The organism is Pseudomonas sp. B14-6 (genome assembly GCF_013260315.1).
Lineage (GTDB): Bacteria > Pseudomonadota > Gammaproteobacteria > Pseudomonadales > Pseudomonadaceae > Aquipseudomonas > Aquipseudomonas mandelii.
Window position 1 is genome coordinate 4,721,256 of the sequence record NZ_CP053929.1, and the last position, 57,671, is coordinate 4,778,926.

Annotated in this window: 48 protein-coding genes, 1 tRNA gene and 3 pseudogenes (2 of these 52 cut by a window edge); 41 read left to right on the forward strand and 11 right to left on the reverse strand. The window is 60.8% G+C overall.

Going from position 1 to position 57,671, the window contains the following annotated elements:
• The 4 genes from HP062_RS21610 to HP062_RS21625 form a co-directional block, all read left to right on the forward strand.
• On the forward strand, positions 1-888 hold the 3' portion of the coding sequence (locus tag HP062_RS21610; RefSeq protein WP_077750398.1) for a LysR family transcriptional regulator. Its footprint begins 33 nt before the window's first position; 888 of the gene's 921 nt are visible here — the last part of the coding sequence; the start codon falls outside the window, past its left edge; the stop codon is at positions 886-888.
• Positions 889-1,108: 220 nt separating this feature from the next.
• Entirely contained in the window at positions 1,109-2,644 is a 1,536-nt protein-coding gene (locus HP062_RS21615) for an MFS transporter (RefSeq protein ID WP_172791995.1), read from the forward strand.
• Between the two features lie 26 nt (positions 2,645-2,670).
• A complete protein-coding gene (locus HP062_RS21620) occupies positions 2,671-3,738 on the forward strand; it encodes an HlyD family secretion protein (protein ID WP_154913445.1) in 1,068 nt (355 codons plus the stop codon).
• Positions 3,735-5,210, forward strand: coding sequence for an efflux transporter outer membrane subunit (locus tag HP062_RS21625; protein WP_172791996.1), 1,476 nt, complete (start codon positions 3,735-3,737; stop codon positions 5,208-5,210). Before HP062_RS21620 ends, HP062_RS21625 begins: the two co-directional genes overlap by 4 nt.
• On the opposite strand, the gene HP062_RS21630 is transcribed toward HP062_RS21625, so the two are convergent.
• Complete coding sequence (locus HP062_RS21630; protein ID WP_145309060.1) at positions 5,191-5,880, reverse strand: NYN domain-containing protein; 690 nt, start codon at positions 5,878-5,880, stop codon at positions 5,191-5,193. The two genes, HP062_RS21625 and HP062_RS21630, sit on opposite strands and share 20 nt — an antisense overlap.
• Before the next feature lie 497 nt (positions 5,881-6,377).
• Between HP062_RS21630 and HP062_RS21635 the strand changes: the two genes are divergently transcribed.
• From HP062_RS21635 to HP062_RS21650, 4 genes are read left to right on the forward strand one after another with little or no spacing between them, the layout of a single operon-like run.
• Complete coding sequence (locus HP062_RS21635; protein ID WP_010464919.1) at positions 6,378-7,160, forward strand: efflux RND transporter periplasmic adaptor subunit; 783 nt, start codon at positions 6,378-6,380, stop codon at positions 7,158-7,160.
• Positions 7,157-8,476 (forward strand): efflux RND transporter periplasmic adaptor subunit, encoded by a 1,320-nt coding sequence (locus HP062_RS21640; protein WP_102594837.1) that lies wholly within the window; start codon positions 7,157-7,159, stop codon positions 8,474-8,476. The genes HP062_RS21635 and HP062_RS21640 overlap by 4 nt, the downstream gene beginning before the upstream one ends.
• Positions 8,477-10,573 carry an HlyD family efflux transporter periplasmic adaptor subunit gene (locus HP062_RS21645; RefSeq protein ID WP_169857447.1) on the forward strand — a complete coding sequence of 699 codons (2,097 nt, stop codon included), beginning with the start codon at positions 8,477-8,479 and terminating at the stop codon, positions 10,571-10,573. It begins immediately after the preceding gene.
• Between the two features lie 12 nt (positions 10,574-10,585).
• The gene (locus HP062_RS21650) at positions 10,586-11,083 is read left to right on the forward strand and encodes a GNAT family N-acetyltransferase (protein ID WP_172791997.1); all 498 of its coding nucleotides are present in this window, start codon (positions 10,586-10,588) and stop codon (positions 11,081-11,083) included.
• A gap of 122 nt (positions 11,084-11,205) precedes the next feature.
• Here HP062_RS21650 and HP062_RS21655 read toward each other — a convergent pair whose 3' ends face one another.
• The gene (locus tag HP062_RS21655; protein WP_010464915.1) at positions 11,206-11,517 is read right to left on the reverse strand and encodes a hypothetical protein; all 312 of its coding nucleotides are present in this window, start codon (positions 11,515-11,517) and stop codon (positions 11,206-11,208) included.
• A gap of 50 nt (positions 11,518-11,567) precedes the next feature.
• Positions 11,568-12,155 carry a phage tail protein gene (locus HP062_RS21660; RefSeq protein ID WP_172791998.1) on the reverse strand — a complete coding sequence of 196 codons (588 nt, stop codon included), beginning with the start codon at positions 12,153-12,155 and terminating at the stop codon, positions 11,568-11,570.
• A 241-nt stretch (positions 12,156-12,396) separates the two neighbouring features.
• Here HP062_RS21660 and HP062_RS21665 point away from each other — a divergent pair.
• From HP062_RS21665 to HP062_RS21695, 7 genes and pseudogenes are all read left to right on the forward strand, one after another.
• Positions 12,397-13,963 (forward strand): annotated as a pseudogene (locus tag HP062_RS21665) (glycosyltransferase family 39 protein).
• A 126-nt stretch (positions 13,964-14,089) separates the two neighbouring features.
• Positions 14,090-14,926, forward strand: a complete 837-nt coding sequence (locus tag HP062_RS21670) for a sulfotransferase (RefSeq protein ID WP_010464912.1) — start codon at positions 14,090-14,092, stop codon at positions 14,924-14,926.
• A gap of 135 nt (positions 14,927-15,061) precedes the next feature.
• Positions 15,062-22,252 (forward strand): Ig-like domain-containing protein, encoded by a 7,191-nt coding sequence (locus HP062_RS21675; protein ID WP_372242825.1) that lies wholly within the window; start codon positions 15,062-15,064, stop codon positions 22,250-22,252.
• Positions 22,253-22,293: 41 nt separating this feature from the next.
• On the forward strand, positions 22,294-23,808 hold the full coding sequence (locus tag HP062_RS21680; RefSeq protein ID WP_042932453.1) for a TolC family protein: 1,515 nt from the start codon (positions 22,294-22,296) through the stop codon (positions 23,806-23,808).
• Positions 23,792-24,397: an adenylyl-sulfate kinase gene (gene cysC, locus HP062_RS21685; protein WP_172792000.1), complete on the forward strand. Its 606-nt coding sequence runs from the start codon at positions 23,792-23,794 to the stop codon at positions 24,395-24,397. Before HP062_RS21680 ends, cysC begins: the two co-directional genes overlap by 17 nt.
• Positions 24,394-25,179, forward strand: coding sequence for an aspartyl/asparaginyl beta-hydroxylase domain-containing protein (locus tag HP062_RS21690; RefSeq protein WP_172792001.1), 786 nt, complete (start codon positions 24,394-24,396; stop codon positions 25,177-25,179). Before cysC ends, HP062_RS21690 begins: the two co-directional genes overlap by 4 nt.
• Entirely contained in the window at positions 25,167-26,162 is a 996-nt protein-coding gene (locus HP062_RS21695; RefSeq protein ID WP_172792002.1) for a sulfotransferase family protein, read from the forward strand. The genes HP062_RS21690 and HP062_RS21695 overlap by 13 nt, the downstream gene beginning before the upstream one ends.
• Before the next feature lie 86 nt (positions 26,163-26,248).
• Here the strand turns inward: HP062_RS21695 and HP062_RS31190 are convergent.
• The 3 genes and pseudogenes from HP062_RS31190 to HP062_RS21710 form a co-directional block, all read right to left on the reverse strand.
• Positions 26,249-26,631: pseudogene (locus HP062_RS31190) on the reverse strand (DUF6124 family protein).
• 326 nt (positions 26,632-26,957) lie between these two features.
• Entirely contained in the window at positions 26,958-27,716 is a 759-nt protein-coding gene (locus tag HP062_RS21705) for a slipin family protein (RefSeq protein WP_010464903.1), read from the reverse strand.
• A gap of 2 nt (positions 27,717-27,718) precedes the next feature.
• Positions 27,719-28,252, reverse strand: coding sequence for an NfeD family protein (locus tag HP062_RS21710; protein WP_010464902.1), 534 nt, complete (start codon positions 28,250-28,252; stop codon positions 27,719-27,721).
• A gap of 199 nt (positions 28,253-28,451) precedes the next feature.
• Between HP062_RS21710 and HP062_RS21715 the strand changes: the two genes are divergently transcribed.
• The 10 genes from HP062_RS21715 to HP062_RS21755 all read left to right on the forward strand — a co-directional run bounded on the left by HP062_RS21715 (position 28,452) and on the right by HP062_RS21755 (position 37,262).
• Positions 28,452-28,913, forward strand: a complete 462-nt coding sequence (locus tag HP062_RS21715) for an aminoacyl-tRNA deacylase (RefSeq protein WP_010464901.1) — start codon at positions 28,452-28,454, stop codon at positions 28,911-28,913.
• Positions 28,914-29,051: 138 nt separating this feature from the next.
• Positions 29,052-29,297: a DUF2789 domain-containing protein gene (locus HP062_RS21720; protein WP_010464900.1), complete on the forward strand. Its 246-nt coding sequence runs from the start codon at positions 29,052-29,054 to the stop codon at positions 29,295-29,297.
• 161 nt (positions 29,298-29,458) lie between these two features.
• Positions 29,459-29,587 (forward strand): hypothetical protein, encoded by a 129-nt coding sequence (locus HP062_RS31195; RefSeq protein WP_256665866.1) that lies wholly within the window; start codon positions 29,459-29,461, stop codon positions 29,585-29,587.
• Between the two features lie 135 nt (positions 29,588-29,722).
• Positions 29,723-30,151 (forward strand): MarR family winged helix-turn-helix transcriptional regulator, encoded by a 429-nt coding sequence (locus tag HP062_RS21725; protein ID WP_154913457.1) that lies wholly within the window; start codon positions 29,723-29,725, stop codon positions 30,149-30,151.
• Complete coding sequence (locus HP062_RS21730) at positions 30,148-32,220, forward strand: FUSC family protein (protein ID WP_172792004.1); 2,073 nt, start codon at positions 30,148-30,150, stop codon at positions 32,218-32,220. Before HP062_RS21725 ends, HP062_RS21730 begins: the two co-directional genes overlap by 4 nt.
• Positions 32,217-32,426 (forward strand): DUF1656 domain-containing protein, encoded by a 210-nt coding sequence (locus tag HP062_RS21735; RefSeq protein ID WP_010464893.1) that lies wholly within the window; start codon positions 32,217-32,219, stop codon positions 32,424-32,426. The genes HP062_RS21730 and HP062_RS21735 overlap by 4 nt, the downstream gene beginning before the upstream one ends.
• Entirely contained in the window at positions 32,423-33,310 is an 888-nt protein-coding gene (locus tag HP062_RS21740) for an HlyD family secretion protein (protein ID WP_010464891.1), read from the forward strand. The genes HP062_RS21735 and HP062_RS21740 overlap by 4 nt, the downstream gene beginning before the upstream one ends.
• On the forward strand, positions 33,307-34,755 hold the full coding sequence (locus HP062_RS21745) for an efflux transporter outer membrane subunit (RefSeq protein ID WP_172792005.1): 1,449 nt from the start codon (positions 33,307-33,309) through the stop codon (positions 34,753-34,755). Before HP062_RS21740 ends, HP062_RS21745 begins: the two co-directional genes overlap by 4 nt.
• 81 nt (positions 34,756-34,836) lie before the next feature.
• Entirely contained in the window at positions 34,837-35,472 is a 636-nt protein-coding gene (locus HP062_RS21750; protein WP_083375310.1) for an NADH:ubiquinone oxidoreductase subunit N, read from the forward strand.
• A 284-nt stretch (positions 35,473-35,756) separates the two neighbouring features.
• A complete protein-coding gene (locus tag HP062_RS21755) occupies positions 35,757-37,262 on the forward strand; it encodes a YdgA family protein (protein WP_010464885.1) in 1,506 nt (501 codons plus the stop codon).
• A 74-nt stretch (positions 37,263-37,336) separates the two neighbouring features.
• Here HP062_RS21755 and HP062_RS21760 read toward each other — a convergent pair whose 3' ends face one another.
• Positions 37,337-38,866 carry an apoptosis inducing factor family protein gene (locus HP062_RS21760; RefSeq protein ID WP_172792006.1) on the reverse strand — a complete coding sequence of 510 codons (1,530 nt, stop codon included), beginning with the start codon at positions 38,864-38,866 and terminating at the stop codon, positions 37,337-37,339.
• Positions 38,867-39,005: 139 nt separating this feature from the next.
• On the opposite strand from HP062_RS21760, the gene HP062_RS21765 reads away from it, so the two are divergent.
• The 6 genes from HP062_RS21765 (at position 39,006) to HP062_RS21790 (ending at position 43,115) form a co-directional block, all read left to right on the forward strand.
• Entirely contained in the window at positions 39,006-39,566 is a 561-nt protein-coding gene (locus HP062_RS21765) for a YbhB/YbcL family Raf kinase inhibitor-like protein (protein ID WP_010464881.1), read from the forward strand.
• 89 nt (positions 39,567-39,655) lie between these two features.
• A complete protein-coding gene (locus HP062_RS21770) occupies positions 39,656-41,359 on the forward strand; it encodes a VWA domain-containing protein (protein WP_172792007.1) in 1,704 nt (567 codons plus the stop codon).
• A gap of 1 nt (position 41,360) precedes the next feature.
• Positions 41,361-41,927 (forward strand): RNA polymerase sigma factor, encoded by a 567-nt coding sequence (locus HP062_RS21775; protein WP_010464876.1) that lies wholly within the window; start codon positions 41,361-41,363, stop codon positions 41,925-41,927.
• Positions 41,924-42,562, forward strand: coding sequence for a hypothetical protein (locus tag HP062_RS21780; RefSeq protein WP_172792008.1), 639 nt, complete (start codon positions 41,924-41,926; stop codon positions 42,560-42,562). The genes HP062_RS21775 and HP062_RS21780 overlap by 4 nt, the downstream gene beginning before the upstream one ends.
• A gap of 20 nt (positions 42,563-42,582) precedes the next feature.
• Positions 42,583-42,849 (forward strand): hypothetical protein, encoded by a 267-nt coding sequence (locus HP062_RS21785; protein ID WP_256665867.1) that lies wholly within the window; start codon positions 42,583-42,585, stop codon positions 42,847-42,849.
• The gene (locus HP062_RS21790; protein ID WP_172792010.1) at positions 42,846-43,115 is read left to right on the forward strand and encodes a hypothetical protein; all 270 of its coding nucleotides are present in this window, start codon (positions 42,846-42,848) and stop codon (positions 43,113-43,115) included. The genes HP062_RS21785 and HP062_RS21790 overlap by 4 nt, the downstream gene beginning before the upstream one ends.
• Before the next feature lie 2 nt (positions 43,116-43,117).
• Here HP062_RS21790 and HP062_RS21795 read toward each other — a convergent pair.
• Positions 43,118-43,194 (reverse strand) — tRNA-Arg (locus tag HP062_RS21795).
• 349 nt (positions 43,195-43,543) lie between these two features.
• Between HP062_RS21795 and gabD the strand changes: the two genes are divergently transcribed.
• The 3 genes from gabD (at position 43,544) to HP062_RS21810 (ending at position 47,799) form a co-directional block, all read left to right on the forward strand.
• Entirely contained in the window at positions 43,544-44,986 is a 1,443-nt protein-coding gene (gene gabD / locus HP062_RS21800; protein WP_010464868.1) for an NADP-dependent succinate-semialdehyde dehydrogenase, read from the forward strand.
• Between the two features lie 185 nt (positions 44,987-45,171).
• Positions 45,172-46,449, forward strand: a complete 1,278-nt coding sequence (gene gabT / locus HP062_RS21805; protein ID WP_010464866.1) for a 4-aminobutyrate--2-oxoglutarate transaminase — start codon at positions 45,172-45,174, stop codon at positions 46,447-46,449.
• A 135-nt stretch (positions 46,450-46,584) separates the two neighbouring features.
• Positions 46,585-47,799 carry a response regulator gene (locus HP062_RS21810; RefSeq protein WP_172792011.1) on the forward strand — a complete coding sequence of 405 codons (1,215 nt, stop codon included), beginning with the start codon at positions 46,585-46,587 and terminating at the stop codon, positions 47,797-47,799.
• A gap of 71 nt (positions 47,800-47,870) precedes the next feature.
• Here the strand turns inward: HP062_RS21810 and HP062_RS21815 are convergent, their stop codons facing one another.
• Positions 47,871-48,860: a sensor domain-containing diguanylate cyclase gene (locus tag HP062_RS21815; protein WP_102595053.1), complete on the reverse strand. Its 990-nt coding sequence runs from the start codon at positions 48,858-48,860 to the stop codon at positions 47,871-47,873.
• 255 nt (positions 48,861-49,115) lie between these two features.
• Positions 49,116-50,300 carry a delta-9 fatty acid desaturase DesA gene (gene desA / locus HP062_RS21820; protein WP_145309089.1) on the reverse strand — a complete coding sequence of 395 codons (1,185 nt, stop codon included), beginning with the start codon at positions 50,298-50,300 and terminating at the stop codon, positions 49,116-49,118.
• A 146-nt stretch (positions 50,301-50,446) separates the two neighbouring features.
• Here desA and dibA point away from each other — a divergent pair, with 146 nt between their 5' ends.
• The 6 genes and pseudogenes from dibA (at position 50,447) to HP062_RS21850 (ending at position 56,603) form a co-directional block, all read left to right on the forward strand.
• Entirely contained in the window at positions 50,447-52,366 is a 1,920-nt protein-coding gene (dibA, locus tag HP062_RS21825) for a phosphodiesterase DibA (protein ID WP_083375303.1), read from the forward strand.
• 204 nt (positions 52,367-52,570) lie between these two features.
• Entirely contained in the window at positions 52,571-52,753 is a 183-nt protein-coding gene (gene oscA / locus HP062_RS21830; RefSeq protein WP_010464855.1) for a sulfur starvation response protein OscA, read from the forward strand.
• Between the two features lie 74 nt (positions 52,754-52,827).
• Complete coding sequence (locus HP062_RS21835; protein WP_172792012.1) at positions 52,828-53,841, forward strand: sulfate ABC transporter substrate-binding protein; 1,014 nt, start codon at positions 52,828-52,830, stop codon at positions 53,839-53,841.
• A 69-nt stretch (positions 53,842-53,910) separates the two neighbouring features.
• Positions 53,911-54,728: pseudogene (cysT, locus tag HP062_RS21840) on the forward strand (sulfate ABC transporter permease subunit CysT).
• Positions 54,729-54,740: 12 nt separating this feature from the next.
• Entirely contained in the window at positions 54,741-55,610 is an 870-nt protein-coding gene (cysW, locus tag HP062_RS21845) for a sulfate ABC transporter permease subunit CysW (RefSeq protein ID WP_010464848.1), read from the forward strand.
• A 3-nt stretch (positions 55,611-55,613) separates the two neighbouring features.
• Complete coding sequence (locus tag HP062_RS21850; protein ID WP_010464846.1) at positions 55,614-56,603, forward strand: sulfate/molybdate ABC transporter ATP-binding protein; 990 nt, start codon at positions 55,614-55,616, stop codon at positions 56,601-56,603.
• A gap of 92 nt (positions 56,604-56,695) precedes the next feature.
• On the opposite strand, the gene HP062_RS21855 is transcribed toward HP062_RS21850, so the two are convergent.
• On the reverse strand, positions 56,696-57,214 hold the full coding sequence (locus HP062_RS21855; protein ID WP_010464844.1) for a DUF962 domain-containing protein: 519 nt from the start codon (positions 57,212-57,214) through the stop codon (positions 56,696-56,698).
• 84 nt (positions 57,215-57,298) lie between these two features.
• Here HP062_RS21855 and HP062_RS21860 point away from each other — a divergent pair, with 84 nt between their 5' ends.
• Positions 57,299-57,671 carry the 5' portion of a Crp/Fnr family transcriptional regulator gene (locus HP062_RS21860; protein ID WP_077747479.1) on the forward strand. 314 nt of this gene lie beyond the right edge of the window, so only the first 373 of its 687 coding nucleotides appear in the window; the start codon lies at positions 57,299-57,301; its stop codon lies beyond the right edge, outside the window.

A 57,671-nucleotide genomic window follows, 5' to 3' on the forward strand; every position in this document is an offset into this window, starting at 1 on the left:
CTAGACGCCTTGCTCGATGAAGGCAGTGTGGTGGGTGCCGCGCGGCGGATGAACCTCAGCCCGGCGGCCATGAGCCGAACACTCACGCGAATCCGCGAGGCCATCGGCGATCCGATTCTGGTGCGCGCCGGTCGTGGTCTGGTGCCGACGCCCAAGGCGTTGGAGCTCCGCGAGCAAGTGCGCGACGTCGTCGAGCAGGCCGCGTTGCTCTTTCGCTCGGCTGATGCGGTGGACTTGGGTTCGTTGCGTCGTCGGTTCAACATCCGGGCCAATGACTTCTTCGTCGGTGTCTACGGCGGCAAGCTGTTTGACACCCTCGACCGCCAGGCGCCGCATTGCGAGCTGCGCTACGTCCCCGAGGGCGATGGCGATGATGAAGCGCTGCGCGAAGGGCGCATCGACCTGAGCATCAGCAACACCCGGCCGCTGACCCCGGAAGTGAAGGTGCAGAATCTGTTTTCCACTCATTTCGTCGGCCTGGTGCGCGAAGACCATCCGCTATTCGACGAAGAGATCACGGCCGAGCGCTTCGCCGGTTTCTCTCACATCAGCATGTCCCGTCGCGGCATTGCTCGCGGGCCGATCGATACAGCACTCAATGCCCTTGGGCTTGAACGGCGGGTGGCGGTGATTGCGCCGAGTTTCCATGCGGCGATGTTTGCGTTGCCGGATTCCAACCTGATTTTACCGGTGCCCAAGGAGGCACTGTTGAGTGTGCGGCGCCTGGGCTTGAAGCTGCGCTCGTTTACCCTGCCGGTTCCCTTGCCCACGCTGATGCTGACCCAGGCCTGGCACCCGCGTTTCGACAAGGATCCGGCGCATCGCTGGCTGCGTGAAACGCTCAAGGCGTGCTGTGACGAGACCTGGCTGGCCGCACAACCCACCTGAAATTGAACACTGTCCCCTGTGGGAGCGAGCCTGCTCGCGATAGGGCCATCACATTCAATATAGAGGTTGACTGAACCACCGCTATCGCGAGCAGGCTCGCTCCCACAGGGGTTTTGTATTGCTGCATAGAGCGCACTTATAACCTGCCCATAAGTCAATTTTCGTCAGGTTCCACACTTCCTAAAATGCTTCGGTATTCAACCCCCGGAGCTTGCACCAAATGACTTCCCTCACGGTCACGGCACCTCTCGCCGCGGCCAGTCCGGCCGCCGTTACGCCTCCGGTCTTCGGCCCGCGGATCATCATCGGTCTGGTCGGCGTATTGCTGGCGGTGTTGGTGTCGGGCCTCAACGAGATGGTGACCAAGGTCGCGCTGGCTGACATTCGCGGCGCATTGGCGATCGGCTACGACGAGGGCACCTGGCTGGTTGCCAGTTACACGGCGACCTCGGTAGCCGCCATGGCCTTCGCGCCCTGGTGCGCGGTGACGTTCTCGCTGCGGCGTTTCACCCTCTGCGCCATCAGCGCCTTCACCCTGCTGGGCGTGTTGTGCCCGTTCGCTCCGACCTACGAAAACCTGCTGGTTATGCGCACCTTGCAAGGCCTGGCCGGCGGCGCACTTCCGCCGATGCTGATGACCGTCGCGCTGCGCTTTTTACCGGCCAACGTGAAGCTATACGGTCTGGCGGGGTATGCGCTGACGGCCACCTTCGGCCCAGGGCTCGGGACCCCTCTGGCCGGTTTGTGGACCGAGTACGTCGGCTGGCAATGGACCTTCTGGCAAATCATCGCACCGTGCCTGATTGCCATGGCGGCCGTGGCCTACGGCTTGCCGCAGGATCCGCTGCGTCTGGAGCGCTTCAAGCAGTTCAACTGGCGCGGCTTGCTGCTGGGTTTTCCGGCGATCTGCATGTTGGTGATCGGCATTCTGCAGGGCAATCGGCTGGACTGGTTCGAGTCGAGCCTGATCTGCGGATTGCTCGGCGGTGGGTTGCTGCTGTTGGTACTGTTTTTGATCAATGAATGGTCGCAGCCGATCCCGTTTTTCAAGATGCAGATGCTCGGCATCCGCAACCTGTCGTTCGCCTTGTTGACCCTGGCGGGCGTGTTGGTCGTGCTGCTGGCAGTGATCATCATCCCGTCCAGCTATCTGGCGCAGGTCCAGGGTTATCGCCCGGTTCAGACCGCGCCTATCATGCTGCTGGCGGCCCTGCCACAGTTGATCGCGCTGCCGTTGGTGGCGGCGCTGTGCAACCTGCGTTGGGTCGATTGCCGCTGGGTGCTGGGGCTCGGCTTGAGCATGTTGGCGCTGTCATGCATCGGCGGTTCGCAGCTCACCTCGGTGTGGATTCGCGACGATTTCTACGCGTTGCAATGGCTGCAAATCTTCGGTCAACCCATGGCGGTGCTGCCGTTGCTGATGCTCTCGACCGGCAGCATCACGTCGATGGAAGGCCCGTATGCCTCGGCCTGGTTCAACACCGTGAAAGGCTTGGCGGCGGTGATCGCCACCGGGGTGATCGAGGCGTTGACCACGTCGCGGCTGCATTTCCATTCGACCATGCTGGTGGACAACCTCGGCAACTCCCCTCTGACCAACAGCGACGGCGCCGGCCTTGCCCATCGGCTGCATGAGCAGGCTGTGGTGCTGACGGCATCGGATCTTTATCTGTGCATGGCCGGCGTCGCGCTGACGTTGATCTTGCTGATTTTCTGGCTGCCGACGCGGATTTATCCACCGCGTGCACCGACATGAATGCTTCACTGAAACAGAAGGTTTTTATGACGACTCAAACAAAGCAAAAAGTGGCTGTCGGCGTCGCCGCAGTGGTGGCGGTCGGCGTGCTGATTTACCTGCTGGCGCCAGGCGTTTTCGGTAAGCGCAGCCAGCAGAACACCAATGATGCCTTTGTCTCGGCGGACTTCACCTTGGTGGTGCCTCGCGTGGCGGGTTTCATCAAGGAAGTGCTGGTGGAAGACAACCAGCAGGTCAAGGCCGGGCAGTTGCTGGCGTTGATCGATGACCGCGACCTGCGTGCCGCCGCCCAAGCCGCCGATGCCGAAACGCTGGTGGCCAGGGCGCAACTGCAAAATGCTAAGGCGACCCTTGAACGCCAGACGTCGGTGATCGCTCAGGCCCAGGCCACGGTGGTGTCGGCCAAGGCTGAAATGGCCTTCGCCGAGCATGAACTGAACCGCTACAACCACCTCGCCGGGGTCGGTGCCGGCACTGTGCAGAATGCTCAGCAAGCGCGCACGCGCATCGATCAGGCCTCCGCGCGGTTGGCCAACGTCACGGCGGTGCTGGCGGCGGAACGCAAGCAAGTGGAGATACTCACCGCTCAGCGCGACGCGGCCGACGGTGGATTGAAGCGGGCGCAAGCGGCGCTGGAAATGGCCAGCTACGAGTTGTCTTACACGCGCATCGTTGCCCCTCAGGACGGCATGGTGGGCGAGCGGGCTGTGCGGGTCGGCGCTTACGTAACGCCGGGCAGCAAGATTCTGGCGGTGGTGCCGCTGGCACAGGCTTACGTGGTCGCCAATTTCCAGGAAACCCAACTGACCGACGTGAAGCCTGGGCAGGATGTGCAAGTGCGTGTCGACAGCCTCGGTGGCGAGGTCCTGACGGGGCGCGTCGAGAGCATCGCGCCGGCGACCGGTGTGACGTTTGCGTCGATCAAACCGGACAATGCCACCGGCAACTTCACCAAGGTGGTGCAGCGAATTCCGGTGAAGATCATTCTGGATCCGGGGCAGGCATTGGCCGAGCGGTTGCGGGTGGGGATGTCGGTGGAGGCGAGGATTGATACGGCCAGTGAGGCGACTGCGTCCGAGGTGGTTCAGCGATGAAGATCTTCGTTGGCCACTGGCCTCAACTCACCCTGTGCGCCTCGCTGGTCATGAGCCTTTCCGCCTGCACCGTCGGCCCCGACTTCCAGAAGCCTCAACCCCAAAAAATCACTGAATGGTCAAAACCATCAAAAGCCGCCGCCAGCGAAGCGGTATCCACCGACATGAACGAACGCTGGTGGGACGTCTTCAACGACCCAAAACTCACGGCCCTGACCCAGCGCGCCTTGACCGATAACCTCGATCTGAAACTCGCCACCAGCCGCTTGCAGCAAAGCCGTGCGGCGCGTCAGGTCATCACGGCCGACCGTTATCCGAATACCGCCGCCACCGGCAGCTACGGGCGCAAACGCAACAGCGGAGAAGGTCTGAACGACCCATCAGGCAACAACGGTGATTCGGCGTTCAACCTCTGGGACGCCGGCTTCTCCGCTTCCTGGGAACTGGATTTCTGGGGCCGTGTGCGCCGCGAAACCGAAGCCGCCGATGCGACCCTGGAAGTCGCGGAAAACGATCGCCGTGGGGTGCTGCTGTCGGTGCTCGCCGAAACCGCTCAGGACTATATTCAACTGCGCGGCGTGCAGAGCACGCGGGCCGTTACCGAGCAAAACCTCGAGGTCGCCCGGCACAGCCTGAAGCTTTCGCAACTGCGTCTGGCCGACGGCGTTGCCACTGACCTTGATGTCGCCGAAGCGGCTGCCCAAGTCGCCGCCATCGAGTCGCGTCTGCCCGCGCTGGAACAGCGCCAGTCACAACTGATCAACGCCCTGAGCTTGTTGATGGGCGAACCGCCTCAAGCGCTCCAGGCCGAGTTATCCACAGACGCCCCCGTGCCTTCGACACCGCGCCAGGTCGCCATTGGCCTGCCGTCGCAATTGGCTGAACGCCGCCCGGATATTCGTCAGGCCGAAGCCCGACTGCACGCCGCTACTGCGAGCATCGGCGTGGCCAAGGGGGACTTCTATCCGCGGATTACCCTGTCGGGCAACATCGGTTCGCAAGCCATGCAACTGAGCGATTTCGGCTCCTGGGGCTCGCGCTCGTTCGGCATCGGCCCGCAATTCAGCCTGCCGCTGTTCGATGGTGGCCGCCTGCGCGGGGTCCTGAACTTACGCGAGGCCCAGCAACAGGAAGCCGCCATCGCTTACCAGCAAACCGTCCTGCGCGCCTGGCATGAAATCGACGATCAACTGAGCGCCTACAACGCCAGCCAACTACGCCGCGACAGCCTCGCCGAAGCCGTCCGCCAAAACCGGATCGCCCTGCGCACCGCGCAGCAGCAATATGTGGAAGGGGTGGTGGATTTCGTTAACGTACTGACAGTGCAAGGCGCCTTGTTGGCGACACAGGAGCAGTTTGTCGAGAGCTCGACCGGGGTGTCGCTGGCGATGGTGGGTTTGTATAAGGCGTTGGGTGGGGGATGGGAGTCGGTGTATCCGTTGGCTAGTGTCGTTACCAGTAATCCGGTTTGATGGCGGGAGCCTTATGGGTCGGTACCCGTGTCTGAAATTGGTGTACCTGCAACTCTTCAGAGGTGACGACACGCCGCATCCAGTGAGAGTGCTCCTTCAAAGAACCTGGTGATGGGCGGTTTAACTCGGCACGGTGAGGAAGAATGACCCCGACTTTCATGTCAGGAAAATCTTCTCGAATTGCTTTCAGGGCTGGAGTCATGTCTGTGTCACTGGATACCAGGACTAGCTGTTCGATTTGTTTATTAGCATGGAACTTGGTCTGTCTTGCGGCTGTGCGATACATGCTGATCGCAATGTGGACATCTGTCTCTTTCTCTTCAAGCTTCCAGATGTCGACTTTGTCTTGGCGAGAGGCGCCAGTTTTTCTGTCAATGAAGCGAGGTGCTTTCGCGGGCTCAAGCTTATGGCGACCGTAGTGAACGGCAACGTTGGTTGCTTTTAATGCACGCAAATAGGTGTCTTGAGCTTCTTTGGAGGCTCGGCCGCGAGTTGCAAGCTCTGGCTTGACGGATGAGGTGAAGTAATCAACCGAGATTAATGAGCTTTGGGGATTCTCGATGTAAGCGACATGGCCCAGCAAACTTTTCAGATTGAGCCATTTGTATGGCGTGCCCGCGAGTAATCCATAGAACACGTTGTAGCCATCGACAAAAAACGCGGTTCGCACAAACTCAATCCTCTGAAACGAAAAAACCGGCCGAAGCCGGTTTCTTCACCCCAACGGCCAGTGAATTTAATCTCTGCGTACGGGGTTCAGTTGGGGAATCCTAAGTCGGGTGTGTCATATACGTCAACCCACTGGCTGATCAACATTTGACTCGATTGAAGGATTTCCAGCGCCGGCGAGTCAGTTTTGATCGCCGACCTTGGTGATGGTCAAGGCGTTATCGGCCTGAGTTATTAGTAATTGCTACAGGAAGAGTGTTGAGGTGCTGCATTTCGATAAAGGTTTGAAGTGTCGATCGCTGCTCTCCGTATCGATTGAAAGTACGTTCCCAATCTGATGTGGGATTTATTACCGATAGCTACTGAAGGAAAGCCCACGTTTTCGTGCTGAGAAATCAGGCAATTTTGAAACAGCACATTTCTATCCAAGGACATCTATCCACTTGACGCCCACCCACCCTGTCATAGACTCCGCTCATCCGTCAGGGAGATACGGTTATGCGGCGTTTTTGTGTTTGGGTTATTGGATTGACCGTTGTGACCTGCGCAGTACACGCGCAAACGCCCGCGCCAGACGATCCGTTGTTGGAAAACAGCACCGCTGGCAGCAATGCGACAACCAGCAGCGAGGCCCGGGGCGTGTTGCGTGCTCGGGATCAGGCGGTGCTCGCCAGTGAGTTGTCCGGGCGCATTGTCGAGCTGCCGTTCAGTGAGGGCGAGTCGTTCAAGAAGGGCGATACGCTGGCGCGTTTCGATTGTTCCGCTTATCAGGCCCAGCTCAATGCGGCGCAGGCTGCCAACCGTGGTGCGGGTGAAGAGTTGTCCCACAACAAACAGCTGGCGGCGTTGAATTCGGTCGGGCGTTTTGAAGTGGCGCGGGCCCAAGCCAAAGTCAGCGAGACGCAGGCGCAGTCTCAGGTTTATCAGGTTCAGGTGAAACGCTGCAGCGTGCTGGCGCCGTTCGATGGCCAGGTCGTCGAGCGCAAGGTCAAACGCTATGAAAGCGTGGCGGCCGGTGCACCGTTGCTGGATGTGGTAGACAATCGAACGCTGGAGATCCATCTGCTGGTGCCGTCACGCTGGATGGCCCGGCTCAAGCCCGGTCAGACCTTCAGCTTTGTCCCCGATGAAACCGGTCAAGCGCTGGATGCCACAGTCAAACGCCTCGGCGCTCGAATTGATGAAGGCAGCCAGACCTTGTTGCTGGTTGCAACACTGCCCAATGCCAACGGTTTGCTGGCCGGCATGAGTGGCACGGCGCGTTTCGCGGAGCTTAAATGAACGCGCCCGCTGCGAGCGGTGCCGAACAGGTCTTCGCCAGGTTTCTTGATCTCGAACGCCTGACCCGCGCTGCGCGCACGCCTGCGCAACTGGCCTACAGCCTGGTCAATGACGGGCAGGCGCTGTTTGGTTTTCGTCATGCGGCGCTGTTGATTGCCGGCAAGGTGCAGGCGGTGACGGGTGTCAGTGCCGTCGACCCGAATGCGCCATTCGTGGCGTTCGTCGAGCAGGCCGTGGCGCAGTTGTTCAAGGCCGGTGTGCTGAAGCAGGCAAGGGTGATACCGGCGAATGTCCTCAGCGAATCGATTCAGGCCGATTGGCAAAGTCTTTCGGCGGCTCAGGTGTTTTGGCTGCCGCTGATCGATCACCAGGGCGAGGTATTCGGTGGGCTGTGGCTGGCGCGGGACCTGCCGTGGAACCCTTCCGAGCAAGTGCTGCTGTCGCAACTGGGCGACACTTACAGCCATGCCTGGTTGGCGCTGCAACCGCGCAAACCGTGGCGGCTGCGCTGGACCCGAAAACGTCGGGTGGCACTGGTCGCCGTGCTGTTGCTCGGGTTGCTGATCCCGGTGCGCCAATCGGTGCTGGCGCCGGCAGAAGTGGTTCCATTGGGCGGCCGCGTGGTGGCTGCGCCCTTGGACGGCGTGATTGCCGAATTCCTGGTCAAACCCAATCAGACGGTCAAAGCCGGCGACCTGTTGCTGCGCTTCGAAAGCACCACGCTCAAGGCCCAGGCCGATGTGGCCGAACGCGCCTTGGGGGTGGCCGAAGCTGAACTGAAGGCCAATTCCCAACGCTCGTTCGCCGATGCCGAGTCCAGCTCGAAGATCGATCTGCTGGCAGCGCGAGTCGAGCAAAAACGCGCCGAACGGGATTACGCCCGCGAATTGCTCAAACGCAGTGAAGTCCGCGCCGAGCGCGGCGGTATCGCGGTGTTCGCCGATGCGGAGCGCTGGACCGGCAAGCCGGTGCAGACCGGCGAGCGGCTGATGGAAATCGCTGACCCGACCCAGGCCGAGTTGCGCATCGAACTGGCGGTGGGCGACGCGATATCCCTTGAGCCCGGCGCGCAAGTCGCGCTGTTTCTCGACAGCGATCCGTTGCAGCGGCACTTGGCGAAACTCGAACGCTCGGCCTATGAGGCGCAACCCACCGCTGCCGGACAACTGGCTTATCGCCTGGATGCGAATTTCGAGGGCGCACCGCCGCGCATCGGCCTGCGCGGCACCGCTAAAATTTTCGGCGACCGTGCTCCGTTGGCGTTGTACCTGCTGCGTCGACCTCTGGCCGGGTTGCGCCAGAGTGTGGGGCTTTAGATGAGCCTGCCGAGCCTGCGGGCCGACTTGCAACTGTCCGTGGCGACTCCGGCCCTCGATGGCTCGCCGCGCTGGACCCTCGCCGACCCAGTGCGCGGGCGCTATTTCAAACTCGGTGCCGCCGCGATGCGGTTGCTGCGTCATTGGTCGCTGGGGGATCCCGAGCAGGTGTTACGCGCCGCCAACCGCGAGCCCGGGTTGCCACTCGATGGCGCGGAGCTTGAGCAGTTGCTGGGCTTTTTGCGTGGCCACGACCTGATCAGCGCACTCGATCCGCAACAGCGCGCCAGTTACAGCCTGAAGGCGGCCGCCCAGCGTCAGACGCTGTGGCAGATCCTGCTGCACCAATACCTGTTTTTTCGCATTCCCCTGTGGCGCCCCGACGCTTTTCTCAATCGTGCCTGGCCATGGATCGAGCGCTTCGGCCCGCGGGCGCTGCGCTACGGGTTGCCCGTGACGTTGGGACTCGGGGTGTTTCTGGTGTCGCGGGACTGGCAGCGGTTTATCGCCACCTTCCCGCATCTGTTCAGTCTCGGTGGCGCTCTGGCGTTCGGTGTGGCGCTGTTTTTTGCCAAGCTCTGTCACGAGTTCGGCCACGCCTTCATGGCCAAGCGCGCGGGTTGTCGGGTGCAGAGCATGGGCGTGGCGTTCATGGTGTTGCTACCGATGTTTTACACCGACGTCAGTGATGCCTGGCGGGTCAATGATCGTCGTGCGCGACTGTTGATCGGCGCCGGTGGTGTGCTGGCGGAATTGCTGCTGGCGAGCATTGCACTGCTGGTCTGGTCATTGCTGCCGGACGGTCCCGGGCGCACCGCTGCATTCATGCTCGCCAGTGCCACCTGGATCACCACGCTGGTGATCAACCTCAACCCGTTCATGCGCTTTGATGGTTACTTTTTGCTCAGCGACTTCTGGGAAGTGGACAACCTTCAAGGGCGAGCCTTTGCCTTGTGTCGTTGGCGGTTGCGCGAGTTTTTGTTCGGCTATGGGGCTGCGGCGCCGGAGCCCTGGTCGCCGAAGATGCAGCGTCGATTGCTGATCTGGGGCTATGGCGCGTGGCTGTGGCGTGCGGCGTTGTTTCTCGGGATCGCGCTGGCGGTCTATCACCTGTTCTTCAAGGTGTTGGGGATTTTCCTGATGCTGGTGGAGCTGGTTTGGTTCATCTTCCTGCCGATCTTGAGTGAGTGGCGGCAGTGGTGGAGCCGACGGGAGCAGGCCTATGTCCCCCGCGTGTTGCTCAGCGGTCTGGCCTTGCTCGGACTGGTGCTGGTGCTGGTTTTGCCGTGGCGCAGTGCGGTGGAGCTGCCGACGATGCTGGAAGCGGGACGCGCCAGTGCGTTGCACGCGCCCGTCGCGGCGCGGGTCAAAACGGTGAACGTGCAGGACGGTCAGGTGGTTGCCCAGGGTGAGGTGCTGATCGAACTGGAATCGCCGGACCTGGACTCGCGCCAGGCCATCGTCCGGCGTGAAATCCAGATCCAGCAGTTGCAGATGCGCCGTCAGGCCAGTCGCAGCGAAACCGCCGCCGACGCCGGGATTGTCGAGCAACGCCTGGCGGAGGCGGTGGCTGACTATCGCGGGCTGGCCGCCCAGCGTGAACGTCTGCTGCTGCGCGCGCCCCACGCCGGCACCGTGCGCGATCTGTTGCCGCAACTGGTGGCAGGTCGCTGGTTGTCGACCAAAGATCCTCTGGCGCGGGTCGTTGAAGACGGTGCACGGTTGCGTGGCTATCTGGCCGAAGCCGAACTGTGGCGCGTGGCGCCGGGGGCCACCGGGCGGTTCATTGCCGATGATCCGATGCACCCGGCGATCGCCGTGCGATTGACCGAAATCGACACCAATGGCGCGGCCTATGTCGATCAGGAAGCGCTGACGTCCGATCACCACGGGCCGATTGCCGTGCGCCGGGATGCACATCAACGGGCTGAGCCGGTGCAGGGACAATACGGAGCGCGGTTGAGCACCCTCGAAGCCGCGCCGACGCCGATGCAACCCTTGCGCGGCGTGGTGGTGTTGCAGGGCAGCGGCGAGTCGTTGTTGGGCGTGGCCTGGCGCCGCATGGCGGCGCTGGGTGTCAGGGAAAGCGGTTTCTAAGGAGAGCAGGTGATGGCGAATACCGAATCAGTGGCGGCCGATGGCTTGGTGGTTCGGCCCTCGCGGACCAGCGATGGGCCTTTTTTGCACAGTCTTTACCAGGCGGCGCGGCCGGATCTGCAATGGATCGACGGCGATCGAGAAGTGATTGAGCAGGTGGTCGCCCAGCAATTTCAGGTGCAGGAACAGGGATTGGGGGAGCGATTCCCCAACGCGATGCATTACGTGATTGAAAAGCTCGACACAGCCATCGGCGCGCTGACCACCGATTTTGGCCCCAATGAAATTCGCGTGTTGTACCTGGCGTTCATTCCGCAGGCCCGCGGCCAGGGTTTTGGCCGCAAGGTGCTGCAAGGTGTGCAGAAAGCCGCGCAACAGATCCGTTGCCCGGTGGCCACGGTGGTCTGGGCCAACAATCCCCATGCGCGCCAGCATTACGTGGCGCTGGGGTTTCAGGTTGAAGAGTGCAGCCCGGCGGCGGAGCGGTTGGTGTGGTATCCACAAGGCTGAATCCACCCCCGCCCCCTGTAGGAGCGAGCCTGCTCGCGATGGCGGAGTATCAGTCACCATAGATGTGAATGAACCACCGCCATCGCGAGCAGGCTCACTCCTACAATGGGATTTCGGTGTGTTCAGTTGAAGGCGATATAGAAATACCCCATGTCCGGATCACGGCCCATGGCCGGCACACGAGAGACAAAAATGCCCTGCACCTGACCCAGCATCGGTAACTCCAGCGTGCATAACCCATCCACAAACGCTGTGGGTTCCAGGCTGTTGAACTCGACACTGAACGGCACGCGCTCGCTGTTTGGCATCCGCGAATGGGGCGTTTCTTCAAGCGTGTCGATATGGATCGACAACTCACTGCCATCCGGCAGCCGCAGCGAGCCTGTCTTGCCCAGCAGGGTCTGAAAGTGTTGGCTTTGAACCTGTTGCAACATGGCGTCACTCCCGAAAAACGGCCGGGGGATGGGTATCCCCCGGCCAGACCTCAATTGCGAGAAGGGAACAACCCGTTCAAGGCGATGCTGAAGTTGAGCACCAGGAATGGGTTCATCGTTTCCATCGGCAAACCGTTACCGGCCGACGAGATTTCCCCCGTCACGGCAGTGGCCACGCCCTTCAGCGGTACCGCCGCAGCGCCTTGCGCATCAGAGAAGATGCTCGCCGAGCCCGGGCCGCCGCCGGAAGCGCCAATGTACGAGTTGGTCGCGGTTGGAGCGGTGGCCGGGTTGCTCGCCGGGCTGGCCAGTTGCAGGGTGGTGGTGGCCGTCAGCCCGGACAAGGCATGGGTGTGATTCGGCAGGTTGGTGATGGTCGCGGTGACGTTCTCGGTCCCGGAGAACTCGCCAATGACCCGTGGTGTCAGGTTCAGCCCGTTGCCCATGCACACCGGCATTCGGCCTTGCAGGTTGGGTAGCATGAAGTTGGTGGAGCCATTGCCGCCGAAGTTGACGCCGAGCAGGGCAAATAGCGCGTTGTATTGCTGGACCGCCAGCGTCTGGCCGTTGCACAGGGCCCAGCCGTTGGGAGCAAAGTTAAAGGCGAAAGGCTGAATAGTGCCCATGAATACTTCCATAGTTCCTTATCCCTCAGGTTAGTGTCTGAAGCGTCACGTAAGGCCCGGTTATCCGGGCGGATCGCGCTGATCAGCCGACTCCATTCATCTCCGTGGCTGGGTCACGCCAAGCCAGAGCGTAGTAGATCCGGATGATTGCCGAATGTCGTTGGTCGTAAAGCCAGCATCGACGACGGCGCTGACGCTGACCTACAGTGATGACACGCTTCACGCTTTTTCACTGGCAGTCCCGAGGGGAGCAATGGAGGCGTACAGAGAATTGCCACTTGAGGGCACCCAAGGCCCGCAAGCGACACCCGGTGCCTGGGCGAGCGTCAAGCGCTTGCTTCGGTGGGTGCGCGAACATTGGCTGTTGCCGATCCTCGCGTTGGCCGCGCTGGTGCGTTTCTACGACCTGACGGCGGCGGCTATCTGGGGCGACGAAGGCTCCAGCCTGCTGATGAGCCAGTTTTCGCTCGGCGGGATCTGGCTGCACGCCGCGTACGATGTCCACCCGCCGCTGTATTTCATGCTGCTGCACGGCTGGGTCGAGCTGTTCGGCGACGGTATATTTTCGATCCGCAGTTTCAGCGCGCTGCCCGGGATCGCCACGGTGTGGCTCGGCGTCTGGCTGATGGACTTGCTCGCCACCCGGCGTGCCGCGCTGCTGGCCGGTTTGCTGCTGGCGCTGCTGCCTACGGCGGTGCGATACAGCCAGGAAGTGCGGATGTACTCACTGCTGGGCCTGTGGCTGATCGGTGCGACGATTGCCTTGGTCTACTGGATCCGATACCCCCGGCGCACGCGTTATCTGGTGGCGTATGTGCTGCTCATGACTGCGGCGTTCTACACCCATTACTTCACCGCCCTGTGCGTGCTTTGCCATTGGCTGTATCTGGGGGTGATCCGCCTGCAACCAGGTTACCGCTTGCGGCATATTCAACGCCCCGGCTGGTGGCTGGCGAACGTGGCGATTGTGTTGTTGTACTTGCCTTGGGTGCCGAGCCTGATCGATCTGGTCCAGCACATGGATCAGCTCAAGGCCAATGGCGATGTGGGATGGGAGGCACCGGTCACGTTCGGCTCGTTGCCGTCGATGATCTGGTCGTTTCTGATCCAGGACGATGGCGAGAACCTGCCGACCCTGATTTTCAGCACGTTACCTTTGGCGTTGCTGGCCTTGATGTGGGTGGCGCTGGCGCGGGATCGCAGCGTGATTCGGGGCAGTGCGCTGGTGGTGATCTACACCGTTGTGCCGTTGCTGGTAGTGTTTGGGGTGTCGTTTGTCTCGCCGGTGTTCATCGAGCGTTACCTCACCGCCTACGCCCTCGGCCTGCCAATGATTGCCGCACTGGCCATTGATCGCCTGTACTCAGGGGCCCGGGTGTTGGCCATGACAGTGCTGGTGTTGTTTGCCGGTGTCGAACTGGTGGGCCTGAATAACAACGCCACGGTCGATAGCAACGACCAGTTCAACGTCATGGTCAATTACGTCAACCAGCACTTCGTTGCCGGTGACCGAATCGTCACCAGCGACATGCTTTGGTACCTCAGCTACGTCTATTACAACCGCACCGACGCCAAGCCGTTGCTGTACACGCCACCGTTATCAGGCGGCGAGCCGGCCGAGTGCTTATGGTTTCGGCACGTTGGTGACCCCGGACATTTACCTCGATAGCCTTGGCACCTTGCCCAAAGGCACGGGGCGCGTGTGGTTGATCGGCACTGTCGGTGTGCCGGACGAGTTCGCCCCGTTGCCCGCCGGCTGGCAGAGCGTTGGCCAAACGCAGGCAGGAGGCGCCAATGCGCGCTTGTTCGTGTTGCGTTAAGTCAGTAACAAAAATCTTGTTTTTCAGACGATTTAGCTTCGATTTGATATCAAAACACTACTACTGCTTCGGCAATTCATAGTCTACGCTCCGTCATACATAAAGGACTTATGATCAGGTGAAGGGATGCAGCAGTACCACTTTATCTCCGGCTTGCCGCGTTCAGGCTCGACCCTGCTTTCTGCCATCCTGTTGCAGAACCCGCGTTTCCACGCCGGCATGACCAGCCCCGTTGGCGCGCTGTTTTCAGGTGTTCTGGAACAGTGCAGCGCCGGCAGTGAGTTTGGCGCGGTGATCGATACCGATCTGCGCCGACGCTTATTGCGCGGTCTGTTCGACTCCTTCTACGCCGACAAGGCCGACAAACCGGTGGTGTTCGACACCAACCGGCTATGGAGTTCGCGCTTGCCGGCCATCAGCGACCTGTTCCCGCAAGCCAAGGTCATTGCCTGTGTGCGCAATGTCGCCTGGGTCATGGACAGCATCGAGCGTTTGTACCGCGCCAACCCCTTTGAAAACACCAAACTGTTCGGCGACGCGATCGAGCGCAACACCGTCTACAGCCGTTGCGAAACCCTGGCCCAGCGTAATCGCCTGGTGGGATTTGCCTGGGCTGCGCTCAAGGAAGCCTATTACGGCGAACACGCCGAGTCGCTGCTGATCGTCGACTACGACCTGCTGACTCAGGCGCCGGATCGGGTGATGCGGCTGGTCTACGACTTCATCGGCGAACCCTGGTTCGAGCATGACTTTGACCACCTCGCTTACGACGCGCCAGCGTTCGACCAGGCCCTGGGGGTTTCGGGCCTGCACAAGGTCAAGCCGAGGGTCGAACTGCAATCGCGGCGAACGATTTTGCCGCCGGACTTGTTCAAGCAGTACGCAGAATTGTCCTTCTGGCTCGATGGCTCAGCCAGCGCCGCCAATGTCATTCGCATGAAAGCCGATGCCGCGATCAGTTGATCGCGGCATTTTCATTTTCGCGTCACGAAAGTTCGAGTCCGGGTGAGCAGCATGTGGTGGAGCAAAGGCAAGTCGCGGGTTACCGAAGGTGCACGGGCGCTGGCCTCGCCCATGATCATGTCCCTGGAGCCGCGAATGTTGTTCGACGGCGCGGTCGCGGCCACCGTGGCGGATGCCGCACAGCCTGAAAGCCATCCCACGGCCGACGCGGCGAAAGCGCCGGCGAATGATCAGCCGGTCGCCAGCAAAGACACCCACGGCCAGGCCGATGCCACGCCGGCTTCAACACCTGTTGCCGTACCGGGGCAGAGCGTGGTGTTCGTCGATTCCCGGGTCAAGGACGCCGACAGCCTGCTCAAAGGCGTGGCGCCTGGCACTCAAGTGGTTCAGCTGGACGCGAGCCGGGACGGTCTGCAACAGATTGCCGATTATCTGGATACCCATCAGGGCATCAGTTCCGTGCAAATCATTGCTCACGGCAACGCGGGCGACCTGTGGCTGGGCGACAGCTATCTGTCGGCCGACAACGTCGCGGCCCGAAGTGCGGTGCTGGCGGAAATCGGCAAGGACATGAATGCCGGCGGCGACATCATGATCTACGGCTGCTACACCGCCGAAGGTGAGCGAGGCTTGAGTTTTGTCGATTCCCTCGCGCAGCTGACCGGCCGTGATGTAGCCGCTTCCAGCAACCGCACCGGAATCGGCGGCGACTGGGACCTGGAAATTGTCACCGGCAACATCGAAAGCGCCAACGTGCTGTCGACCACGGCCATGAGTGAATATCAGTGGGGCCTGGCGACCTGGACTGCTACCAACAACGGCAACACCGGTATCGGCTCGTTGCGTGCCGCCATCGCCTCGGCGCAGAACGGCGATATCGTCACCTTCAACGCCAGCATGACGGTGCAGCTGACGTCCGAACTGCTGATCAACCAGAACATCACCGTCGATGGCGACTTGAACAACGACGGCGTGGCTGACGTAATTCTCGACGGTCAGTACCGGACCCGGGTGATTGAAATTGCCGCGGGCAGAACCGTGACCCTTGATGGCCTGGTGATTACCCGTGGCCTGGTGGCGGGAACGGGCGGTAACGGTGGCTACGGTGCCTCAGGGGCCATGGCCGGGGGGATTTTCAACGCCGGCATCCTGACCCTGAACAACGTCAGCGTGACCTCCAATGCCGCTTCCGGCGGCGGTGGCGGCGGCGGTGTCACGGGTGCTTATTACGGCGGTGGCGGTGGTGGTGGCGGCGGTTTGGGCGGTCAGAACGGCGGGCACGGTGGCTCGGCCGGGCCGGGCACCGGCACGTTGGGCGGCCAGGCTGGCAGCGCCAATGCCGGCGGCTACGGTGGCGGTTATGACGCGACCCACATGGGCGGTCGCGGTGGCACCAATACTGGCGGCGCGGGCGGGCTGGGCGTGTCCTATTACAGTAACGGCGGTAACGGCTCGACGGCCACCAATGGCACGATTTCCATTGGCGGCGGGGGCGGTGGCGCCGGTTGGGACAAAGTTGGTGGCGCTGGCGGCAACGCGGCGGGCGGGATCTACAACGCCAGCAGCGGCACCATTACCATCATCGGCACTTCGACCATCAGCAACAACATCGGCGCCGGTGGTGGCGGTGGCGGTGGCGGTGGCCAAGGCAGCAATGCCAGCAATGGCGGCATCGGCGGTCGGGGCGTCGGCGCGATCTGGAACAAAGGCACGCTGCTGATCACGGCCTCCAACTTCGCGGCCCTGGCTGGTAATGCCGCGGCCAGTGGAGCAGGCGGTACCGCGCAGGGTGGAGGTACAACCGGCACTTCGCCGACCTCCGTCGCGACTATCTTCAACGACGGAGGTGTACTCAACACCGCGTATGCGCCGCCGCCGACCGCAACCATTGTGGTCGCTGACACCACTCTGAGCATCGGCGAAACGTCCTTGGTGACGATCACCTTTTCCGAGGCCGTGACCGGTTTCACCAATGCCGACCTGACCATTGCAAATGGCACCCTGAGCGCCGTCAGCAGCGCCGATGGCGGCATCACCTGGACGGCCACCTTCACGCCGACCGCGAGCATTTCCGATACGACCAACCTCATCACCCTGGACAACACCGGGGTGAGCAACGGCCTGGGCACGGCCGGCGTCGGTACCACGAACTCCAATAACTACGTGGTCGACACCTTGCGCCCCACCGTCGGCATCGTGTTCACCGACACCGCGCTGAAGGTCGGCGAAACGTCGCTGGTGACCTTCACCTTCAGCGAGGCCGTCAGCGGTTTCACCAACGCGGACCTGACGATTGCCAACGGCACCTTGTCGGCCGTGAGCAGCAGCGATGGCGGCATCACCTGGACGGGCACCTTCACGCCAACCGCCAGCATCACTGACGCGACCAACCTGATCACCCTCGATAACACCGGGGTCAGCGACCTGGTCGGCAACGCCGGCAGCGGCACCACCGATTCGAACAATTACGCCATCGATACCGTGCGCCCGACCGCGACCATCGTGGTGGCCGACACGGCACTGAAAATCGGCGAAACGTCGCTGGTGACCATCACCTTCAGCGAAGCCGTCAGCGGTTTCACCAACGCCGACCTGACGATTGCCAACGGCACGTTGAGCGCGGTGAGCAGCAGCGATGGCGGCATCACCTGGACGGCGACCTTCACACCGACTGCCAGCGTAAATGACACAACCAACCTGATCACCCTGAACAACACAGGGGTCAGCGACCTGGCGGGCAACGCCGGCAGCGGCACCACCGATTCCAACAACTACGCCATCGATACATTGCGTCCAACGGCAACCATCGTGGTGGCGGACACCGCACTGAGAATCGGTGAGACCTCGCTGGTGACCATCACTTTCTCCGAGGCGGTGAGCGGTTTCACCAACGCCGACCTGACTATCGCCAACGGCACATTGACGGCCGTGAGCAGCAGCGACGGCGGAATTACCTGGACGGCGACCTTCACGCCGACCGCCAGCATCAACGACACAACCAACCTGATCACCCTGAACAACACCGGGGTCAGCGACCTGGCGGGCAACGCCGGCAGCGGCACTACCGATTCGAACAACTACGCCATCGACACCGTGCGGCCAACGGCCACCATCGTGGTGGCGGACACCGCATTGAGAATCGGCGAAACCTCGCTGGTCACCATCACTTTCTCCGAGGCGGTCAGCGGCTTCACCAACGCCGACCTGACGATTGCCAACGGCACGTTGACGGCCGTGAGCAGCAGCGATGGCGGCATCACCTGGACCGCGACCTTTACCCCGAGCGCCAGCATCAACGACACGACCAACCTGGTCACCCTGAACAACACCGGCATCGCGGATCTGGCGGGCAACGCCGGCAGCGGCACTACCGATTCCAACAACTACGCCATCGATACGCTCCGCCCTACCGCGACCATCGTCCTGGCAGACCCGACCCTGAGTGCCGGCGAAACTTCGCTGGTGACGATTACGTTCTCCGAGGCCGTCAGTGGTTTCACTAACGCTGACCTGACGATTGCCAATGGCACGTTGACGGCCGTGAGCAGCAGCGACGGTGGCATCACCTGGACCGCGACCTTCACGCCTACCGTTGGCGTGAATGACCTGAGCAACGTCATCACCTTGGCCAACACTGGTGTGGCCGATCTCTCCGGTAACACAGGCAGCGGCACCACCAATTCCGGCAATTACACGATCGACACCGTGCTGCCGACCGCCACCATCGTGGTCGCCGACAATGCGCTGAGAATCGGCGAAACCTCGCTGGTGACCATCACCTTCTCCGAAGCGGTGACCGGTTTCAGCAACGCCGACCTGACTATCGCCAACGGCACGCTCAGCGCGGTGAGCAGCGCCGATGGCGGGGTTACCTGGACGGCCACGTTCACGCCGACCGGCAGCATTACCGACGCGACCAACCTGATCGTGCTCAACAACAGCGGTGTGCAAAACGGTTCGGGCAATGCCGGCAGCGGCACCACCAACTCCAACAACTACGCCATCGACACCGTGCGCCCGACGGCCACCATCGTGGTGGCGGACACTGCACTGAGCATCGGCGAAACCTCGCTGGTCACGATTACCTTCTCGGAAGCGGTCAGCGGTTTCACCAACGCCGACCTGACCCTTGCCAACGGCACGTTGAGCGCGGTGAGCAGCAGTGACGGCGGCATCACCTGGACGGCGACCTTCACCCCGAGTGCCAGCGTCAATGACACGACTAACCTGATCACCCTGGACAACACCGGCATCGCGGATCTGGCGGGCAACGCCGGCAGCGGCACTACCGATTCCAACAATTACGCTATCGACACGTTGCGCCCTACCGCGACCATCGTCCTGGCAGACCCGACCCTGAGTGCCGGCGAAACCTCGCTGGTGACGATTACGTTCTCCGAGGCCGTCAGTGGTTTCACTAACGCTGACCTGACGATTGCCAATGGCACGTTGACGGCCGTGAGCAGCAGCGATGGCGGCATCACCTGGACTGCGACCTTCACGCCTACCGTTGGCGTGAATGACCTGAGCAACGTCATCACCTTGGCCAATACCGGCGTGGCTGACCTTGCTGGCAATACCGGCAGCGGCACCACCAATTCCGGCAATTACACGATCGATACCGTGCTGCCGACGGCGACTATCGTGGTCGCCGACAACGCCCTGAACATCGGTGAAACCTCCCTGGTGACCATCACCTTCAGCGAAGCCGTGAGCGGTTTCAGCAACGCCGACCTGACGATTGCCAACGGCACGTTGAGCGCGGTGAGCAGCAGCGACGGCGGCATCACCTGGACGGCGACTTTCACGCCGACCACCAGCATCACCGATGCCACCAACCTGATTACCCTGGACAACAGCGGTGTGCAAAATGCCTCGGGCAACGTGGGCAGCGGCACCACCGATTCGAACAACTACGCCATCGACACCGTGCGCCCGACGGCCACCATCGTGGTGGCGGACACCACGCTGGCGCTGGGCCAAACCTCGTTGGTCACCATCACGTTCAGCGAGGCGGTCAGCGGTTTCTCCAATGCCGACCTGACCATCGCCAACGGCACATTGAGTGCGGTGAGCAGCAGCGACGGCGGCATCACCTGGACGGCAACCTTCACGCCGACCGTCAGCGTCAACGATGCGACTAACCTCATCACGCTGGACAACACCGGCATCGTCGACCTGGCCGGTAACGCGGGCAGCGGCACCACCGACTCCAACAACTACGTGATCGACAGCCTGCGCCCGACCGCCACCATCGTCTTGAGTGATACGAGTCTGAAACCGGGCGAAACCGCGCTGGTGACCATCACTTTCTCCGAGGCCGTCAACGGATTCGACAACAGTGATCTGAGCATTGCCAACGGCACGTTGAGCGCCGTCAGCAGCAGCGATGGCGGGATCACCTGGACCGCGACTTTCACCCCGACCCTCGGCGTGACCGATGCGACCAACCTCATCACCCTGAACAACACCGGCATCGCAGACCAGGCCGGTAACGCCGGTACGGGCACCACCAACTCCGCCAACTACGTGGTGGAAACCCAAGTGCCGACCGCGACCATCGTGATCGCCGACAACGCCCTCAAGGCCGGCGAAACTTCAGGCGTGACCATCACCTTCAGCGAAGCGGTGAGTGGTTTCAGCAACGCTGACCTGACCATCGCCAACGGCACGCTGAGCAATGTCTCGTCCAGCGACGGCGGCGTCACCTGGACGGCGACCTTCACGCCAACGGTCGACGTGACGGATAGCAGCAACCTGATCAGCCTCGACAACAGCGGTGTGATCAATGCATCAGGCAACAGCGGCGTGGGCGTGACCGATTCCAATAATTACGCCGTCGACACGGCGCGGCCGACCGCCACCATCGTGGTAGCGGACAATCGCCTCGGTATTGGCGAGACCACCACGGTGACCATCACCTTCAGCGAAGCGGTGTCCGGTTTCGACTTGTCGGACCTCAGCGTGGCCAACGGTGTGCTGTCCAACCTGGCCAGCAGCGACGGCGGCGTGACCTGGACCGCGACCCTGACGCCGACGGCGAACATCAACGACACCACCAACCTGATCCTGCTCGACACCGGCAACGTGGCTGACGCGGCAGGCAATGCCGGTGCCGCGATTGCCATTTCCAACAACTACGCCCTCGATGCCACGCGCCCGACCGCCACCATCGTGGTCGCCAATTCGCATTTGGGCATTGGCCAGACCACGCTCGTGACCTTCACCTTCAGCGAGGTGGTCAGCGACTTCGACTTGTCGGATTTGAGCGTGACCAACGGCGAGTTGAGCAACCTGGCCAGCAGTGACGGCGGCAAGACCTGGACCGCGACCTTCACGCCCACAGCAAATATGTCCGACCCGAGCAACTTCATCGCCCTCGACACCAGCAATGTCGCCGACCTGGCAGGCAACATCGGCAGCAGCTTCGCCGTGTCCAACAATTACGCCATCGACGGTGAACGGCCGACCGTCACCGTCGTGGTCGCCAACCCCAACATTGGCGTCGGACAGACGTCGCTGGTGACGATCACGTTCAACGAAGCAGTGAGCGGTTTCGACCTGTCCGACATCAATGTGGCCAACGGCACGTTGTCCGACCTGTCCAGCAGCGACGGCGGCACAACCTGGATCGCGATGCTGACGCCCACCAGCAATGTCAGCAACGGCAGCAACGTGATCAGCCTGAACATCGCGGGCGTCAGTGACGGTTCGGGCAATGCCGGCAGCGGCGCCAGCCAGTCGAATAACTTCGCGATCAACACCGTATCGACCCCAAGTGTGTTGGTGCCGGTCGATCCGGTGATCCCCGTCTCGCAACCCGTAACCGTTGCCGAGCAACCGAACGCGCCGCTGCAACCGATCATTTTCGCCGCGCCAACAGGCGCGCTGGGCTCGCCGCTGACCTTTACCCCGCTGTTCGAAGACCGGGTGATCGGCAACGGCATCCGGCCGCTGGGGGACATTTTCATCAACCGCGGCGCGCTGACCCGCAGCTTCATCGCCCAGGTATTCAGCAGCAGCGACAGTGGCGGCGATGGGTCAGGTCACGGTTTCCTTGGCTTTGGGGGTGGCTATGGCGGGGTATTCAGCACCAGTACGCTGTCGAGTCTGTTCAATCAGGACACCAGCAGTGAACGCGACTCACTGAACTCGTTCGGCAGTCATTCGATCAAGGACTCGGATGTTTCCCAAGGACTGCGTGGCGTGTTTGGCGCGCTGACGCTGAACCAGCAATTGCAACAACTCAAAGACACCGAGCAACGGCAGGTCGACAGCCTGGCCGCAGCGTTGAAACAGGTCGGCATCAGCGAAATGCAGGCCTGAAAAAACCATAAAATCAGTGCAGCACTCAGGGGCAGTCAAGGATGAATAGAAGTCACTCGTTGTTGTGCGTCAGCCTGCTGGCGCTTGCGATAAGCGGATGTGCCGTCAAAAGTGAACCGATCGAACGCAGCGTCAGCGAACAGCGCGCCAAGAGCGATCTGCAGAACATGTACACCGGCCAGGAGCCGCTCAGTGGTCCGCTGACTTTGCACCAGGCCATGGCCCGAGCGGTGAAGTACAACCTTGAAGGCCGGCTCAAGATTATGGAAGAGGCGTTGGCCAAGCGCCAACTCGACCTCGCCAGTTTCGACATGCTGCCGCGCATGGCCCTGGATGCAGGCTACGTCGGGCGTAGCAACGTTGGCGCCTCCAGCAGCCAGAGCGTACTGACCGGCACCCAGTCTTTGGAACCGTCGACCTCCCAGGACCGCGACCGCCGAGTGGCCGACCTGACCATGGTGTGGAACGTCCTCGACTTCGGCGTCAGTTACATCAGTGCCAAACAGCAGGGCGACCAGCGCCTGATCGTTCAGGAACGTCGGCGCAAGGTCATCAACACCATCGTCCAGGACGTGCGCTCGGCCTATTGGCGAGCGGTGGCTGCCGAACGTTTGCTCACGCAGATCGACAGCCTGATGGCGCGGGTCGATACGGCACGCGGCAACAGTCAAAGCATGAGCACCCAACGCATCGGCGATCCGATCCAGGCGCTGGGTTACCAGCGTTCGCTGATCGAGGCGACCCGCCAGTTGCAAGAGCAACGCCGGGCGCTGTCCCTGGCCAAAACCGAACTTGCGACCCTGATCAACCTGCCGATGGGCACTGATCTGAAATTGGCGACTCCGGACGACTACTCGATTCCGCAGTTGAAGGTCGGCATGGCCAGCCTGGAGCATGAAGCCCTGGCCAGCCGTCCGGAGCTGCGCGAACAGGATTACCAGACCCGCATCAGCACTGCCGAAACCCGTAAAGCCATGCTGCGGCTGTTGCCGGGGCTGGAGTTTTCGGCAGGTGGGCATTACGACAGCAACTCGTTTCTGGTCAATGACAAGTGGGCCGACTACGGTGTGAAGCTGACCTGGAACCTGTTTAACGTGATTTCCGCACCGGCCGCGATCAACGTGGCCAAGGCCGGCGAAGAGGTCGCCAAGGCACGGCGCCAGGCCATGTCCATCGCGGTGCTGGCCCAGCTCTATGTGGCGAACGCCAACTACCAGGAAGCGCTGAATCAGTTCCAGACCAACCAGGAACTCTCGAGCATCGACGGGGAGATTCTGGGGCAATTGCGCAACCGTCATCAGGCGGCGGGACTTGGTGAACTGGACCTGATCCAGGGTGAACTGAACACGTTGCAGGCGGATTTGCGCCGGGACCTGTCCTATGCCGATCTGCGTAACGCCTACGGCCAGATCTTCGCCAGCGCCGGCCTCGATCCGATGCCGGACGAGGTGCAATCCACCGAAGTCCAATCCATCGCCACCGCCTTGGCCAACCGCGAAGCGGCGTGGGCGTCGGGCAATATCAGTGTGCCGGTGACCCATGCTCCGGTCCAATAACCTGCTGGCGCCGACCGCGAGCATCAATCGCGAACAACGGGAGACCCGCAATGGTCATCACGGCGCCGCGATCCTGCTGACCGGTTTGCCGGCGGCGGGTAAATCGACGCTGGCCCAGGCCCTGCACGCTGAGTTGTTCGAGCGCGGCGTGCAGAGCGTGGTGCTCGATGGCGACGGCTTGCGGGTCGGGCTCAATCGTGACCTGGGCTTTTCTGACAGTGATCGTCTGGAGAACATCCGCCGCGCCAGCGAACTCGCGGCGCTGTTGGTGGAGAACGGGCAGATCGTCATCCTCGCGATGATCGCGCCGCTGGTGGAGTTGCGTGAGGTGTTCGCTCGCCGTCTGGGCGAGGATTACCGCGAAGTCTGGTGCTGCGCTTCGTTGGCGGTGTGCGAGCAGCGTGATCCCAAAGGTCATTATGCGCGGGCGCGTCGTGGTGACCTGGCGGGGTTTACCGGGATTTCCGCGCCCTATGAACCGCCGCCGTCCGCCTCCCTGGTGCTCGACACCGGCGTGCAGTCGGTCGAAGCCTGCCTCGACCGCTTGCTGACCTGGCTCGGCGAGTGTGCGGTGCTGCCGAAACGATGAGCAGACCGGTATTTTCCCGCTTGCCGGTGGCGGTGGATTTACCGCTGTTGTTGCAGGCGCTGGCGGCGATTGGCGAGGACGCGTGGCATGCGCATTTCAACAGCGATTACTACGCCGGGGACTGGAGTGGTGTGGCGCTGGTGTCGGCGGCGGATGCCCTGACGGAACTGTCCCCGGGGCGTGGCGAACCGCTGTTGCGTGCGCCGTGGTTGCGGGATCCGCGATGGGAGCAGGGCTTGCGGGATCTGCCGCTGGAAATCGTCAGCGCACGCCTGTTGCGACTTGGGCCGGGCGGGCAGATTCATGAACATCGTGACTACGATCTTGGCGGACCAGCCGCCGATCTGCGCCTGCACATTCCGCTACTCAGCCCGCCGAAAGTGGACTTCATGCTGGACGGTCAGCGCATGCCGATGACGGCGGGCGAGTGCTGGTTTCTCGACCTGTCGCGACCGCACCGTGTGGACAATCGGGATACTCAGGCGCGGGTTCATTTGGTGCTCGATTGCCGGCCGGGTGACTGGCTGGAGCAGGCGATTGTCGACGGTGTATCGACCACGCCGCAGCCGGGTTCGGGTGACGGCGCCTTGCTGCAATTTCAGCGTCTGGTGGCCAGTGATTTGCAGCTTTCGAAGACCTTGCAGGGCTTGCCGGACACCGAGGTGTTTATCACCCGCACCTTGGAGCTGGCGGCGGAGCGAGGCCTGGAATTTTCTCGGGAAGAACTGCGTGCCGCGATGCGCAGCGGTCGCCGCCGATGGAATGAACAATGGAGCGCCTGAATCTCGAAGGCTGGTTGCCGATGCGGATCTGGCAGCCGGCTGGCGAGTGGCAGGTCGATTGGTGCTGGTTCGGGGACACGCCGTTGCATCAGCCGTTTTTTCGCGATGCCGTGGAAGCTGCGCTGAGGTTACCGTTCAATCAGGCGTTTCGTCGGCAGACGCCTCTGGCTGTTCTTGGCGATTGGCAGGCGCAGAGTCCCGGGTTGGCGCCGAGTGCATTCATTTTTCACGCTTCGCGATGCGGCTCGACTCTGATCAGTCAGATGCTCGCGCAACTCACCAACCACATCGTCATCAGCGAACCGCCGCCGCTGGATGCGTTGTTGCGCAGTGGTTTGCCAGCCGTCGAACGGTGCGCCGCGATCAAAGGGTTGGTGTCCGCCTATGGTCAGCGTCGGCTTGGTACGGAGCAGCGGCTGGTGATCAAACTCGATGCCTGGAACATCACCGAATTGCCCCGGCTGCGCGAGTGCTTTCCCGACACGCCCTGGTTGTTTGTGTACCGCGATCCGCTGGAAATCGCTGTTTCCCATATACGCCGCCCGGGCATGCACATGGTGCCGGGAATGATCGGGGCCAGTGGGCTGGATGACGAATGGCCGTTCGACAGTCGTGAGGATTTTATTGCGCGGCGGTTGGGGCGGTTGCTGGCATCGGGGTTGGCGCAATGCCAGGCGTTTGGTGGGTTGGCGGTGAATTACAGCGAGTTGCCGGGCGCAATGGCGGGGCGGTTGGCTGGGTTTTTCGGGTTGGATGACGTGCAGAGGGAGCAAGTGTTTGCGGCGGTGGGGCGGCATGCCAAACAGCCTTCATCGGTGTTTGTCGGGGACTGTGATGACAAGCGGCGTGAGGCGTCGACGTTGTTGCGTGAGCGGGTGGAGCGTTGGGCGCGGGGGCCTTATGAGGCGCTGGTTGCCAAGTCATGCATTGACAGCACTGACGCCATCGCGAGCAGGCTCACTCCTACAGTTGATCTTCAGTGAACACAAATTATGTGTACGACGCAGATCCAATGTAGGAGCGAGCCTGCTCGCGATGGCGGCGGTCAATTAACCGCCAATCGACCTGGCTAAACCTTGGCTTGAGCCTGCTGAATCTGCATCGCCTCCCAATGATCCATCGCCCGCTCTACGAGCAACTGCACGCCATCGGCCATGCGGCTGAGCGCCAAGGCAACCGAACGCCGCGTCCCGTCCACATCGTCCGCCAGATCGGCCGCAATGGCGCTGATGGACAGCAGGTCTTCGGAGGCATTGGCCAGCAGGGCTTCGGTATCGATGTCGGGGGAAACGGTGAAGAGATGGCCTTTGCGGCGTTTGGCTGGTTTTCCGTCAGTCGGGGGAAGTAGTGGGCGAAGGCGCGGTCTGCGGCTTCCTTGAGTTTTTCGGCTTCGAGGGAATCGTCGGAATCGGTGCCAGGGTTACCTGGCGGATTCGGCGTAATTTTGTGCATATATAAAAATCCTAAACAGTAAGTAGGAGCCGTCACCGTTCGCTTGCACGCGAATGGGGTGGCGGCCGAGCGCAGGTGTGCAAGACCGGGACTGTTTAGGACACCCAGCAGATCCGAGGATCTCCTGCGCGCAGCCGCCATAAAGCAATGAGCCATGGCAATTGCGACCTAAACAGTTTCGTCGGACTTGCACGTCCGTGTCACCGTTTATTCAGTGACAAACCCAGACTAGACCTGGGTTCAGGCCGGAACAAGTTCACCAACACCACTACAACTTGAAGGAAATCTCCGACGGAGTTACCAGACGTTGGTGTTTTCGCGGAAGGTCAGGATTTGGACGACAAATCCGCCATCCCCTTGAGCAATTCGATCGGCAGCGGGAAGACAATCGTCGCTGTCTTGTCCCCGGCAATCGAGCTCAGCGTCTGCATGTAGCGCAATTGCATGGCCCCCGGCTGACGCCCCAACATCTCGGCGGCTTGCATGAGTTTTTCCGAGGCCTGCAATTCGCCTTCGGCGTGAATCACCTTGGCCCGGCGTTCCCGCTCGGCTTCGGCCTGTTTGGCGATGGCGCGGACCATCGATTCGTTGAGGTCTACGTGCTTGATCTCGACGTTCGCCACCTTGATGCCCCAGGCATCGGTCTGGGCGTCGAGCACTTGCTGGATGTCGATGTTCAGCCGTTCCCGTTCGGCCAGCAGTTCATCGAGCTCATGTTTACCCAGCACTGCCCGCAACGTGGTTTGGGCCAGTTGGCTGGTGGCCATGAGGAAGTCTTCGACCTGGATGATGGCTTTCTGCGGATCGAGCACGCGGAAATACAGCACGGCGTTGACCTTGACCGAGACATTGTCGCGGGTGATCACGTCTTGTGTCGGCACGTCGAGCACCACGGTGCGCAGGTCGACGCGAACCATTTGCTGGACCACCGGAATCAGCAGGATCAGGCCAGGGCCCTTGACCTGCCAGAAGCGCCCGAGCTGGAACACCACCCCGCGCTCGTATTCGCGCAGGATGCGGAAGGTCGACCCCGCCAGCGCGATCAGCAGTAACAGCAGCGCGGCAAAACCCAGTTGCAGGCCCATGGCTATTCTCCCTTCGACGCCGCGTCAGCCGCGGCCACTTTCAGCAGTAATCCCTTGCGTGCCACCACCCGGACCTTTTGCCCCGGTTGCAGCGGCGTGCTGCTGAGCACTTGCCACTGTTCGCCTTGCAGGTGCACCCAGCCGTTACAGGCGTTGTCGGCGTTCAACGAAATCACCGGCGTCACGCTGCCCACAAGTCCGGCATCGCCACTGACGTTGTGCCGCGGTCGGGTTTTCAGGGCGCGGATCAGCAGGAAGATCAACAAAAGCGCACTGATCAGTCCCAGGCCGATCATCAACGGCACCGGCACCTCGGTGTTGGTCAGAATCACCGCGCCGATGACGAACATCACAATGCCACCGAGCCCGATCACGCCGTAATTGGGCAGCGCCGCCTCGGCGATCAAAAAGGCGATGCCGAGCGTGATCAGCCAGATCCCCATGGGGTTGGGGGCCAGCAAGACAATGGTGTCCGACGCGAAGACCGATCCGCTCAAGGCCAACAGCAGCGCAACTGCACAGCAACGAATGTTCACGCGACCCTCCGGGAGAGTCATTGATGGTTCTTTATACAGTCTAGCTGAGCTGTGGGTTGTACGAATTTTGACCAGTTGTTGACCTTGGCCCGGCGGGCGGATTTCACTCCGGAATGCGCCAGCGGGCCTAGACTTTCAGTACGAAGAAAAGTGTTAACCATCGTCCGCCAAACAGTGTTTGCGGACACCGAGGTGCATCATGCGTATGGCAAGAACCCTGCAGAGCAGCCTGGACAAGGCGCACTGCGAATATGACATCGTGTCCCACCCGCACTCGGCCAGCAGCCTTGAAACCGCGCGACTCGCGGGCATTCCTGCCGAACGGGTGGCCAAGTCAGTTATCCTCGACGACCAACACGGGCATTTCCTGATGGCTGTGCTGCCCGCCAGCCGTCATCTGGACCTGAGCAAAGTTCGCAGCAGCGGCGAATGGCAGATCTCCCGGGAAAGCAACCTGCCGCACCTGTTCGATGATTGCGAACGCGGCGCTGTGCCCGCCCTGGGCGAAGCCTATGGCCTGGACGTGGTCATCGACCCGCTACTGACCCGGCAGAAAGACATCTACCTGGAAGCCGGCAACCACACCAATCTGTTGCGCATGGAAATGCCGCAGTTTCTGAAAATGGTGCCGCACGCCGAGGTGCGTGAATTGAGCCAATGAGTTTTGTGGAGTCAGTGACATCGCCTTCGCGGGCAAGCCTCGCTCCTACAGGATCACGCGGCACCTGTAGGAGCGAGGCTTGCCCGCGAATGACTGCGCAGCAGTCACCCCATCATTTGCCATAAAAAGGAGCCCGACATGGAATCCCCAACCCACAACCTCCCCTCGCTGTTCAAGCAACTCGGCCTGCCGGACGACGCCGAAAGCATCGATAAATTCATCGCCACTCACTCACCGCTCAAGCCCGAATTGCATCTGGCCGATGCGTTTTTCTGGAACGAGAGCCAGGCTCAGTTATTGCGGGAGGAGATTCTGGATGATGCCGATTGGGCGGAGGTGGTGGATCAACTGGATGTGCTGATGAGGAAGGGGCGGGGGGTGTAACCATCTGAACGCAAGACCTTGTCACAGCTTTTCTGAAAGGTGTTACCTGAGCTGAAGTAGCTTTCATGGCGTTGAGTCCAGCCATGAGACCGAGTCATGCAGCGTGTTTGGCAGAAAGAGTCATCAGCATCTCTGAACTCGCGAAAAACGCAGGAACTATAGTGCGTGAGGCGCAAGACAGGCCTATGGCGGTGATTGAAAAAAATCAGATCAAGGCCTCTCTGGTTTCGGCAGAGCTTTTCGAAACGATGCTGGTGCGTCTTGGCGATTTCAACCAGGGGTCCGGTTGAATGTCGTAAAACGGTCCGTCCGGCTACAGAATTGTTTCAAAACTTGACCAACTTTCCCCTCCAATGCCATATTGATAGTTAGCAAACTAACAGTGTGCATTTCCCCTCGTGCCGAAAAACCTCGACGCTCTTCAGATGAACATCAGCAGCTCCATGGTGGTGGCCGCGCGGCATTGGCGGAAGATCTGCCAGACCACGCTGGTCAACTATGGGATTTCCGAAGCCTGCGCCGTCCCGTTGTTGATGATCGGGCGCCTGGGCGAGGGTGTGCGACAGGTGACGGTGGCGCAGGCGGCTGGGATGGAGAGTCCGTCGCTGGTGCGTCTGCTCGATCAGCTGTGTCACGCCGGTTACGTCTGTCGCACTGAAGACGTCCATGACCGTCGCGCCAAATGCCTGAGTCTCACTGAAACCGGTCGGGAGTTGGTGCAGGCTGTCGAAATCGAGCTGGTGCGTTTGCGCAATGAAGTGCTCGAAGGGATCGACCGCAGTGATCTGGAAGCGACGTTGCGGGTGCTGCGAGCCTTTGAAGCGGCCAACCCGCCATCGGTGGCCAACCCTTGAGCGGATTTTTTACCGGCGTTCCTCCGGCGCGGGACTGGTTCTACGGAGTGCGCACGTTCGCGGCGTCGATGATTGCGCTGTACATCGCCATGCTCATGCAAATGCCGCGTCCGTATTGGGCGATGGCCACGGTGTATATCGTTTCCAGCCCTTTTGTCGGCCCCACCAGTTCCAAGGCGTTGTACCGGGCGGTTGGCACCTTGCTCGGTGCGGCGGCCGCGGTTTTTTTCGTGCCGATGTTTGTCCAGAGCCCGTATGTGCTGGTGGTCGTGATCGCGTTGTGGACCGGGACGTTGCTGTTCCTGTCTTTGCATCTGCGCACGGCCAACAGTTATGCGCTGATGCTTGCCGGTTATACCCTGCCGCTGATCGCCCTGCCGGTTGTGGATAACCCGTTGGCGGTGTGGGATGTCGCGGAAGCGCGAACCGAAGAAATCTTTCTCGGCATCGCGGTGGCGGCCGTGGTCGGTGCCATGTTCTGGCCCCGGCGGCTGGCGCCGGTGTTCAACGATTCGGTGAACAAATGGTTCGCCGATGCCTCGACTTACAGCCTGCGTTTCCTCAGCCGCGACGTGCAACCTGATGAAGTCAGCGCCTTGCGCTCGGCGATGGTGGCGACGTTCAACAGCCTGGAATTGATGATCGGCCAGCTGCCCCACGAAGGCGCGCGGCCGCAGACGGTGCGTAATACCAAGGAACTGCGCGGCCGCATGATTCACCTGCTGCCCGTGATCGATGCCCTCGACGACGCGCTCTATGCCCTCGAACGCAGAACGCCCGAGCTTGTGGATAAGTTCGCGCCGCTGCTGACGGCGACCACCGAATGGCTGAATCACAAGGATGCCGACCTCGGCCGCTGGCAGGCGCTGAAGGATCAACTTGAGGCCTTGCAACCGTCCGCCGAAGCGCTGAATGACCGCAAGCAACTGCTGTTTTCCAACGCCCTGTATCGCCTCGGCGAGTGGGTCGACTTGTGGCAAGACTGCCGCAGCCTGCAATACGCCATTCAGTGCGAAAGCCAGGACAGCTGGCGCGCGGTGTATCGACATTGGCGCCTGGGCCGCCTGTCGCCGTTTCTCGACCGGGGGCTGATGCTTTATTCGGCGGCGTCCACGGTGACCGCGATTATTGTCGCCTCGGTGCTATGGATCCTGCTCGGCTGGACCGATGGCGGCGCTGCGGTGATTCTGGCGGCGGTGGCGTGCAGCTTCTTCGCCTCGATGGACGACCCGGCGCCGCAGATTTTCCGGTTCTTTTTCTGGACCGCGATGTCGGTGTTGTTCGCCAGTCTTTATCTATTCCTGGTCCTGCCCAACCTGCATGATTTTCCGATGCTGGTGCTGGCGTTTTCTGTGCCGTTCATTTGCATCGGCACCCTGACGGTCAAGCCGCAGTTTTACCTGGGCATGCTGCTGACGCTGGTCAACACCTCGTCGTTCATCAGCATTCAGGGCGCTTACGACGCGGATTTCCTCAGCTTCGCCAACTCCAACCTCGCCGGCCCCGTCGGCTTGCTGTTTGCCTTTGTCTGGACGCTGATCGCCCGGCCATTCGGTGCGGAACTGGCGGCCAAGCGGCTGACCCGTTTCAGCTGGCGCGACATCGTCAGCCTGACCGAGCCGGCCACGCTGGCCGAACACCGGCACCTGGGCGTGCAGATGCTCGATCGCCTGATGCAGCATCTGCCGCGCCTGGCCATGACCGGGCAAGACACCGGCATCGCGCTGCGGGAAGTGCGCGTAGCGCTGAACCTGCTCGACTTGCTGGCTTACACGCCGCGAGTGCTCGGCGCCCCGCAAGTGCTGCTGCATCAAGTGGTGGCCGAGGTTGGCGAGTATTTCAAGGCGTGCCTGAAGGCGGGCGAGCGATTGCCGGCACCGAGCCCGCTGCTGATGACCCTAGACCGCACCCGCCGCGCCCTCAACACCGAGTGCGATGACGGCGCGCGCCTGCACCTGTTGCATGCCCTGAGCGGCCTGCGCCTGTCGCTGCTGCCAGGGGTGGAATTCGTCGCCTTGGGCGAACTCGAAGAACCGCTTCCCCATGGCATCGATGGAGCGCCTTTATGATCGGTGATCTGGATATCAGCGGGGTGTTCCTGCCCACGTTGCTGGTGCTGATGGGCATTACGTATCTGTTGTTCCTGTTGGTGCACGGGCTGCTGACACGCCTGCACTTTTACCGTCTGGTCTGGCACCGGGCATTGTTTAACGTGGCTCTCTACGCCTTGCTGCTTGGCGCCGTGGACTCACTCAGTCGATACCTGATGACATGAAAAAACCTTTTTTGACCCTCGGTCGCGTGGTCCTGACCTTGCTGATCGTGACCTTCGCCGTCGTCGTGGTCTGGCGCATGGTGATGTATTACATGTTCGCGCCCTGGACCCGGGACGGGCACATCCGCGCCGACATCGTGCAGATCGCGCCGGACGTTTCCGGGCTGATCCAGCAAGTGCAGGTGCGTGACAACCAATTGGTGAAACGCGGCCAGGTGCTGTTCAGCATCGACCAGGACCGATTCAAACTGGCCTTGCGTCAGGCGAAAGCGGCGGTCGCCGACCGTCAGGAAACCCTGGCCCAGGCGCAACGGGAAGCCAAGCGTAACCGTGGCCTGGGCAATCTGGTGCCGGGCGAGCAACTGGAAGAAAGCCAGTCGCGGGTCGCTCGCGCCGAAGTGGCGTTGATGGAAGCCCAAGTGGCGGTGGACAGCGCCCAGCTCAACCTGGACCGCTCGACCATTCGCAGCCCGGTGGATGGTTATGTCAACGACCGTGCGCCGCGTGCGCAGGAATTCGTCACCGCCGGGCGTCCGGTGTTGTCGGTGGTGGACAGTAATTCGTTCCACATCGACGGTTATTTCGAAGAAACCAAACTCGACGGCATTCACGTCGGCCAGTCGGTCGACATCCGCGTGGTCGGCGACCGCGCGCGTTTGCGTGGCCACGTGGAAAGCATCGTCGCCGGCATCGAGGACCGCGACCGCAGCAGCGGCAGCAACCTGCTGCCCAACGTCAATCCGGCGTTCAGCTGGGTGCGCCTGGCCCAGCGGATTCCGGTGCGGATTGCCTTCGACGACGTACCGGCGGATTTCCGCATGATCGCCGGGCGCACCGCCACGGTATCGATCATGGAAGACCAGCCGCAGGAGCCCGCGAAATGAGCAGGGCCGCGGGTTTGGCTGTCGTCGGATTAGGCGTGTTGCTGTCGGCCTGTCAGGTGGTCGGGCCGGATTATCACCTGCCGGACGACGCGGCCATCCACCGTGAAGACTTGCAGGGTGACTTGGCGGTGAACGGTAAAAATGTCGTTTCGGCCCCGGTGCCCGCCGATTGGTGGCGCCTGTATCAGGATCCGCGCCTGGACCAATTGGTGCAGCAGGCCATGGTCACCAATACCGATTTGCGCGTGGCGGCGGCGAGCCTTTCCCGGGCCCGTGCTCAGGTTGACGAAGCGCAGGCGGCGGGCGGCTGGAGCGGCGGCGTGAAAATGGGTGCCCAGCGTTTGCAGGAGTCCGGCGAAGCCTTCTTGCTGGCGGATAAAGTGCCCGTGGCCAACGTTGGCGACATCGGCATTACGACCTCGTATCAGTTCGACCTGTTTGGCACCTTGCAGCGTGGCATCGAAGCGGCCAAGGCCAATGCCGACGCGACCCAGGCTGCAGCCGATACCGCACGCATCACCTTGGTGGCCGATGTGGTTCGGGCCTACACCCAAGTGTGTGCGGCCAATGAAGAGCAGGAAATCGCCCAGCATTCCCTCGACCTGCAAGCCCAAGGCACGACCCTGATCCAGCGTCTGCGCGACGCCGGGCGCGGCGATGAAACCCAGGTCACGCGCTCGCAAACCCAATTCAAATCCTTGCGCGCCGACATGCCGCGCTATGAAGCGGCGCGCCAGGCGGGTTTGTTCCGTTTGTCGATGCTGTTGGCCAAACCGATCGATCAGTTGCCGGCCGGGACCGCCACCTGCAACGAACTGCCGAAAATCACTCAATTATTGCCGGTCGGTGACGGCGCCGCTTTGCTCAAGCGCCGGCCCGATGTGCGCCAGGCCGAGCGCCGTCTGGCCGCCGCGACCGCTGGCATCGGCATCGCCACCGGCGAGTTGTACCCGGACATCAGCATCGGCGCGACCGTCGGCACCGTCGGCATCCTGGAAAACCTCGGCAAACCGGCAACCAACCGCTGGGGCTTTGGTCCGTTGTTGACCTGGACTGTGCCGTCCAATGGTTCCCGGGCGCGAATCCGTGAGGCAGAAGCGGCGACCCAAGGCACGCTGGCGCATTTCGACGGCGTGGTGCTTAACGCCATCCGCGAAACCCAGACCAGCCTGGCGCAATACTCCGCGCTGCTGCAACGCCGCGATGCGTTGGCCGATGCCGAACAATCGGCACAACTGGCCGCCGACCAGACCCACCGCTTCTTCCAGGCCGGCCGCGCATCGTTCCTGGCGGACCTGCAAGCCACCCGCACCTACACCGATGTACGGGCGCAATTGGCCTCCGCGAACACGCAAGTTGCCATGAGCCAGATCGATCTGTTCCTCGCGTTGGGCGGTGGCTGGGAAAGCGGACGAACGCAAGCGTCACAACCCGGCAAACCCTGAGGCCGTTGCTATGCTTTGATTTGATGAAGTCGCGCGTCGATTTCATCGATCAAGGCTCGCGTTGGTCATGGGGATCTAATAATGAAAAACCCTTATGCTCCCGGCTTCTGGTGCGCTATTGCGGCATTGGTTCTGCTGTCGGCCACCTATTTCTACGGCATCATGCTGGCCCACCAGATCGACAAGGCTCTGGTGTTCCTCGACAGCGCAGCCGCGCTGATTGCTGTGATGGCAATCGTCGTAGTGGCCTGGGCCTCAGTCCAGGGCCAGCGCATCAAGAAAAGACAACTCGAACAAGGCAAGACCCGGGTGCTGATCTGGGACACCAAGGTGGCTTTGCGTCGGGTCGAAACGGTGTTTGACCGCTATTTCTGGGGCAGTTACTGGCAACCGGGGCGCACGTTCCAGGAAGTCATGGGCGAACTCACCGGCACGCCACTGGAAAAAAGCCTCGATACGTTGAAGAAACAATGCCTTGAACTGGACAAGCAAGTCTCCGAAGACGGCAGGCACTGGCTGAACAACGCCCGCGAACTCTCCGATGTCGCCGCCGCCATGGCCCGCGAACGCTATCAGCTGGACTTCTGCGATCCCCGTGCGGACGTGGCGGGCGGGGCGGTAATCAATCGCGATTTTGAAGTGCTGGTGTATACGTGGACGGCGCGGCTCAAAAGCTTTGATCACCAGCTGGATGAGATGGAAGTTCAGTATTCCTGAATTGATGTTGTCGGTATTGACGCCTTCGCGGGCAAGCCTCGCTCCTACAAGGATCATGCGATACCTGTAGGAGCGAGGTTTGCCCGCGAACGCGATTTCATGACCGCCGAAACTCTCGGCCCGTGCACGCGGTCCATAGACACTCTTTAACCTTTAAACATTGGGCCACCCGGTGCGCCTGATGCTAATCTCCCTCGCACTTTCAGCGCAGTCGTGACCGCAACCCGTCAAGGGTTCAGGGAAGACGACAACATTTTCAACAACGGACATTGATCGGGTAATTCATGAATAAATCAGCAGGCGTGCTTCTTGGAATCGTCGTTGCCATCGGTGCAATCAGCGCCGGTGGTGCCTGGTACACCGGCACCAAAATCGAAGGCGTGCTGAATACCTCGATCGCTGACGCCAACAAAGAGCTGAAAGCCGCGCTGGTGGGTTCCAACGGCACGGCATCGCTGGAACTGGTCTCGCTGGAGCGCCACGTGTTCAGCAGCACCGCGCACTATCGCCTCAAGGGCGAAGGTGAAATGTTTGGCGAAGCGCCGGTCGAGTTGCTGTTCGTCGACCACATCGAACACGGACCGCTGCCGTTCTCGCGTCTGATGTCGCTGAAATGGCTGCCGGTCATGGCCACCAGTCACTACGAGCTGGAAAGAACGCCAACCACCGAGAAATGGTTTGCCGCCGCCAAGGACCAGTCGCCGCTCAAGGGCCTGGTCAATATCGGGTACGACAATTCCACCAACGGTACGCTCGAATTGCTGCCGCTGGACGTGGCGCTGGACGCCACCTCCCATCTGAAGTTTTCCGGTCTGAACCTCGACGTCGCCGCCAGCGCCCAAGCCCAAAAGGTCAAGGCTGACGGCTACATGGACAGCCTGACGCTGACCACGGTGGCTGAAGACCAGACACCCGTGAAGGTCGAGCTGAACGGCCTGACCGTGGCCAGCAACCTGACCAAAAGCACCTACGGTTATTACGTCGGCGACAACACCCTGGAGGTGACCGACAGCAAAACCACCTTCGGCGCCAAACAGTCGGTACTGGGCTTCAAGAAATTTGAAATGAAAAACCACACCGAAGAGTCGGGCACCAGCGCTTCGGGGCGCGCCGATTACAAGGTGGGCGAGGTGTCGTTGAATGGCAAAACGTTCGGTTCTGCGCAGATGGCCATGAGCCTGAAAAACCTCGACATCCCGGCGACCATGTCGCTGATGCAGATCTACCAGACCAAATTGCAGCCCTACGAGAAGGCCGCCGCCGAAGCCGCTGCCGCCGGTGAACCGGCGCCAGAACTGGTGTTGACCCCGGAAGAAGAAGCACAGGTCAAAATCGGTCTGGAAAAACTGCTCGCGGCTGGCCCGCAGGTCGCCCTGGAGAATCTGTCGTTCAAATCCACCAACGGTGAAAGCCGCGCCAACCTGGTGCTCGACCTGACCAAACCGCAGTCCATGGACCTGCCGCCAGACCAGTTGACCCAACAACTGATTGCGCTGCTGGATTTCAATCTGAAAGTGTCCAAGCCAATGCTCGTTGACCTGTTCACTGTGCAATCGCAGATTGACGGTCAGACCGACGCCAAGCTCATCGCCGATCAGGCAACGGCGACTGCTGACATGTTCAGCAGCATGGCGGTCGGTACGCAATTGGCCAAGCTGGAGGGCAACGATGTCGTCGCCAAATTGCATTACGCCAACAATCAGGTGGAATTCAATGGCCAGAAAATGACCGTTGAACAATTTGTCGGCTTCGTGATGAGCAAACTCGGCGGCGTTGCACCGATTCAGTAATACCGCTCGCTTCATGGCAACGCCCGGTCTCTGCGAACGCAGGCACCGGGCGTTTTGCTGTCCGCTGTTTAAACCTAATCCACATCCCGAATCAACAGCCACGCCTCATCCACCGGCAGCGGTTGCTTCATCCGTTCAGCGAGCATCGCCATCGCCCGCTCTTTGTCGCAGGCAACAGCCGCCACCACCACGCCGTTCTTGCTGAACAGGCCGATAAAGGGTGGATGGTCAGGGTTGCCCTTGAACTCGACTTCGTCCCAGCTTTCGGCGTGGCCGAGGTAGTCGTAATTTTTGCCGAAGTGCCAGGTCCAGAAATACGGCACGTCGAGGTAGTGCTCGTCGCCGCCCAGCATGTTCGCCGCCCCGATCCGCGCCTGTTGCTGCGCCAGGCGCCAGTGCTCGATGCGCTGGGGCTGGCCGTTGAGCGGGAAGGTCGCGATATCACCCGCCGCCCAGAGCCCTTCGGCCACGCGCATGCCGCCGTCGACCTGCAGTGAACGGTCTTTTTCCTTGGTAAGGTCGGCAAACGGTTCCGTCGCCGGGCTGACGCCGATGCCGACGAGCACCAGATCGGCAGGCAAACGTTGACCGTTTTCCAGTTTCACCGCTTCGACCTTGCCCGTGCCTTCGATTTGCGCGGCTTCGCTGTCGGTATGAAACACCACGCCGTTGGCCACGTGCCGGGCACGAATCGCTTTGCCGACCGCTTCGCCAAACTGCTTGACGAACGGCACTGCGTGGCGCGCCAGCACGGTGACCTCCAGACCGTATTGGCGCAGGGCCGACGCGGACTCCAGGGCAATGAAGCTATCGCCGATGATCACCACCCGTTGGCCGGGTTTTGCAGCGTTCAGAATCCGCGTCGCCTGATCCTTGGAGCGCAGCAGGAAGACTTGCGGCAAGTCGGCGCCTGGCAACGTGAGGGGGTTGGGTGTGCCGCCGGTCGCGAGCAGCGCAGCGTCATAGGTCAGTGACTGACCGTCGGCCAGTCGCAGTGTTTTGTTGGCCGTATCCAGGCTCGCCACTTCACCGTTTATTCGCTCGATGCGCTGCTCGCGGTAAAAGTGTTCATCCCGTAGCGGCGGGACTTCTTCGGGCGGCATTTCCCCGGCAATCACGAATTTGCTCAGCACTGTGCGGTCGTAACCGGCATCGGCTTCACGGTCGATCAGCACGACACGGCCACCAAAGCCTTTTTCGCGCAATGCCGCTGCTCCCGCCGTGCCGGCGGCCCCGGCTCCGATGATCACAAATGTGCGCTCATCGTCGGCTGGCGGGGTGTGGGGATCCGATAGCGGCTGATCGTCGACCCAGACCTCGTCATCACGCATCTCCAGGGGATAGCGCTTGAGGCTGTCCAGAGACGGCGGATCACACAGCCCGCCATCCTCGATCCGATACGCGGCTTTGTGCCACGGACAGATCAGACGCCCATGACACAGCGCACCCTCGGCCAGCGGCGCCCCGGCGTGGGGGCATTCACCTTGATAGGCGCGCAATTGATCGCCGACCCGTAGCAAAACTATCTTGGTGTCCGCGATCCGTACTTCCAGGCCTCGGTTTTCGGGCACATCGGCAAAACGGGCGACGCGGTGCAGGGCCATGATCATTCTCCAGGCGGGCGTTTCACTTAAGAGTTTGGCCTTTGTCCCGAGGTTCAGCCAATTCCCACTGCCACCGCACCAACGGTACGGCTATAGTTCGCAGGCCGACGAAGGCCCCATCCGCACAAGGTGCTCCGGAATGACCCGATTGACCTCTCTGAACCCTTGGCTGGCGGCCGTTGCAGTCGCCCTTTGCGTGCAATTTCCGGCGCAGGCCCAGGAGCGTTTCACCGTCAGCATTCCCGGTGTTTCGGATAACCGCCTGTTCACCTCGGCGGCGGCTAGCGACGCCAGCGGCTGCGGCGGCAAGAATCAGTCCCCGGCCCTGAGCTGGAACGCCGGCCCCCAGGGCACCTTGAGCTACGCCATCGTCATGCACGACCCGGACGGCCAGAAAGGCCTTGGGGTCGATCACTGGATTCACTACGGCATCAAGGCCACGACCCGTCAGATCCCGGCCGGTGTGGGCGCCAAATCCGCGCTAGAAGGTATGGGCGGCAGCAACAGCAAAGGCACCACCGGCTACATCGGTCCTTGTCCACCCGTCGGCGACAGCTCCCACCACTACATTATCCAGCTCTACGCCCTGGACCTCGCTCCGGACGCCTTGCCCGCCGGCCTGACGCGTGCGCAGCTGCTGGAGAAAATCAAAGGCCATGTGCTGAAAAACAGCAGTGTGGTGCGGCGTTATCACCGCTGAGATTAATTTTTCAGCCGGCTTAACCCGAACCTGGACGGGGGCTCGTCTCAGAGGATGAATGGATCAATTTCCTCCTGAGGTCAGCCCCCATGTCCCTCCCTCTGCATTTCCTCCGCCCGGCCGCCCAGGGTTTCACCGTCGGGTTGCTGTTGGCCGTTGCCGGTTGCGGCGCTTCCTCTAAACCTGAGTCCGCCGCAGTGTCGCCACCGGCTCAAGGTGCACTGAAGACTGAGGCGCTGGTGCGCAGCGAGTCCGTTGCCGCGGATGCCTCGATGGCCAAACGCAGCGCCCGTCCAGCCCCCATGGCGAGCTTTGCGCCTGAGGTGGCTGCGCCGGGTTATCGGGATGAGCAGCGCGAGCAATATCAGGCATTGGCGGATAACCCGATTCACAGTGTGGCCGAGGCGCCGGTCTCGACCTTCAGCGCCGACGTCGATACCGGCGCTTACGCCAATGTCCGCCGCTTGCTGAATCAGGGGCGCCTGCCGCCCGAAGGCGCTGTGCGGCTGGAAGAACTGGTCAATTACTTTCCCTACGACTACGCGCTGCCCACGGACGGCTCGCCTTTTGGCGTGACCACTGAACTGGCGCCATCGCCATGGAATCCGCATACCCGTTTGCTGCGCATCGGTATCAAAGCCTCGGACCGCGCAGTCGCGGAACTTGCCCCGGCCAACCTGGTGTTTTTGGTGGACGTCTCCGGCTCGATGGACCGTCGCGAAGGTTTGCCACTGGTCAAAAGCACCCTGAAATTGCTGGTCGATCAACTGCGCGAGCAGGACCGGGTGTCTTTGGTGGTCTACGCCGGCGATTCGCGTGTGGTTCTTGAGCCGACTTCTGGACGGGAAAAAGCGAAGATTCGTACAGCGATTGATCAATTGACCGCCGGTGGCTCGACGGCGGGTGCCTCGGGCATCGAACTGGCCTATCAGATGGCGCAACAAGCCTTCATTCCCAAAGGCATCAACCGCATCCTGCTGGCCACGGACGGTGACTTCAACGTCGGCATCAGCGACTTCGACAGCCTCAAGCAAATGGCTGTGGATAAACGCAAGACTGGCGTTTCCCTGACCACCTTGGGTTTTGGTGTGGATAACTACAATGAACACCTGATGGAACAACTGGCCGACGCCGGCGATGGCAACTACGCCTACATCGACAACCTGCGCGAGGCGCGCAAAGTGCTGGTGGATCAACTCGGTTCAACCCTCGCGGTGGTGGCGAAAAACGTGAAGCTGCAAGTGGAGTTCAACCCGGCGCAGGTCAGCGAATATCGGCTGCTGGGGTATGAGAACCGGGCGCTGAAGCGTGAGGATTTCAGCAACGACAAAGTCGATGCCGGTGAAATTGGTGCAGGACACACGGTGACGGCGTTGTACGAAATCGTGCCCAAGGGCGAGAAGGGCTGGCTGGAGCCGCTGCGGTATGGCAAGGCTGAGCCGGTGGCTTCCGGTACAACTGGGGAGTTGGCGATGCTGCGTGTGCGATATCAGCTGCCGGAAGGTGGGAAAAGTCGCTTGATCGAACGGCCGATTGCGGGTGATTCGGTCGGCAAAGCCAGTGATGACCTGCGCTTTGCGTCGGCCGTGGCGGCCTTTTCCCAGCAGCTCAAGGACGGGCGTTACACCGGTGATTTCAGCCTGAAGGACACCGAAGCCTTGGCGCGCGGTGCACGGGGCGACGACCCATTCGGTCTGCGCGCCGAGTTCGTGCAATTGGTTGAGTTGGCGCAGAGCCTGCGAACCACTACCGCCGCCTCCAGCACTGAGTCGCATAAAGGAGCTTATAACTGACATGTCCGCGCCTGAACCGAGCGACGAATCGCTACTGGCCCGGTACCGCGCAGGCGACGGGCCAGCGTTCGAGATCTTGTACGCCCGTCATCGCCAAGGCCTCTACCGATTCCTCTTCGGTTTGAGCGGCAGGCCTGAACTGGCCGAAGAGGTTTACCAGGACACCTGGCTGAGCCTGATCCGCAGCACCAGTCAGCCACAAGGCCGGGCGAATTTTCGTACATGGCTCTATCAGATTGCCCGCAACCGATTGATCGATCACTGGCGCAAACATGGCATTCACAACCCTTTGCACGACAGCTACGACGAACAAACCCACGCCGTGATTGATGAGGCGACCGATCCCGAACAACTGCTGAGCCTGAGCCGCGACAGCCAACGCCTCGAAACCGCGTTGCACGACCTGCCCGCCGACCAGCGCGAAGTGTTCCTGCTGCGCGCCCACGGCGATCTCGACCTGCCGCAGATCGCCGCCCTCACCGAAACACCCCTGGAAACCGTCAAGAGTCGCTTGCGCTATGCCCAGCAAAAACTGCGTCGGCTGCTGGCCGAGGAGGTACTGACATGACTGACGCCCGTAAAACACCGGAAGACCAAGTGCTTCAGCATTACCGTGAACACGTGGCTGACGAACCACCGGCTCATCTGGATGCATTCATCCTGGCTGCTGCACACCGTGAAACACCTGCGCACAAACCGAACTTGTGGCAACGCTGGGTCCAGGCTTGCCAAAAACCTCGATGGCAGGTCGCATTCGCCAGCCTCGTTGGCGTCGCCTTCATGTTGGCGCTGGTGCAGCGTACGCCTGAGCAAGTGCCAACTTTGGATTCCAGCCCTGCACCCAAAACCTCGTCTTTTGCGGCCAAGAAAGAAGCTGCAGAAGCGCCGGCATCGGTTGCCCGCTCAATGGCGGCCCCGGCCGGCGCGATGTCCGCGCCTGCGCCCGCACCCGTAGCGCCAATGGCCGAGTTGGCTGCGCCCGCGCAGAGCGAATCGATCAGCGCTGACATGGTGGAAGAAGCAAAAGTGAGCAAACGCCCAGGGGAGGCGCCGGCGAAGTTTATCGACGACCAGTTACGTGAAGTGATTCGCTTGCAAAATGCCGGTCAAACCAAAGCAGCTGATGAGCTGATGGCGACCTTGCACAAACGCTTTCCCAAGGAAAATCTCGCGGCTCGGCTCAAGGAATTGCAGAGAAACTGAGCAGCAGGGCGGTCGTCCATTTGGCAACGAGCCCCGAAAGCGCGCACTATCGGCCTATAGCCGATGCGTTGGAGGATGCCGTGGCAAAAAAAATCGACCGCATCGCCCAAATGCTCAACTGCCCGGAAAAGGGTGAGGTATTGCGGCGCGCTGTGACGGAGAGTCGTAAGGAGTTTCTGCTGGCGAAGCAGGCAGAGGAAGCGCTGGAGGAAGACGTCCTTGATGATGGAGAGGTTGAGGACGAAGAGGATGATGAGTACGACGAGTTTGATTGGACGACGGAATGAAAGACCACATTATGCTCGTTTGTGAATCTGACACCTTGGTTGCTCAGCGCTCGTCCTACACGGAATCACAGCAGATGGCAGTTCGGTTACAAGCTAAGGCTATTGAAGCTAGCTGTAATGATCCGCGTCCAAATATCGCCGCCGAAACAGTGTTTGCGGAGCTTTATGTGCTCATTGATGACATTGAGGCTAAGCAAAGCAGGCCGGGACACCGTCCACAAAAAAGCCCCAGACCTTACGGTCTGAGGCTTTCTCGTTTCTACTAGTATGGTGCACCAGGCGGGATTCGAACCCACGACCCCTGCCTTCGGAGGGCAGTACTCTATCCAGCTGAGCTACTGGTGCAAGCGGGCGCCATGATACTCATATGCACTGCGGGCGTCCATGCTGCTGAATCGACTGCGGTTTTCGCAAGCGTAACAACCGTTTGCTACGTTGATCAGAAAAAGTAGGCAAATGCGGCGTTTTCGTTCTTTTTTTCGAACAGACTATTGTCCTTTACCCCCTTTGATCCTAGGATTCGTTTGAGATTTCAAACGCTCTTGTCTGGGTGCTGAACCGCACGAGTTTCGAACAGTGCGCTATTTATGTGCTTCAGCCCGGTGAATGATTTCCCTGACGGCAGCCTACAAGGCGCCTTTCTACAATCATAATTCGCTCCGCGCTGGTCGCGGTGCTGTTAAGGAAAGCCGACATGCAGCTTAAAGACACCCAGTTGTTCCGCCAGCAAGCCTTTATCGATGGCGCTTGGGTTGATGCGGACAATGGTCTGACGATCAAGGTCAACAACCCGGCAACGGGCGAAATTCTGGGCACTGTGCCGAAAATGGGCGCTGCCGAAACCCGCCGTGCCATCGAAGCCGCTGACAAGGCGCTGCCGGCCTGGCGTGCACTGACCGCCAAGGACCGCGCGAACAAGCTGCGTCGCTGGTTCGAACTGATCATCGAAAACCAGGACGACCTGGCTCGACTGATGACCCTGGAACAGGGCAAGCCATTGGCTGAAGCCAAGGGCGAAATCGTTTACGCCGCTTCCTTCATCGAGTGGTTCGCCGAAGAAGCCAAGCGCATCTACGGTGACGTGATTCCGGGCCACCAGCCAGATAAGCGCCTGATCGTGATCAAGCAGCCGATCGGCGTGACCGCAGCCATCACCCCGTGGAACTTCCCGGCCGCGATGATCACCCGTAAAGCCGGCCCGGCCCTGGCCGCCGGTTGCACCATGGTGCTCAAGCCTGCTTCGCAAACTCCATTCTCCGCATTCGCGTTGGCTGAACTGGCCCAGCGTGCCGGCATCCCTGCCGGTGTGTTCAGCGTGGTCACCGGCAGTGCCGGCGACATCGGCAGCGAGCTGACCAGCAACCCGATCGTGCGTAAATTGTCCTTCACTGGCTCGACCGAAATCGGTCGTCAGTTGATGGCTGAATGCGCCAAGGACATCAAGAAAGTGTCCCTGGAACTGGGCGGCAACGCGCCGTTCATCGTGTTCGACGACGCGGACCTGGATAAGGCCGTCGAAGGCGCAATCATTTCCAAGTACCGCAACAACGGCCAGACCTGCGTCTGCGCCAACCGTCTGTACATTCAGGATTCGGTCTACGACGCGTTTGCCGAGAAGCTGAAAGTGGCCGTAGCCAAACTCAAGATCGGCAACGGTCTGGAAGAAGGCACCACCACTGGCCCGCTGATCGACGAAAAAGCCGTGGCCAAGGTTCAAGAGCACATTGCTGACGCAATCAGCAAAGGTGCAACCGTTCTGGCGGGTGGCAAGGTCATGGAAGGCAACTTCTTCGAGCCGACTATCCTGACCAACGTGCCGAAAAACGCTGCCGTGGCCAAGGAAGAAACCTTCGGTCCATTGGCGCCACTGTTCCGCTTTAAAGACGAAGCCGAAGTGATCGCGATGTCCAACGACACCGAGTTCGGCCTGGCCTCGTATTTCTATGCTCGCGACCTGGGTCGTGTGTTCCGTGTGGCCGAAGCTCTGGAATACGGCATGGTCGGCGTCAACACCGGGTTGATCTCCAACGAAGTCGCGCCGTTCGGCGGCATCAAGGCGTCGGGCCTGGGCCGTGAAGGCTCCAAGTACGGCATCGAAGATTACCTGGAAATCAAATACCTCTGCCTGGGCATCTAAGCTCGGCAGACGGGAATGCAACAAGCGGAAAGGGCACGAGAGCGCTGTCCCTTTCTGCGCTTCAAACGGAATTTTCTCTGTGGCCGGGAAAGCTGTGGCAGTCGATCATCGCATGCTGCCGTAGTTGCCTCCCCGCCGCATTTTCCTTGAACCACGCCGCCCGATGAGCGGTGAATGAGGACTTTATGAGCAAGACTAACGCATCCCTGATGAAACGCCGCGAAGCCGCTGTACCGCGCGGTGTTGGCCAGATTCACCCGATCTTCGCCGACCACGCGAAGAACGCCACCGTGACCGACGTTGAAGGTCGCGAGTTCATCGACTTCGCCGGCGGTATCGCCGTGCTGAACACCGGTCACGTGCACCCGAAAATCATCGCCGCGGTGACCGAGCAGCTGAACAAGCTGACCCACACCTGCTTCCAGGTGCTGGCCTACGAACCGTACGTAGAGCTGTGCGAAAAAATCAACGCCAAGGTGCCAGGTGATTTCGCCAAGAAAACCCTGCTGGTCACCACCGGTTCCGAAGCCGTTGAAAACGCCGTGAAGATCGCCCGTGCCGCCACTGGCCGTGCCGGCGTGATCGCGTTCACCGGCGCTTACCACGGTCGCACCATGATGACCCTGGGCCTGACCGGTAAAGTCGTGCCTTACTCGGCCGGCATGGGCCTGATGCCAGGCGGCATCTTCCGCGCGCTGTACCCGAACGAACTGCACGGTGTGAGCGTCGACGACTCGATCGCCAGCATCGAACGCATCTTCAAGAATGACGCCGAGCCGCGTGACATCGCTGCCATCATCATTGAGCCGGTTCAGGGCGAAGGCGGCTTCTACGTCGCGCCTAAAGAGTTCATGAAGCGTCTGCGTGCCCTGTGCGACCAGCACGGCATCCTGCTGATCGCTGATGAAGTGCAAACCGGCGCTGGCCGTACCGGCACGTTCTTCGCCATGGAACAGATGGGCGTTTGCGCCGACCTGACCACTTTCGCCAAATCCATCGCTGGCGGCTTCCCGTTGGCCGGTGTGTGCGGCAAGGCCGAATACATGGACGCCATTGCTCCAGGCGGCCTGGGCGGTACTTACGCCGGTAGCCCGATTGCTTGCGCTGCGGCCCTGGCCGTGATGGAAGTGTTCGAAGAAGAGCACCTGCTGGATCGCTGCAAGGCAGTCGGCGAGCGTCTGGTCACTGGCCTGAAAGCCATCCAGGCCAAATACCCGGTGATCGGCGAAGTCCGTGCCCTGGGCGCGATGATCGCGGTCGAGCTGTTTGTCGACGGTGACAGCCACAAGCCGAACGCTGCCGCGGTGGCATCGGTGGTGGCCAAGGCTCGCGACAAAGGGCTGATCCTGCTGTCCTGCGGCACTTACGGCAACGTTCTGCGCGTCCTGGTTCCGCTGACCGCGCCGGATGAGCAATTGGACAAAGGTCTGGCAATTATCGAAGAGTGCTTCTCGGAACTCTGATCTAAAATGTTCATATGAATGTGTGAGCTGATCGACAAAAAACCCGCTTCGGCGGGTTTTTTTGTCCCCGGGACAAACTGCACCGTCCATGATCAGCATTGACTAAGGTACAAGCATCGCAAAGGGAGCGTGCAGATGACCGCTGTGGTTTTACCGGCTGTACCGCGTGTGTTGGTTGCCGAGGCTGACCCTTGGTCTCGTGACCTGATCAAACAAGTGCTGTTGAGCGTGCGCTGCGACGCACGGCTGGATCTGTGTGCCGATGGTCAGGAAGCGTTGCGGCTGTTGGCGGAAAATCCGTATGACCTGGTGATCGTCGACGGGGAGCTGCCCGGCGTCGACGGTCTGAATGTCTTGCGCAACGTCCGTCAGCGCAAACGCAATCCGCCACTGCCTTTCATCCTGATGAGCAGCCGCAACGACAGCGCCAGTGTGCGCGAAGCCTTGCCCCTGGCGCCCACGGCGTACCTGACCAAACCCCTGAACATGGAAAGCCTGACCCAGCGTCTGCAGGATCTGCTGCTGAACGCCGGTGAAGAGGTTTTCTGTGAAATGCCGACACTGGCGGCCGGTATGACCTTGTCGGTGTATCTGCAGCGCCGTCGCGAACTGGCGGAGGGTGCGCCATTGATGGCCGATGTGCAGATGGCGGTCAACGCCAGCCTGAACACCCGCGGTCTTGACCTGGTGCGGCTGGAAGAGGAAATCCGCACCGACCCGCACATCACCGCCGTTCTGATCGCGGCGGCTAACAGCGCGGCGCTGCACGTTGGCGATGCGGTCCAGACCTTGTCTCAGGCGCTGCACCGCTTGGGCTCCGCGCAAAGCATGAACCTGATCCTCGGGTTGGCACTCAAGCACAGTGCCCGGCTCAGCGATCCGCTCCTGGCGGACTATGCCGAGCGCTTCTGGGACTTGTCCCTGCACACTGCCGAATACGCCCGCACGCTGGCGCGGTTGCTGGATCTGGATCAAGAGCGCTGTTATTGCGCAGGCATTCTGCATTGCCTCGGCGACCTTGCGTTGCTGAGGTGTTTGCAGGAATGGAAGCAGGCCGGTGGCGAGCTGGATGAACGGGAGGAGGTCGGCAATGCCTTGGCCGAGTTCGGCGCAGCCTACGGTTCGTCACTGCGAACTCGCTGGCGGCTGCCGCTGGAGTTGCGGGAGTTGATTGCAGCGACCTATCAGCTCGGTGGCGGCGTTTATTCTCGCGAAGCGTTGGTGATGAACATGGCCGCGCAACTGGCGCGCCTGACCGAGCATGAGGGCATTGAGGCCTTGGCGAAGAGCCGGACTGCGCGGTTGCTCAAGATCGGCTTGCCGGAGTTGATGCGGCTGCGCAAAAAGTAAACTTCACACAAAAACCTGTGGGAGCGAGCCTGCTCGCTCCCACAGGAGTTGTGTTGGATTTTGGATGGGTGTCACCCGGAAATGATGCGGTTTTTTCCCTGGCGCTTGGCTTCATACATGGCGGCATCCGCGCGGGCGAACACGCTGTCGAGGGAGTCGTCCTCCGGCGTCAGGCTGGTCAACCCCTGGCTGACGGTGATGCCGAACGTCTGGTCATCATGGCTGAAGCTCAGTTGCTGAATCTGCCATTGCAGGCGCTCGGCGACTTGCATGGCCATGTCGGGTGCACAGCCGGGAAACACCGCTGCGAATTCCTCGCCTCCGATCCGCCCGAATACATCTCCCCGGCGTAATGCGGCTCGACCGCTCTCGGCGATTCGTTGCAGTACGTTGTCGCCCGCTTGATGACCGTAAGTGTCGTTGACCCCTTTGAAGTCATCGATGTCCAGCAACAGGAACGCCATCGGTGCGCCTTGCTTGCGCGCCTGAGCAAACTCGCGTTGGGCGCATTCGAAGAAGTGTCGGCGATTGCTGCTTTGCGTCAGCACATCGGTGGTCGCCAGGCGCTGCAACTCGGCTTCCATCCGTTTCTTTTCGGTGATGTCTTCAGCAATGCCGACGATGATCACCGGTTGGCCCGGCTCGGCCTGGCGGTTGATGAAGCATTTGTCGCTGAGCCAGCGCACCTGGCCGTCGGCGGCGATGATGCGGTATTCGCGGTCTTCAACGGCGCCTTTGACCAGCACTTCGGCGAGGCTGCGCTCGGCGTAGTCGAGGTCATCGGGGTAAATGCTGTCGCGCCATTCGTTGTAGTCGGACAGCAAGCTGCCAGCCGATCGGCCAAAAATCCGTTCATACGCCGGACTGACGTAGAGCACCTGACGGGTTTCCCAGTTGAAGGCCCAAAGCACAGCGTTGACGCTCACCAGCAGGGAGCTGAACAGCTGTTCGCGTTCGCTCAGGCGCGCGACTTCGCTCTGGGCGTGCATCAGCGCCATCAGGGTTTGAGCAGTGTCGGGCGATTGAGCGAAGGGTGCGTCTTGCAGGTTTTTTGGGACCATTGGGACAACTCTCAAAGGGCGTGCGCCGCTTGAGGTTCGAAAGCAGCAACAACGAAGCCCGCCGGGGTATGGCGAAGTGTCTTTGAGATAGGGGATTTGGAGATTGGTTCCCGCGCTACGTGGCGAGGAGGCTTGCTCCCGCCGGGCGGTATCTGAGGCGCGTTTTTTCAGTTAAAACGCGTCGTCAGATTTTGCGGCGACTTCGTCGCCGCACGGGGGCAAGCCCCCTCGCCACAGGGAAGAGCTTCGGCAGGGTCAGGCAGCGGCAGGGCGCAGGGAGTAGGTTTTCAGCTGGTCGGCGAAGTCGCGCAGGGATTGAATCCCGCTGGCCTCCGCTTCGTGTACCCAATCCTTGATGGCAGCCAGCATGTCGTGACCATTTGAGCTGGTCTTGACCCAGATCTGCTGCAAGGCCAGGCGTTTCTCGTAAATTACCTTCAGCGCCTGGCTGTGCTCGAGCATGGTCTGGATGCGCAGGTGGTGTTTATCGTCCAGCAGACTGGTTTCCCGCGAAAGCAGACGCTTGGCCCGGTGGAACTGGTGACGGACCGAGTGATCGACCTTTTCCAGCTCTTGCTTGACCAGCGGCGCGATGACCAATTTGCGGTATTGGGCCATGATCTGGAAGCGGTTGTTGAGGATCGCCATGGCGGTGTCCATGTCCAGGCTGCCTTTGCCTTCGACGCGGTGGGCGATCGGTGCAACCCGCTGGACCTTGGCCAGGCGGAAGAAACTGAAGACCTGGATCCAGGCCCAACCGAGGTCGAACTCCCACTTCTTCACCGACAATTTTGCCGAGTTAGGGTAGGTGTGATGGTTGTTGTGCAGTTCTTCGCCGCCGATCAGGATGCCCCAAGGCACCAGGTTGGTCGCCGCGTCGCGGCATTCGAAGTTGCGGTAGCCGATGGCATGGCCCAGGCCATTGACCACGCCGGCGGCCCACACCGGGATCCACATCATCTGGATCGCCCAGATGGTGATGCCGATGGTGCCAAACAGCAGCAGGTCGATGACGCCCATGATCGCCACACCCAGCAGCGGGAAACGGCTGTAGAGGTTGCGCTCGATCCAGTCTTCAGGGCAGTTCTTGCCGTAGATGCGCAGGGTCTCCGGGTTCTCCGCTTCGGCGCGGTACAGCTCGGCACCTTTGCGCAGAACGGTGGACAGGCCCTTGATGACCGGGCTGTGCGGGTCATCGACGGTTTCGCATTTGGCGTGATGCTTGCGGTGGATAGCGGTCCACTCGCGGGTGTTCTGCGCCGTGGTCAGCCACAGCCAGAAGCGGAAGAAATGTTTCAGGCCAGCATTGAGCTCAAGCGAGCGATGGGCTGAATAACGGTGCAGATAGACCGTGACGCCGATGATCGTCACGTGGGTCATCAGCAGGGTGACTGCCACCAGTGACCAGGGCGACAAGCCGAGAAAACCTTCGTACCACATAGGCTATAGGGCCCTCGATAAAGAAAAAAACAGCCGTTGCATTATCACTAAGCCCACAGATAAAACCAGTCACCCTTTCAGATAAGAGTGGCTGGATGTTTCTTTAACCTATAATCCCATCCTTTTCGCAGGGACAAGGACGGCTAATGTCTGCCACCTATCGCGACGCGTCGCGAGCAGCGCTGCTCTATCTATTGATTTCCATCGTCTGGCTGCAGCTCAGCGGCTATTTATTGAACAGTTTCTTCGATGGCTCCGACGAGCTGGTACGTTGGCAACTGATCAACGGTTATGCCTGGATCCTGCTGAGCACCGGCCTGATCTTCGTTGCCAGAGCGCGATTGCTCCGTTGCCTGGGGATCGGCAATACATTGAGTGAGCGTCATGAAGAGCGCGAGCGTTTGCGCCAGGCGGCTGCGGTGTTCGATTGCACGCGTGAAGGTGTGCTGGTCACCGATAGCAACGGGCTGATCGTCCATGTTAACCGGGCGTTCATGGAAATCACCGGCTACTCGCAGGCGGAAGTGCTGGGTCAGCGACCGAGCCTGTTCAAGTCGGGCCATCACCCCGCGGATTTTTACCAGACGATGTTCGTGACACTCAAGAGCCTCGGCGAGTGGAGCGGGGAGATCTGGAACCGCCGCAAAAGCGGTGAGATCTACCCGCAATGGCAGACGATCCGCGTCATTCGCGACGATCAGGGCCAGCTCAGCCATTACGTCGCGGTGTTTTCCGACATTAGCGCAATCAAGAATTCCGAACATGAGCTCAAGCACCTGGCTCATCACGATCCGCTGACGGATCTGCCTAACCGCTTGCTGTTCACCGACCGTACCGAGCAGGCGCTGACGTCAGCGCAACTGCACAAGCGTGGCTGTGCATTACTGATGATCGACCTGGATCATTTCAAAATGATCAACGACAGCCTTGGGCACACCATCGGTGACGAACTGCTCAAGGCCGTGGCCGAGCGATTGCAGGCCATGCTCGGGCCGGAGCTCACGCTGGCGCGGCTCGGTGGCGATGAGTTCGCGGTGCTCGCCGAAAGCTGTCCGCAGTTGATGCAGGCGGCGGCGCTTGCGCAACGGATCATTGATGCTCTCAAAGAGCCATTCCTGATCGGCGGACATCAACTGTTCATCAATACCAGCATCGGTATCAGTCTGTTCCCCGGCGATGCCTTGAGTGCCGAACAATTATTGCGTAACGCTGACTCGGCGCTGTTCAAGGCCAAAAGCGCCGGTCGCGATGGCTACGCCTTGTACACCGAAGAGCTGACCGCCCATGCCCAGAATCGGGTCGAGACGGCTGTTGAACTGCGCCGAGCGCTGGAGCAGCAGGAGCTGCGCGTTTATTACCAGCCGGTTCACGACCTCAGGACCCGTCGGCTGGTGGGCGCCGAGGCGCTGGTGCGCTGGGAGCATCCGCAACGAGGGCTGGTGCCGCCGGCAGAATTCATTCCCATCGCCGAACGCACCGGATTGATCGCGGAGATCGATGCGTGGGTGATGCGCCAGGCTTGTCAGCAAATGTGCTCGTGGCAGCAGGCCGGTGTGGCGTTGTCGTTTATCGCGGTAAACGTCTCGTCTCGACTGTTCGCTCGCCGTGAGCTCTTTCAGCAAGTGGCGAAAGTGCTTCACGAAACCGGGCTCGATCCAGCGTTTCTGGAACTGGAAGTCACCGAGAGCGCGGTCATGGAAGACCCGGAAGTGGCCTTGGAGCAGATGCATCGACTGCGCGAGTTGGGTGTGCGGCTGGCCATCGATGATTTCGGCACCGGCTATTCGTCGCTGCTGCGGCTCAAGCGTTTACCGGTGCAGAAGCTCAAGATCGATCAGGGCTTCGTCGCAGGATTGCCGTGGGATGAGGACGACGTGGCGATCGTGCGGGTGATTATCGCGCTGGCGCAAAGCATGGGGATGCAGGTGCACGCCGAAGGGATCGAGCAGGTCGAGCAGGCGCGTTTCCTGCTCGAACACGATTGCGATCTGGGCCAGGGCTACTGGTTTGGGCGACCGGTTCCGGCCGAGCAGCTCGATTGGGCGCATGCGCCGGAAATTCGCTAAGCGCAGGTCCCCCCTTAATCCGTGACGCAAAGCGTCACCGGATACTTCCCCCCTTCGCGCATAGCGCCGAAGCGATCTGCTTTCTGGTTATATAAACATTCTCAAATAGTCTTTTTAAGAATATCTACGTGTCTCTAGTATTGCTCTCACGCCGCAAGCAGTGCCGCCACTGCCAGGCAATCTCTCAGTTGAAGGAGCAGCACCATGAGCGCATCCCTACGTAGCGTTGAGGGTCAAGACGAAGCCACCATCTTGCGTGAGATCCAGAGCGCACTGCGCGACCTGCGTTTTGGCGCAGTCGAGATCACCGTGCACAACGCTCAGGTGGTCCAGATCGAACGCAAAGAAAAATTCCGTCTGCAAAGCCCGAGCAACAAACCGAGCTGAAAAAACCGGCAGCCCGCGCTTCCAGCACTCCATAAAAAAAGCCAACACATCCAAGAATTCCAGGAGCTTTCACCATGTCGTCGATTCGTCATTTCGCTTTGGCCGCCCTGGCCAGTGCACTTTTTGCTGGTTCTGCGGTTGCCAAGGATTACGAGTTGCTCAACGTGTCGTATGACCCGACTCGCGAGCTGTATCAGGATTACAACGCCGAGTTCGTCAACTTCTGGAAGAAGGACCACGCTGGCGATAACGTGAAAATCCAGCAGTCCCACGGTGGTTCCGGCAAACAAGGCCGTGCCGTGATCGATGGTCTGCGCGCCGACGTGGTGACCCTGGCCCTGGCCGGTGACATCGACGAAATCGCAAAACTCGGCAAGACCCTGCCGGTCGACTGGCAGAAGCGTCTTCCCGAGGCGAGCACGCCTTACACCTCGACCATCGTGTTCCTGGTACGCAAGGGCAACCCTAAAGGCATCAAGGACTGGGGCGACCTGGTCAAAAACGACGTGTCGGTCATCACTCCTAATCCGAAAACCTCCGGCGGTGCGCGCTGGAACTTCCTCGCGGCCTGGGCCTACGGCCTGAAAGCCAACGGTGGTGACGAAGCCAAGGCCAAGGAATACGTGCAGACCCTGTTCAAGCATGTGCCGGTCCTGGACACCGGCGCTCGCGGTTCGACCATTACCTTCGTCAACAACGGTCAGGGTGACGTATTGCTGGCCTGGGAAAACGAAGCGTTCCTGGCTTTGAAAGAAGACGGCGGCGCGGACAAGTTCGAAATCGTTGTGCCTTCGCTGTCGATCCTCGCCGAACCACCGGTGGCTGTGGTCGACAAGAACGCCGAGAAAAAGGGCAACGCCGAGATCGCCGAGGCGTACCTCAAGCACCTGTACAGCCCGGCCGGCCAGGAAATTGCGGCGAAAAACTTCTATCGTCCACGTGACAAGGATGTGGCCGCCAAGTACAGCAAGCAGTTCCCGACCCTGGACCTGGTGACCATCGACAAGGATTTCGGCGGCTGGAAAAGCGCTCAGCCGAAATTCTTCAATGATGGCGGTGTGTTCGACCAGATCTACCAGGCGCAGTAGTTTTAAATAGCCATCAACGAGCCCCGGATTTAAGTTCGGGGCTTTGCGCGTTCTCAACCAAGGACTTTTATGTCGCGTCGTATCTCCCCCGTCATACCCGGCTTCGGGCTGACGCTGGGCTACACCTTGGTGTACCTCAGCCTGATTGTGCTCATTCCACTGGCGGCGATGTTTGTGCATGCCGCCCAACTTACCTGGGATCAGTTCTGGGCGATTATCTCGGCGCCACGGGTGCTGGCGGCGTTGAAGCTGAGCTTCGGCACCGCGCTCTATGCCGCGATCATCAACGGCATCATCGGCACGCTGCTGGCCTGGGTGCTGGTGCGCTATACCTTCCCTGGACGCAAAGTCATCGATGCGATGATCGACTTACCCTTCGCTTTGCCCACCGCCGTGGCCGGTATCGCGCTGACTGCGCTATACGCGCCCAATGGTTGGGTGGGTCAGTTTGCAGCGGACCTGGGTTTCAAGATCGCGTATACCCCCTCGGCATCACCCTCGCCCTCACTTTTGTGACACTTCCATTCGTAGTACGTACCGTACAGCCAGTATTGGCTGATATCCCGCGTGAAGTGGAAGAAGCGGCAGCGTGCCTGGGTGCAAAACCGCTACAGGTTTTCCGCCATATTCTGGTGCCCGCGCTGCTGCCAGCCTGGCTGACCGGTTTCGCGTTGGCCTTTGCCCGCGGGGTCGGCGAGTACGGTTCGGTGATTTTCATCGCCGGCAATATGCCGATGAAAACCGAGATCCTGCCGCTGCTGATCATGGTCAAACTCGACCAGTACGATTACACCGGCGCCACGTCCATTGGTGTACTGATGCTGGTGGTTTCCTTCGTCCTGTTGCTGCTGATTAACTTGCTGCAGCGGCGCATCGAAACCCCATAAGGAGGCGCAGAAATGTCCCAATCGTCTATTGCTGCTGCTTCCTCGAACGCTGCCCGTCGTGGCAGCGCTTCGTCGCGGCGAATCCTCATCGGCCTTGGCTGGCTGGTGTTCGTCCTGTTCCTGTTGCTGCCGCTGGTGATCGTGGTGTCTCAGGGCCTGAAGCTCGGAATCGGTGCGTTCTTCACCGCGATCTTCGAACCCGACGCGCTGTCGGCCCTGAAACTCACGGTGATTGCCGTGCTGATATCAGTGCCGCTCAACCTGGTGTTCGGTGTCAGCGCTGCATGGTGCGTGAGCAAATACTCGTTCCGTGGCAAAAGTATGCTGGTCACGCTGATCGACCTGCCGTTCTCGGTATCGCCGGTTATCGCCGGTCTGGTCTACGTGCTGATGTTTGGCGCCCAGGGCCTGTTCGGGCCGTGGTTGCAGGATCACGACATCCAGATCGTCTTCGCCTTGCCGGGCATCGTGCTGGCGACGATTTTCGTCACCGTGCCGTTCGTGGCGCGTGAACTGATCCCGCTGATGCAGGAACAAGGCACCCAGGAAGAAGAGGCTGCGCGCTTGCTCGGGGCCAATGGCTGGCAGATGTTCTGGCACGTCACCGTTCCCAACATTAAATGGGGCCTGATCTACGGCGTGGTGTTGTGTACCGCGCGGGCCATGGGTGAATTCGGTGCGGTGTCGGTGGTTTCCGGGCACATTCGCGGGGTGACCAACACCCTGCCGCTGCACGTCGAGATCCTCTACAACGAATACAACCACGTGGCCGCGTTCGCTGTGGCGAGCCTGTTGCTGATCCTGGCGCTCTGCATCCTGCTGCTCAAGCAGTGGAGCGAAAACCGTATTAACCGCCTGCGCGCCAGCGCCGCGGAGGAATAAGTCATGTCGATCGAAGTGCGTAACGTCAGCAAGAATTTCAATGCGTTCAAGGCGCTGGACAACATCAGCCTGGACATTCAAAGCGGCGAACTCGTGGCCCTGCTCGGCCCTTCGGGTTGCGGCAAGACCACGCTGCTGCGGATCATCGCCGGCCTGGAAACCCCGGATCAGGGCAACATCGTGTTCCACGGTGAAGACGTCTCCGGCCATGATGTGCGTGATCGCAATGTCGGCTTCGTGTTCCAGCACTACGCGCTGTTCCGTCACATGACGGTGTTCGACAACGTCGCGTTCGGCCTGCGCATGAAACCGAAAAACCAGCGCCCAAGCGAAAGCCAGATCGCGGTGAAGGTTCATGAACTGCTGAACATGGTGCAACTGGATTGGCTGTCGGATCGCTACCCGGAGCAACTCTCCGGCGGGCAGCGTCAGCGTATCGCGTTGGCCCGTGCCTTGGCGGTGGAGCCGAAAGTCCTGCTGCTCGATGAACCGTTCGGGGCGCTCGACGCCAAGGTCCGCAAGGAGCTGCGTCGCTGGCTCGCACGGCTGCACGAAGACATCAACCTGACCTCGGTGTTCGTGACCCACGACCAGGAAGAGGCCATGGAAGTCGCCGACCGTATCGTGGTGATGAACAAAGGCGTGATCGAACAGATCGGCTCACCGGGCGACGTCTACGAAAACCCGGCCAGCGATTTCGTTTATCACTTCCTCGGTGATTCGAACCGCCTGCATCTGGGCGAAGACAACCACGTGCTGTTCCGCCCGCATGAAGTGTCGCTGTCGCGGCATGAGCTGGAAGACCATCACGCGGCGCAAGTGCGGGATATCCGTCCGCTGGGCGCGACCACTCGGGTGACGTTGAAGGTCGAAGGCCAGAGCGAGTTGATCGAAGCTGAAGTGGTGAAGGATCACGACAGCCTGATCGACCTGGCGAAGGGCGATACGCTGTTCTTCAAGCCCAAGGTCTGGCAGAAACTCGCCAACATCTAAGGCAAAAGCTTCGCGGGCAAGCCTCGCACCTACAGGGGATCTATGGCGTACATAGATCCCCTTTAGGAGCGAGGCTTGCCCGCGAAAGCAATCTACGCAGCAGCGCGCTTCGGATTGACCCGCACCCCACCCACCCGCGCCTCGATCTGCTCTTTCAAATCCCGCCGCATCCCTAGCAAAAACGCCAGTTCAACCACCACAAACAGTGGCCCGACAATCAACCCCGTCACATCATCGACAAACGCCGGTTTGCGTCCTTCATAGTGATGACCGACAAACTGAATCGCCCAGCCCACCACAAACATCCCGATCCCGCTCGAGAGCCACACCAGCGTACTTTGCTGCGCGAGAACCTGACCCGCCCAGACGCACAGCCCCAGCAGCACCGTCATCAACACCCCGAGGCGTACCTCCAGGCGCAGGTAAAACCATGCCGAGGCCAGTGCCAGCAGCACCGCCGGCGACACCCAGCCCCCGACCCATTGCGGCCGCGACAGCAGCACCGCCACCGCCACCACAATCAGCGGAATCCCGATAAAGTGGCTGGCGATATTGCGCGGGTCACGGTGGTAAGCGGCGTATTGACTGAGATGGTCAACGAGGCTTTTCATTGTTATTCCTCCTGTAGGGTGATTGATCATGCCTCGGGTTCACCTTTCGCTCTGTCAGGCAGGCGACAATCTCCAGGAGTTTTCATGAGCATGCAGGTTTGGCGTTCGCGCCTGGAGTCGGGGCAGTGGTTCAGTCATTTACCGGTTCCCTTACAGGATAGTCTGCTGGCTGCGGCCCGGGTGCGACGGTTGTCGACCGGGCAGCTGTTGTTCAAACGCGGTGACCCGCCGTGCGGGTTGTATGCGGTGATCGAAGGCGCGGTACGCATCGGCGCGGTCAGCGAGCAGGGCAAGGAAGCGCTGTTGAGCCTGGTGGAGTCGCCCCATTGGTTCGGCGAAATCTGCCTGTTCGACGGCCAGCCACGCACCCACGATGCGTTCGGCGTGGGCCAGTGCACCCTGTTGCACATCCCGCAGGCGGCATTGCTGGCGTTGCTCGACGAACAACCGGTGTATT

What these genes read in the sequence shown, in the direction of transcription:
- HP062_RS21615 (WP_172791995.1), top strand. Translation starts at nt 1,109, where the DNA reads ATGACTTCCCTCACGGTCACGGCACCTCTCGCCGCGGCCAGTCCGGCC.
- HP062_RS21620 (WP_154913445.1), top strand. Translation starts at nt 2,671, where the DNA reads ATGACGACTCAAACAAAGCAAAAAGTGGCTGTCGGCGTCGCCGCAGTG.
- HP062_RS21625 (WP_172791996.1), top strand. Translation starts at nt 3,735, where the DNA reads ATGAAGATCTTCGTTGGCCACTGGCCTCAACTCACCCTGTGCGCCTCG.
- HP062_RS21635 (WP_010464919.1), top strand. Translation starts at nt 6,378, where the DNA reads ATGCGGCGTTTTTGTGTTTGGGTTATTGGATTGACCGTTGTGACCTGC.
- HP062_RS21640 (WP_102594837.1), top strand. Translation starts at nt 7,157, where the DNA reads ATGAACGCGCCCGCTGCGAGCGGTGCCGAACAGGTCTTCGCCAGGTTT.
- HP062_RS21645 (WP_169857447.1), top strand. Translation starts at nt 8,477, where the DNA reads ATGAGCCTGCCGAGCCTGCGGGCCGACTTGCAACTGTCCGTGGCGACT.
- HP062_RS21650 (WP_172791997.1), top strand. Translation starts at nt 10,586, where the DNA reads ATGGCGAATACCGAATCAGTGGCGGCCGATGGCTTGGTGGTTCGGCCC.
- HP062_RS21655 (WP_010464915.1), bottom strand. Translation starts at nt 11,517, where the DNA reads ATGTTGCAACAGGTTCAAAGCCAACACTTTCAGACCCTGCTGGGCAAG.
- HP062_RS21660 (WP_172791998.1), bottom strand. Translation starts at nt 12,155, where the DNA reads ATGGAAGTATTCATGGGCACTATTCAGCCTTTCGCCTTTAACTTTGCT.
- HP062_RS21670 (WP_010464912.1), top strand. Translation starts at nt 14,090, where the DNA reads ATGCAGCAGTACCACTTTATCTCCGGCTTGCCGCGTTCAGGCTCGACC.
- HP062_RS21675 (WP_372242825.1), top strand. Translation starts at nt 15,062, where the DNA reads ATGTTGTTCGACGGCGCGGTCGCGGCCACCGTGGCGGATGCCGCACAG.
- HP062_RS21680 (WP_042932453.1), top strand. Translation starts at nt 22,294, where the DNA reads ATGAATAGAAGTCACTCGTTGTTGTGCGTCAGCCTGCTGGCGCTTGCG.
- cysC (WP_172792000.1), top strand. Translation starts at nt 23,792, where the DNA reads ATGCTCCGGTCCAATAACCTGCTGGCGCCGACCGCGAGCATCAATCGC.
- HP062_RS21690 (WP_172792001.1), top strand. Translation starts at nt 24,394, where the DNA reads ATGAGCAGACCGGTATTTTCCCGCTTGCCGGTGGCGGTGGATTTACCG.
- HP062_RS21695 (WP_172792002.1), top strand. Translation starts at nt 25,167, where the DNA reads ATGGAGCGCCTGAATCTCGAAGGCTGGTTGCCGATGCGGATCTGGCAG.
- HP062_RS21705 (WP_010464903.1), bottom strand. Translation starts at nt 27,716, where the DNA reads ATGGGCCTGCAACTGGGTTTTGCCGCGCTGCTGTTACTGCTGATCGCG.
- HP062_RS21715 (WP_010464901.1), top strand. Translation starts at nt 28,452, where the DNA reads ATGCGTATGGCAAGAACCCTGCAGAGCAGCCTGGACAAGGCGCACTGC.
- HP062_RS21720 (WP_010464900.1), top strand. Translation starts at nt 29,052, where the DNA reads ATGGAATCCCCAACCCACAACCTCCCCTCGCTGTTCAAGCAACTCGGC.
- HP062_RS21725 (WP_154913457.1), top strand. Translation starts at nt 29,723, where the DNA reads ATGAACATCAGCAGCTCCATGGTGGTGGCCGCGCGGCATTGGCGGAAG.
- HP062_RS21735 (WP_010464893.1), top strand. Translation starts at nt 32,217, where the DNA reads ATGATCGGTGATCTGGATATCAGCGGGGTGTTCCTGCCCACGTTGCTG.
- HP062_RS21740 (WP_010464891.1), top strand. Translation starts at nt 32,423, where the DNA reads ATGAAAAAACCTTTTTTGACCCTCGGTCGCGTGGTCCTGACCTTGCTG.
- HP062_RS21745 (WP_172792005.1), top strand. Translation starts at nt 33,307, where the DNA reads ATGAGCAGGGCCGCGGGTTTGGCTGTCGTCGGATTAGGCGTGTTGCTG.
- HP062_RS21750 (WP_083375310.1), top strand. Translation starts at nt 34,837, where the DNA reads ATGAAAAACCCTTATGCTCCCGGCTTCTGGTGCGCTATTGCGGCATTG.
- HP062_RS21755 (WP_010464885.1), top strand. Translation starts at nt 35,757, where the DNA reads ATGAATAAATCAGCAGGCGTGCTTCTTGGAATCGTCGTTGCCATCGGT.
- HP062_RS21760 (WP_172792006.1), bottom strand. Translation starts at nt 38,866, where the DNA reads ATGGCCCTGCACCGCGTCGCCCGTTTTGCCGATGTGCCCGAAAACCGA.
- HP062_RS21765 (WP_010464881.1), top strand. Translation starts at nt 39,006, where the DNA reads ATGACCCGATTGACCTCTCTGAACCCTTGGCTGGCGGCCGTTGCAGTC.
- HP062_RS21770 (WP_172792007.1), top strand. Translation starts at nt 39,656, where the DNA reads ATGTCCCTCCCTCTGCATTTCCTCCGCCCGGCCGCCCAGGGTTTCACC.
- HP062_RS21775 (WP_010464876.1), top strand. Translation starts at nt 41,361, where the DNA reads ATGTCCGCGCCTGAACCGAGCGACGAATCGCTACTGGCCCGGTACCGC.
- HP062_RS21780 (WP_172792008.1), top strand. Translation starts at nt 41,924, where the DNA reads ATGACTGACGCCCGTAAAACACCGGAAGACCAAGTGCTTCAGCATTAC.
- HP062_RS21790 (WP_172792010.1), top strand. Translation starts at nt 42,846, where the DNA reads ATGAAAGACCACATTATGCTCGTTTGTGAATCTGACACCTTGGTTGCT.
- gabD (WP_010464868.1), top strand. Translation starts at nt 43,544, where the DNA reads ATGCAGCTTAAAGACACCCAGTTGTTCCGCCAGCAAGCCTTTATCGAT.
- gabT (WP_010464866.1), top strand. Translation starts at nt 45,172, where the DNA reads ATGAGCAAGACTAACGCATCCCTGATGAAACGCCGCGAAGCCGCTGTA.
- HP062_RS21810 (WP_172792011.1), top strand. Translation starts at nt 46,585, where the DNA reads ATGACCGCTGTGGTTTTACCGGCTGTACCGCGTGTGTTGGTTGCCGAG.
- HP062_RS21815 (WP_102595053.1), bottom strand. Translation starts at nt 48,860, where the DNA reads ATGGTCCCAAAAAACCTGCAAGACGCACCCTTCGCTCAATCGCCCGAC.
- desA (WP_145309089.1), bottom strand. Translation starts at nt 50,300, where the DNA reads ATGTGGTACGAAGGTTTTCTCGGCTTGTCGCCCTGGTCACTGGTGGCA.
- dibA (WP_083375303.1), top strand. Translation starts at nt 50,447, where the DNA reads ATGTCTGCCACCTATCGCGACGCGTCGCGAGCAGCGCTGCTCTATCTA.
- oscA (WP_010464855.1), top strand. Translation starts at nt 52,571, where the DNA reads ATGAGCGCATCCCTACGTAGCGTTGAGGGTCAAGACGAAGCCACCATC.
- HP062_RS21835 (WP_172792012.1), top strand. Translation starts at nt 52,828, where the DNA reads ATGTCGTCGATTCGTCATTTCGCTTTGGCCGCCCTGGCCAGTGCACTT.
- cysW (WP_010464848.1), top strand. Translation starts at nt 54,741, where the DNA reads ATGTCCCAATCGTCTATTGCTGCTGCTTCCTCGAACGCTGCCCGTCGT.
- HP062_RS21850 (WP_010464846.1), top strand. Translation starts at nt 55,614, where the DNA reads ATGTCGATCGAAGTGCGTAACGTCAGCAAGAATTTCAATGCGTTCAAG.
- HP062_RS21855 (WP_010464844.1), bottom strand. Translation starts at nt 57,214, where the DNA reads ATGAAAAGCCTCGTTGACCATCTCAGTCAATACGCCGCTTACCACCGT.